General features: G+C 68.4%; 59 protein-coding genes (1 of these 59 only partly in view). 37 read left to right on the top strand and 22 right to left on the bottom strand.

Going from position 1 to position 55,106, the window contains the following annotated elements:
• From LTI14_RS03095 to LTI14_RS03085, 3 genes are all read right to left on the bottom strand, one after another.
• Positions 1 to 27: the 5' portion of a sigma-70 family RNA polymerase sigma factor gene (locus LTI14_RS03095; protein WP_241463696.1), read on the bottom strand. 531 nt of this gene lie to the left of the window's left edge; 27 of the gene's 558 nt are visible here — the first part of the coding sequence; the start codon lies at positions 25 to 27; its stop codon lies off the left edge, out of view.
• 229 nt (positions 28 to 256) lie between these two features.
• Positions 257 to 1,000, bottom strand: coding sequence for a fasciclin domain-containing protein (locus LTI14_RS03090; RefSeq protein ID WP_446740370.1), 744 nt, complete (start codon positions 998 to 1,000; stop codon positions 257 to 259).
• A 145-nt stretch (positions 1,001 to 1,145) separates the two neighbouring features.
• Positions 1,146 to 2,621, bottom strand: a complete 1,476-nt coding sequence (locus tag LTI14_RS03085) for an SDR family oxidoreductase (protein WP_241475767.1) — start codon at positions 2,619 to 2,621, stop codon at positions 1,146 to 1,148.
• Between the two features lie 207 nt (positions 2,622 to 2,828).
• Here LTI14_RS03085 and idi point away from each other — a divergent pair, with 207 nt between their 5' ends.
• The 6 genes from idi to LTI14_RS03055 are packed head-to-tail and all read left to right on the top strand — an operon-like array spanning position 2,829 to position 7,475.
• A complete protein-coding gene (idi, locus tag LTI14_RS03080) occupies positions 2,829 to 3,401 on the top strand; it encodes an isopentenyl-diphosphate Delta-isomerase (protein WP_241463699.1) in 573 nt (190 codons plus the stop codon).
• Positions 3,398 to 4,273, top strand: coding sequence for a phytoene/squalene synthase family protein (locus LTI14_RS03075; protein ID WP_241475766.1), 876 nt, complete (start codon positions 3,398 to 3,400; stop codon positions 4,271 to 4,273). Before idi ends, LTI14_RS03075 begins: the two co-directional genes overlap by 4 nt.
• Positions 4,273 to 5,898 carry a phytoene desaturase family protein gene (gene crtI / locus LTI14_RS03070; RefSeq protein ID WP_241475765.1) on the top strand — a complete coding sequence of 542 codons (1,626 nt, stop codon included), beginning with the start codon at positions 4,273 to 4,275 and terminating at the stop codon, positions 5,896 to 5,898. The genes LTI14_RS03075 and crtI overlap by 1 nt, the downstream gene beginning before the upstream one ends.
• Positions 5,899 to 5,904: 6 nt before the next feature.
• Positions 5,905 to 6,261, top strand: coding sequence for a lycopene cyclase domain-containing protein (locus LTI14_RS03065; protein ID WP_241475764.1), 357 nt, complete (start codon positions 5,905 to 5,907; stop codon positions 6,259 to 6,261).
• Positions 6,262 to 6,612 (top strand): lycopene cyclase domain-containing protein, encoded by a 351-nt coding sequence (locus tag LTI14_RS03060; RefSeq protein WP_241475763.1) that lies wholly within the window; start codon positions 6,262 to 6,264, stop codon positions 6,610 to 6,612. It abuts the gene before it with no gap.
• Complete coding sequence (locus LTI14_RS03055; RefSeq protein WP_241463704.1) at positions 6,609 to 7,475, top strand: prenyltransferase; 867 nt, start codon at positions 6,609 to 6,611, stop codon at positions 7,473 to 7,475. Before LTI14_RS03060 ends, LTI14_RS03055 begins: the two co-directional genes overlap by 4 nt.
• Positions 7,476 to 7,511: 36 nt before the next feature.
• Here the strand turns inward: LTI14_RS03055 and LTI14_RS03050 are convergent, their stop codons facing one another.
• Together LTI14_RS03050 and purB are read right to left on the bottom strand one after the other, a co-directional pair.
• Positions 7,512 to 7,922: a VOC family protein gene (locus LTI14_RS03050; protein ID WP_241470246.1), complete on the bottom strand. Its 411-nt coding sequence runs from the start codon at positions 7,920 to 7,922 to the stop codon at positions 7,512 to 7,514.
• Between the two features lie 146 nt (positions 7,923 to 8,068).
• Positions 8,069 to 9,523, bottom strand: a complete 1,455-nt coding sequence (gene purB / locus LTI14_RS03045) for an adenylosuccinate lyase (protein ID WP_241470245.1) — start codon at positions 9,521 to 9,523, stop codon at positions 8,069 to 8,071.
• A 192-nt stretch (positions 9,524 to 9,715) separates the two neighbouring features.
• Between purB and LTI14_RS03040 the strand changes: the two genes are divergently transcribed.
• Both LTI14_RS03040 and LTI14_RS03035 read left to right on the top strand, forming a co-directional pair.
• Complete coding sequence (locus tag LTI14_RS03040; protein WP_241475762.1) at positions 9,716 to 10,180, top strand: hypothetical protein; 465 nt, start codon at positions 9,716 to 9,718, stop codon at positions 10,178 to 10,180.
• A 6-nt stretch (positions 10,181 to 10,186) separates the two neighbouring features.
• Positions 10,187 to 11,686, top strand: a complete 1,500-nt coding sequence (locus LTI14_RS03035; protein WP_241475761.1) for a hypothetical protein — start codon at positions 10,187 to 10,189, stop codon at positions 11,684 to 11,686.
• On the opposite strand, the gene LTI14_RS03030 is transcribed toward LTI14_RS03035, so the two are convergent.
• Entirely contained in the window at positions 11,642 to 12,031 is a 390-nt protein-coding gene (locus tag LTI14_RS03030) for a phage holin family protein (RefSeq protein ID WP_241463709.1), read from the bottom strand. The two genes, LTI14_RS03035 and LTI14_RS03030, sit on opposite strands and share 45 nt — an antisense overlap.
• 1 nt (position 12,032) lies before the next feature.
• Here LTI14_RS03030 and hisC point away from each other — a divergent pair, with 1 nt between their 5' ends.
• From hisC to LTI14_RS03010, 4 genes are all read left to right on the top strand, one after another.
• Positions 12,033 to 13,139 (top strand): histidinol-phosphate transaminase, encoded by a 1,107-nt coding sequence (gene hisC, locus LTI14_RS03025; RefSeq protein ID WP_241463710.1) that lies wholly within the window; start codon positions 12,033 to 12,035, stop codon positions 13,137 to 13,139.
• Between the two features lie 78 nt (positions 13,140 to 13,217).
• The gene (locus LTI14_RS03020; protein WP_241470243.1) at positions 13,218 to 14,354 is read left to right on the top strand and encodes a thiamine pyrophosphate-dependent dehydrogenase E1 component subunit alpha; all 1,137 of its coding nucleotides are present in this window, start codon (positions 13,218 to 13,220) and stop codon (positions 14,352 to 14,354) included.
• Between the two features lie 5 nt (positions 14,355 to 14,359).
• Positions 14,360 to 15,346 carry an alpha-ketoacid dehydrogenase subunit beta gene (locus LTI14_RS03015; protein WP_241464418.1) on the top strand — a complete coding sequence of 329 codons (987 nt, stop codon included), beginning with the start codon at positions 14,360 to 14,362 and terminating at the stop codon, positions 15,344 to 15,346.
• Between the two features lie 2 nt (positions 15,347 to 15,348).
• On the top strand, positions 15,349 to 16,884 hold the full coding sequence (locus tag LTI14_RS03010) for a dihydrolipoamide acetyltransferase family protein (protein WP_241475760.1): 1,536 nt from the start codon (positions 15,349 to 15,351) through the stop codon (positions 16,882 to 16,884).
• Between the two features lie 56 nt (positions 16,885 to 16,940).
• On the opposite strand, the gene LTI14_RS03005 is transcribed toward LTI14_RS03010, so the two are convergent.
• Positions 16,941 to 17,651: a GerMN domain-containing protein gene (locus LTI14_RS03005; RefSeq protein ID WP_241475759.1), complete on the bottom strand. Its 711-nt coding sequence runs from the start codon at positions 17,649 to 17,651 to the stop codon at positions 16,941 to 16,943.
• 431 nt (positions 17,652 to 18,082) lie between these two features.
• Here LTI14_RS03005 and LTI14_RS03000 point away from each other — a divergent pair, with 431 nt between their 5' ends.
• Positions 18,083 to 18,928: an HpcH/HpaI aldolase/citrate lyase family protein gene (locus LTI14_RS03000; RefSeq protein WP_241463714.1), complete on the top strand. Its 846-nt coding sequence runs from the start codon at positions 18,083 to 18,085 to the stop codon at positions 18,926 to 18,928.
• An 89-nt stretch (positions 18,929 to 19,017) separates the two neighbouring features.
• A complete protein-coding gene (locus tag LTI14_RS02995; RefSeq protein WP_241463715.1) occupies positions 19,018 to 20,133 on the top strand; it encodes a 3-hydroxyisobutyryl-CoA hydrolase in 1,116 nt (371 codons plus the stop codon).
• An 82-nt stretch (positions 20,134 to 20,215) separates the two neighbouring features.
• Here LTI14_RS02995 and ald read toward each other — a convergent pair whose 3' ends face one another.
• A complete protein-coding gene (gene ald, locus LTI14_RS02990) occupies positions 20,216 to 21,328 on the bottom strand; it encodes an alanine dehydrogenase (RefSeq protein WP_241475758.1) in 1,113 nt (370 codons plus the stop codon).
• Positions 21,329 to 21,573: 245 nt separating this feature from the next.
• On the opposite strand from ald, the gene LTI14_RS02985 reads away from it, so the two are divergent.
• Together LTI14_RS02985 and LTI14_RS02980 are read left to right on the top strand one after the other, a co-directional pair.
• Complete coding sequence (locus LTI14_RS02985; RefSeq protein ID WP_241475757.1) at positions 21,574 to 22,386, top strand: winged helix-turn-helix transcriptional regulator; 813 nt, start codon at positions 21,574 to 21,576, stop codon at positions 22,384 to 22,386.
• A 56-nt stretch (positions 22,387 to 22,442) separates the two neighbouring features.
• A complete protein-coding gene (locus LTI14_RS02980; protein ID WP_241475756.1) occupies positions 22,443 to 22,997 on the top strand; it encodes an acyl-CoA thioesterase in 555 nt (184 codons plus the stop codon).
• Positions 22,998 to 23,003: 6 nt separating this feature from the next.
• On the opposite strand, the gene LTI14_RS02975 is transcribed toward LTI14_RS02980, so the two are convergent.
• The 3 genes from LTI14_RS02975 to LTI14_RS02965 form a co-directional block, all read right to left on the bottom strand.
• Entirely contained in the window at positions 23,004 to 24,251 is a 1,248-nt protein-coding gene (locus LTI14_RS02975) for a hypothetical protein (RefSeq protein WP_241475755.1), read from the bottom strand.
• A 159-nt stretch (positions 24,252 to 24,410) separates the two neighbouring features.
• On the bottom strand, positions 24,411 to 25,412 hold the full coding sequence (locus LTI14_RS02970; protein ID WP_241475754.1) for an aldo/keto reductase family protein: 1,002 nt from the start codon (positions 25,410 to 25,412) through the stop codon (positions 24,411 to 24,413).
• Between the two features lie 52 nt (positions 25,413 to 25,464).
• Complete coding sequence (locus tag LTI14_RS02965) at positions 25,465 to 26,133, bottom strand: GntR family transcriptional regulator (RefSeq protein ID WP_241470237.1); 669 nt, start codon at positions 26,131 to 26,133, stop codon at positions 25,465 to 25,467.
• A gap of 127 nt (positions 26,134 to 26,260) precedes the next feature.
• Between LTI14_RS02965 and LTI14_RS02960 the strand changes: the two genes are divergently transcribed.
• Both LTI14_RS02960 and LTI14_RS02955 read left to right on the top strand, forming a co-directional pair.
• Complete coding sequence (locus LTI14_RS02960; protein ID WP_241475753.1) at positions 26,261 to 27,301, top strand: D-2-hydroxyacid dehydrogenase; 1,041 nt, start codon at positions 26,261 to 26,263, stop codon at positions 27,299 to 27,301.
• An 85-nt stretch (positions 27,302 to 27,386) separates the two neighbouring features.
• A complete protein-coding gene (locus tag LTI14_RS02955) occupies positions 27,387 to 28,850 on the top strand; it encodes an amidase (RefSeq protein WP_241463722.1) in 1,464 nt (487 codons plus the stop codon).
• Here LTI14_RS02955 and LTI14_RS02950 read toward each other — a convergent pair.
• Positions 28,783 to 29,715, bottom strand: a complete 933-nt coding sequence (locus LTI14_RS02950; protein ID WP_241470234.1) for a DMT family transporter — start codon at positions 29,713 to 29,715, stop codon at positions 28,783 to 28,785. The two genes, LTI14_RS02955 and LTI14_RS02950, sit on opposite strands and share 68 nt — an antisense overlap.
• 363 nt (positions 29,716 to 30,078) lie before the next feature.
• Here LTI14_RS02950 and rpmB point away from each other — a divergent pair, with 363 nt between their 5' ends.
• The 12 genes from rpmB (at position 30,079) to LTI14_RS02890 (ending at position 40,141) form a co-directional block, all read left to right on the top strand.
• The gene (gene rpmB, locus LTI14_RS02945) at positions 30,079 to 30,315 is read left to right on the top strand and encodes a 50S ribosomal protein L28 (protein WP_036474464.1); all 237 of its coding nucleotides are present in this window, start codon (positions 30,079 to 30,081) and stop codon (positions 30,313 to 30,315) included.
• Positions 30,315 to 30,482 (top strand): 50S ribosomal protein L33, encoded by a 168-nt coding sequence (gene rpmG, locus LTI14_RS02940; RefSeq protein ID WP_022872124.1) that lies wholly within the window; start codon positions 30,315 to 30,317, stop codon positions 30,480 to 30,482. The genes rpmB and rpmG overlap by 1 nt, the downstream gene beginning before the upstream one ends.
• Before the next feature lie 2 nt (positions 30,483 to 30,484).
• The gene (gene rpsN / locus LTI14_RS02935; protein ID WP_036474463.1) at positions 30,485 to 30,790 is read left to right on the top strand and encodes a 30S ribosomal protein S14; all 306 of its coding nucleotides are present in this window, start codon (positions 30,485 to 30,487) and stop codon (positions 30,788 to 30,790) included.
• A 465-nt stretch (positions 30,791 to 31,255) separates the two neighbouring features.
• Positions 31,256 to 31,540, top strand: a complete 285-nt coding sequence (locus tag LTI14_RS02930) for an HU family DNA-binding protein (protein ID WP_241463724.1) — start codon at positions 31,256 to 31,258, stop codon at positions 31,538 to 31,540.
• Between the two features lie 190 nt (positions 31,541 to 31,730).
• A complete protein-coding gene (locus LTI14_RS02925; RefSeq protein ID WP_241475752.1) occupies positions 31,731 to 31,988 on the top strand; it encodes a hypothetical protein in 258 nt (85 codons plus the stop codon).
• Positions 31,985 to 34,126: a cytochrome c oxidase assembly protein gene (locus tag LTI14_RS02920; RefSeq protein WP_241475751.1), complete on the top strand. Its 2,142-nt coding sequence runs from the start codon at positions 31,985 to 31,987 to the stop codon at positions 34,124 to 34,126. Before LTI14_RS02925 ends, LTI14_RS02920 begins: the two co-directional genes overlap by 4 nt.
• Complete coding sequence (locus LTI14_RS02915) at positions 34,123 to 35,034, top strand: hypothetical protein (protein WP_241475750.1); 912 nt, start codon at positions 34,123 to 34,125, stop codon at positions 35,032 to 35,034. Before LTI14_RS02920 ends, LTI14_RS02915 begins: the two co-directional genes overlap by 4 nt.
• A gap of 27 nt (positions 35,035 to 35,061) precedes the next feature.
• Positions 35,062 to 37,077 carry an NHL domain-containing thioredoxin family protein gene (locus LTI14_RS02910; protein ID WP_241463728.1) on the top strand — a complete coding sequence of 672 codons (2,016 nt, stop codon included), beginning with the start codon at positions 35,062 to 35,064 and terminating at the stop codon, positions 37,075 to 37,077.
• Between the two features lie 94 nt (positions 37,078 to 37,171).
• The gene (locus tag LTI14_RS02905) at positions 37,172 to 37,648 is read left to right on the top strand and encodes a flavodoxin domain-containing protein (protein WP_241470231.1); all 477 of its coding nucleotides are present in this window, start codon (positions 37,172 to 37,174) and stop codon (positions 37,646 to 37,648) included.
• Between the two features lie 26 nt (positions 37,649 to 37,674).
• Positions 37,675 to 38,484, top strand: coding sequence for a methionine ABC transporter ATP-binding protein (locus LTI14_RS02900; protein WP_241475749.1), 810 nt, complete (start codon positions 37,675 to 37,677; stop codon positions 38,482 to 38,484).
• Entirely contained in the window at positions 38,481 to 39,158 is a 678-nt protein-coding gene (locus LTI14_RS02895) for a methionine ABC transporter permease (protein WP_241470229.1), read from the top strand. The genes LTI14_RS02900 and LTI14_RS02895 overlap by 4 nt, the downstream gene beginning before the upstream one ends.
• A 143-nt stretch (positions 39,159 to 39,301) precedes the next feature.
• Positions 39,302 to 40,141 (top strand): MetQ/NlpA family ABC transporter substrate-binding protein, encoded by an 840-nt coding sequence (locus LTI14_RS02890; RefSeq protein ID WP_241475748.1) that lies wholly within the window; start codon positions 39,302 to 39,304, stop codon positions 40,139 to 40,141.
• Between the two features lie 40 nt (positions 40,142 to 40,181).
• Here LTI14_RS02890 and LTI14_RS02885 read toward each other — a convergent pair whose 3' ends face one another.
• The gene (locus tag LTI14_RS02885; protein WP_241475747.1) at positions 40,182 to 40,652 is read right to left on the bottom strand and encodes a pyrimidine dimer DNA glycosylase/endonuclease V; all 471 of its coding nucleotides are present in this window, start codon (positions 40,650 to 40,652) and stop codon (positions 40,182 to 40,184) included.
• Positions 40,653 to 40,797: 145 nt separating this feature from the next.
• On the opposite strand from LTI14_RS02885, the gene LTI14_RS02880 reads away from it, so the two are divergent.
• The 4 genes from LTI14_RS02880 to LTI14_RS02865 all read left to right on the top strand — a co-directional run bounded on the left by LTI14_RS02880 (position 40,798) and on the right by LTI14_RS02865 (position 44,313).
• A complete protein-coding gene (locus LTI14_RS02880) occupies positions 40,798 to 41,625 on the top strand; it encodes an amino acid ABC transporter substrate-binding protein (protein WP_241470226.1) in 828 nt (275 codons plus the stop codon).
• A 46-nt stretch (positions 41,626 to 41,671) separates the two neighbouring features.
• Positions 41,672 to 42,337 (top strand): amino acid ABC transporter permease, encoded by a 666-nt coding sequence (locus LTI14_RS02875; RefSeq protein WP_241464419.1) that lies wholly within the window; start codon positions 41,672 to 41,674, stop codon positions 42,335 to 42,337.
• Entirely contained in the window at positions 42,324 to 43,103 is a 780-nt protein-coding gene (locus LTI14_RS02870; RefSeq protein ID WP_274615790.1) for an amino acid ABC transporter ATP-binding protein, read from the top strand. Before LTI14_RS02875 ends, LTI14_RS02870 begins: the two co-directional genes overlap by 14 nt.
• Positions 43,104 to 43,359: 256 nt before the next feature.
• The gene (locus LTI14_RS02865; RefSeq protein WP_241470225.1) at positions 43,360 to 44,313 is read left to right on the top strand and encodes an L-lactate dehydrogenase; all 954 of its coding nucleotides are present in this window, start codon (positions 43,360 to 43,362) and stop codon (positions 44,311 to 44,313) included.
• 83 nt (positions 44,314 to 44,396) lie between these two features.
• Here LTI14_RS02865 and purL read toward each other — a convergent pair whose 3' ends face one another.
• Genes purL through purS form a run of 3 tightly spaced genes read right to left on the bottom strand, consistent with a single transcriptional unit; the run spans position 44,397 to position 47,805 of the window.
• Entirely contained in the window at positions 44,397 to 46,772 is a 2,376-nt protein-coding gene (gene purL, locus LTI14_RS02860) for a phosphoribosylformylglycinamidine synthase subunit PurL (protein WP_241475746.1), read from the bottom strand.
• Entirely contained in the window at positions 46,769 to 47,548 is a 780-nt protein-coding gene (purQ, locus tag LTI14_RS02855) for a phosphoribosylformylglycinamidine synthase subunit PurQ (protein WP_241470223.1), read from the bottom strand. The genes purL and purQ overlap by 4 nt, the downstream gene beginning before the upstream one ends.
• A complete protein-coding gene (purS, locus tag LTI14_RS02850) occupies positions 47,545 to 47,805 on the bottom strand; it encodes a phosphoribosylformylglycinamidine synthase subunit PurS (RefSeq protein WP_241463739.1) in 261 nt (86 codons plus the stop codon). The genes purQ and purS overlap by 4 nt, the downstream gene beginning before the upstream one ends.
• A gap of 188 nt (positions 47,806 to 47,993) precedes the next feature.
• Between purS and LTI14_RS02845 the strand changes: the two genes are divergently transcribed.
• From LTI14_RS02845 to LTI14_RS02835, 3 genes are all read left to right on the top strand, one after another.
• Positions 47,994 to 48,491 carry a YchJ family protein gene (locus LTI14_RS02845; protein ID WP_274615786.1) on the top strand — a complete coding sequence of 166 codons (498 nt, stop codon included), beginning with the start codon at positions 47,994 to 47,996 and terminating at the stop codon, positions 48,489 to 48,491.
• Positions 48,492 to 48,565: 74 nt separating this feature from the next.
• Positions 48,566 to 49,315, top strand: coding sequence for an SDR family oxidoreductase (locus LTI14_RS02840; RefSeq protein ID WP_241475745.1), 750 nt, complete (start codon positions 48,566 to 48,568; stop codon positions 49,313 to 49,315).
• A gap of 142 nt (positions 49,316 to 49,457) precedes the next feature.
• Positions 49,458 to 50,114 (top strand): NADPH-dependent F420 reductase, encoded by a 657-nt coding sequence (locus LTI14_RS02835; RefSeq protein WP_241475744.1) that lies wholly within the window; start codon positions 49,458 to 49,460, stop codon positions 50,112 to 50,114.
• Positions 50,115 to 50,194: 80 nt separating this feature from the next.
• Here LTI14_RS02835 and LTI14_RS02830 read toward each other — a convergent pair whose 3' ends face one another.
• The 6 genes from LTI14_RS02830 to LTI14_RS02805 all read right to left on the bottom strand — a co-directional run bounded on the left by LTI14_RS02830 (position 50,195) and on the right by LTI14_RS02805 (position 54,983).
• On the bottom strand, positions 50,195 to 51,058 hold the full coding sequence (locus LTI14_RS02830) for a 3-methyladenine DNA glycosylase (RefSeq protein ID WP_241475743.1): 864 nt from the start codon (positions 51,056 to 51,058) through the stop codon (positions 50,195 to 50,197).
• A 150-nt stretch (positions 51,059 to 51,208) separates the two neighbouring features.
• Positions 51,209 to 51,388 (bottom strand): hypothetical protein, encoded by a 180-nt coding sequence (locus LTI14_RS02825; RefSeq protein WP_241475742.1) that lies wholly within the window; start codon positions 51,386 to 51,388, stop codon positions 51,209 to 51,211.
• A 17-nt stretch (positions 51,389 to 51,405) separates the two neighbouring features.
• The gene (locus LTI14_RS02820; protein WP_241475741.1) at positions 51,406 to 52,689 is read right to left on the bottom strand and encodes an aspartate kinase; all 1,284 of its coding nucleotides are present in this window, start codon (positions 52,687 to 52,689) and stop codon (positions 51,406 to 51,408) included.
• 56 nt (positions 52,690 to 52,745) lie between these two features.
• Entirely contained in the window at positions 52,746 to 53,540 is a 795-nt protein-coding gene (locus LTI14_RS02815) for an amino acid ABC transporter ATP-binding protein (protein WP_241463747.1), read from the bottom strand.
• Positions 53,524 to 54,216, bottom strand: a complete 693-nt coding sequence (ehuD, locus tag LTI14_RS02810) for an ectoine/hydroxyectoine ABC transporter permease subunit EhuD (RefSeq protein WP_241470217.1) — start codon at positions 54,214 to 54,216, stop codon at positions 53,524 to 53,526. Before ehuD ends, LTI14_RS02815 begins: the two co-directional genes overlap by 17 nt.
• Before the next feature lie 8 nt (positions 54,217 to 54,224).
• On the bottom strand, positions 54,225 to 54,983 hold the full coding sequence (locus LTI14_RS02805) for an amino acid ABC transporter permease (protein ID WP_241463749.1): 759 nt from the start codon (positions 54,981 to 54,983) through the stop codon (positions 54,225 to 54,227).
• Positions 54,984 to 55,106 lie beyond the last annotated feature (123 nt).

The following is a 55,106-nucleotide window of genomic DNA, read 5'->3' as shown; positions in this document are numbered from 1 at the left end:
GCCGCACGGGTCTGCGGGAGCACGCACGGGAAGCTGCGCGCGCCCCGCGGCTGACCCGGTACTTCCCGTCTCGTGCATTCCAACAGGATGCCACACCCCGAGGGGTGATTCCTGCACCGACCGACTCCTGCCGATATGCGACGGGAACCGACGAAGGCGGCGCCCCGCACCCCAACAGATGGGTGGGTGCCGAGCGCCGCCTTGGTCGTTCTTCAACTGCTGCGGAAGGGTCAGCGGTGACCGTTCCCGCCGAGGATCACTCCTCCTCGGCTGCTGCCGGCATCAGGACGGCGTCGACCATGTAGACGGTGGCGTTGGAGGTCATCACGCCGCCACAGACGAGGCCGGCGTCGTCGAAGGTGAGGTCGTCGCCCTCGCCCTCGATGGTCACGGTCGCGCCGTTGACGGTCTCGTGCTCACCGGCGATCTCATCGGGAGACATCTGGCCGGGGATGACGTGGTAGGTCAGCACCTCGGTCAGCATGTCAGCGTCCTCGACCACTGCGTTGAGGTCTTCCTCGGGGATCTCGCCGAAGGCGTCATCGGTGGGGGCGATCACGGTGAACTCGTCACCGTTGAGCGTGTCGACCAGGTCGACATCGGGGTTCAGCTCGCCGGAGACTGCCGCGGTCAGCGTGGTCAGCATCGGGTTGTTCGAGGCTGCGGTGGCCACTGGATCCTGTGCCATGCCGCCGACGGAGCCGTCACCCTCGGGGACTTCCTCGGCGTAGGCCTCACAGGAGGCGCCGACCAGGTTCGCCGCGGGATCTGATTCGTCCATGGACTCTTCGTCATCCATCGACTCTTCCTCGTCCATGGACTCGGTCTCTTCGTCGGTGGCCTCGGTCTCGGTGCCCTCGGTGCCCTCGGTCTCCTCGGTCATCTCCTGGTCGGTCTCTGCCGCCGGCTCCTCGGCGTTGTCGCCGCAGGCGCTGAGGCCCAGCAGGGCCACCATGCCGATTCCGAGCAGGGAAGTGGTTTTGCGCATCTCGGTCTTCATGACTGAATCTCCTGTTGGTCGCACGTTGGTCTGATTCACAGCCACTGATCGTGGTGTCGACCAGGCCATGTACGCAGAGTTCGGAACCAGAGCAGGATCGGATGGTGAAAATCTGAAAAACCTTTCCAGCCCCACCCGGACCGGGTCAGTCTTCGGCGCTCGCCTGCTCGGCATCGGCGAGGATCCGGGCCGCCATCTTCTTGAAGATGATGGCGTGGAACGGGGTGACCCCGAGCCAGTAGGCGCGTCCGGCGAGGCCGCGGGGGAAGAAGATCGCGCGCTGCCGGTAGCGGGAGCCGGTTCCCTCCGGCTCCACCGTGAATTCCAGCCACGCCTGGCCGGGCACCTTCATCTCGGCACGAAGGCGCAGCAGCCGACCGCGCTGAAGCTCCTCGACCCGCCACCAGTCCAGGGTGTCGCCCAGCGCGAGCTCGCCGCGGCTGCGCCGCCCCCGTCCCATCCCGACGCCGCCGACCAGCTTGTCGGCCAGTCCGCGCAGCGCCCAGGCGCGGGAGAGCGAGAAGTAGCCGGTCTCCCCGCCGATGCCTTCGATGACGGCGAAGACCGCTTCGGGGGAGGCGGTGGAGAGCCGCTCGCGCTCATCGACCAGCACCGAGCGTCCGGTCCATTCCGGGTCCGAGGGCAGTGACTCCGAGGGCACGTCCAGCGGATGGGCGGCGGCCCAGGTGGTCTCCACCCGGTCGGCGGAGATCTTGTCCAGGGCGAGCCGCACCGAGGTCTCGTAGTCGGTGAGTCCCCCTTCGGGAGGTTCGATGATGTCATTGATGATCTGGTCCTTGACCACGCAGTCATGCTGGAGCGATTCCACCAGCGGGATCGCCAGGGTGCGCGGAATCGGGGTGACCAGATTGACCCACTGGGCGGCGAGCCAGGGGGTGAGCACCGGCAGCGCGATCACGTGGGGCTCGTTGAGCCCGGCGGTGCGGGCGTAGATCTTCATCAGCTGCGCGTAGGTGTGCACATCGGGCCCGCCGATGTCGGCGCGGACGCTGGAGCTCAGCTCGATGTCCATGGCGCGGGTCAGGTAGTGCAGCGCATCGCGCACCGCGATGGGCTGGATCTGGTTAAGCACCCATTTCGGGGCGGGCATGACCGGCAGCACGTCGGTGAGGTGGCGGATCATCTCGAAGCTGGCGGAGCCGGAGCCGATCACCAGTCCGGCCTGCAGGGTCAGCGTGGGGACGCCGCTGGACTCCAGCACCTCGCCCACGTGGACTCGGGAGCGCAGGTGCGCGCTGAGCTCACCTGCGCTGGTGTCGGGGTGGAGGCCGGCGAGGTAGACGATATGGTCGACGCCCGCTTCCTTCGCCGCGGTCCCCAGGACCTCGGCGCACCGCTCGTCGAGCTCTTCGAAGCTGCGGTCAGAGGTCATCGAATGGACCAGGTAGTAGGCGGTGTCAGCACCCTCGCAGAGGTCTCGGGCGGCCTCGGGGTCGGTGAGGTCCCCTTCTACGACGGTGACCTCGTCACGCCAGGGGACATCGCGCAGCGCCTCTGCCCGGCGCGTGAGCACCCGCACCTTGTGTCCTGCGCGGAGCAGCTGGGGCACCAGCCGCCCTCCGATATATCCAGTCGCTCCGGTCACCGCTGCTGTTGCCATCTGGCCCACGTCCTCGCTCGAAGATCTCCGCGGCTTCAACAGCGTGCAAGGCCGTGCCGCGGCACGTTGCGGTCAATCTAACACCGTCATCTGCGCGGACTCTGAGTAAGTCATACCGAGTCAGCTTCTGGTCATGGTCACGTCTTATCCGCGCGGCGACTGTGACGTGTCCCGCACGCGGGCGGCTTCTGTAGTTATGCTCGATCCATGACTTCAGGCTCGTCCTCGACAGAGGAACACGTAGTTCTCCTTTCGGAGGCCGGAGCGCCCGTGGGCTCCGCCCCCAAGGCCACGGTGCACACCGCTGACACCCCGCTGCATCTCGGGTTCTCCTGCTATCTCTTCGACGCCGCGGGCCAGCTGCTGCTCACCCGTCGGGCGCTGTCCAAGACCACCTGGCCGGGAGTGTGGACCAACAGCTTCTGCGGACACCCCGGCCTGGAGGAGGAGCTCACCGACGCCGTGCGCCGGCGGGCCCACGAGGAGCTCGGTGCGGAGCTGACCGAGATCCGCGCCGCGCTGCCGGAGTTCAGGTATCGCGCGGTGGACGCCAGCGGCGTCGTCGAGAACGAGATCTGCCCGGTCTTCACCGCGGTGCTGACCTCGGAGCTGGCGCCGGTGGATGACGAGGTCAGTGAGTGGCAGTTCTGCGAGCTGGACGCCGTGAAGCGCGCCGTGGCCGATGCGCCCTTCGCGTTCAGCCCCTGGATGGTCGAGCAGCTCGCCGCCCTGGAACATCTTGCCTCGTTCAAGCAGCCCGGCCGAGGTGCCACCGCGTGAGCGCCCCCGCTGATCCGGCAGAACACTTCACCTCCACCGCGCGTGCCGCCGCGGACCGGGTGATCTCCTCCTACTCCACCTCATTCGGGCTGGCCACCCGGCTTCTGGGTCCGCGTCACCGCAGCCACGTGCGCAGCATCTACGCCCTGGTCCGGGTCGCCGATGAGGTGGTCGACGGTGCCGCCAGCGCGGCCGGACTGGATCCGGCGCAGAAGGCCGAGGCGTTGGAGCACTATGCCGAGGAGACCCGACGCGCTCTGGCCCGCGGGTACAGCACCGATCTGGTGGTGCACGCCTTCGCCCGCACCGCCATCGAGGCGCAGATCGGGCTGGACCTGATCGATCCCTTCTTCGACTCGATGCGCGCGGATCTGGAACCGGCCTCCTATGGCGCCGCCGAGCACGCGAGCTATGTCTACGGCTCCGCCGAGGTGATCGGGCTGATGTGTCTGCAGGTGTTCCTGCGCGAAGTCCAGCGCACGCCCGCCGAACGCGAGATCCTCATCAACGGGGCGCGTGCGCTGGGGGCGGCGTTCCAGAACATCAACTTTCTGCGCGACCTCGCCGAAGACACTGCGGAGCTCGGGCGCGACTACCTGGACGGCGGCGCGGGTCTCACCGAGGCCCAACGCCAGGCGTGGGTGGACACGATCCGAGGCCAGCTCGCCGAGGCCCGGGCCGCGATGCCGCTGCTCCCGCGCGATGCGCGCACCGCGGTGCGCAGCGCCTGTGCACTCTTCGAGGCGCTGCTCGAGAAGATCGCGGTGACACCGGTGGAGGAGCTCTACCATTCAAGGGTCCGGGTCTCGAATGCCTGCAAAGCAGGGCTGGCCGCCCGGTCCGCCCTGACCACACGACTGGAGACCCACTGATGCCTCGCACCATTGTGATCGGCGCCGGAGTCGCCGGACTCGCCAGCGCCGCGCTGCTGGCCCGTGAAGGCCATGACGTCCTGGTCCTGGAGAAGGGCACCCGCACCGGCGGTCGGGCCGGGATGCTGGCCGAGGACGGCTTCCAGTTCGACACCGGCCCCTCCTGGTACCTGATGCCCTCGGTCTTCGAGCACTTCTACAACCTGATGGGCACGACGTCGGCGGAGCAGCTCACGCTGGTGGACCTGGACCCCGCCTACCGGGTCTACTCCGAGCCCGAACCCGGCCAGCCGCCGTCGGCTCCGGTGGACCTGCCCAAGGGTGCGGAGCGGGTCCGGGCGCTCTTCGAGGAGCTCGAACCAGGCAGCGGGCCGGCGCTGGACAAGTACATCGCGTCGGCCAAGCGCACCACCGAGATCGCCGAGCGGCGCTTCCTCTACAACCCCTTCAAGCGGCTGGACAACCTGGCAGTCCCCGAGGTGCTCAAGTCCGCCCCGGAGCTCGCGCGGCTGCTGCTGACCTCGCTGGAGCGCTTCGTGCAGCGTCGGTTCAAGCATCCGGTGCTGCGCCAGATCCTCGGCTACCCGGCGGTATTCCTGGGCACCCGGCCGCAGGACGCGCCCGCCATGTACCACCTGATGAGCGCCCTGGACCTCGACGACGGCGTGCGGTACCCGCTCGGCGGATTCTGGGAGGTCATCGCGAGCTTCCGGCGCCTCGCAGAAGGAGCTGGGGCCGAGATCACCACCGGCGCAGAGGTCCTCGAGATCCTCACCGAATCCGCACCTGGTTCCAGGTTCCGGACCGGCCCGCGCCGCACCGCCACCGGCGTCCGCTGGCGCGACGAGCAGGGCACGGTGCACACCGAGCGCGCCGATCACGTGGTCTCCGCGGCGGATCTGCACCACACCGAGACCGCCCTGCTCTCTGCCCAGGACCGCAGCTACCCCGAGGGCTGGTGGGACAAGGTCACTTCCGGCCCCGGTGCGGTGCTGGTGATGCTCGGGGTGCGCGGGAAGCTCCCAGAGCTCGCCCACCATTCGCTGTTCTTCACCCGGGACTGGACCGCGAACTTCGAGTCCATCTTCGGAGCGAGCCCCTCCATCCCGACGCCAGCCTCCTCCTACGTCTGCCGGGCCAGCGCGAGCGAACCGGGACTGGCGCCGGAGGATCACGAGAACCTCTTCGTGCTGATCCCGGTCCCGGCTGACGTCTCCCTGGGCGCAGGCGGCCGCGACGGCGCCGGGGACCCAGCCGTGGAGCAGATCGCGCAGGCGGCCATCGAGCAGATCGGCGGCTGGGCCGGGATCGAGGACTTCGAGGACCGGATCGTGCTGCGTGAGACCGTCGGCCCCGCGGACTTCGCGGCGGACTACAACTCCTGGCGCGGCTCGGTGCTGGGCCAGGCGCACACGCTGCGGCAGTCCGCGATGTTCCGCCCGCAGAACGTCTCGCCCAAGGTGAGCGGGCTCTACTACGCCGGGGGCACCGTCGCGCCGGGAATCGGCGTGCCGATGTGTCTGATCAGCGCGGAGCTGGTGCTCAAGCACCTGCGCCGCGACTACAGCGCCGGACCGCTGAGTCCCGATTCGCTGCGTCCTGCGCGTGCAGGTGCGGCAGGCTGATCACGCGTGTCCTTCCTGTACCTGGCCGGGCTGCTGCTGGCCACCTTCTGCATGCTGCTCATCGATCGGCGCTTCCGGCTCTTCTTCTTCGCGGACCCGCGCGTGGCCGCGGTGGTGACCCTTCTCGGCGTCGTCTTCTTCCTGCTCTGGGACTTCGCCGGCATCGGGCTGGGGATCTTCCTGATGGGTCAGAGCCGCTATCTCACCGGGGTCGTGCTCGGGCCTGAGATGCCGCTGGAGGAGCCGGTGTTCCTGATGTTCCTGAGTCTGTGCACCATGATCATCTACACCGGTGCCGCCAGGCTCCTCGGCCACCGGGCCGAGCAGAGCCGACTCCGTGCGCGCAGCGGAGGGGGTTCCTAGATGGCGTATCTCTGGCTGAGCCTGGCCTTCATGGTCCCGGCGGTGCTCGCCGCGGTGCTGCTGCGCCGCAGCATCCATTGGGGTGCAGCGGCGCTGACCACCGCGCTGCTGCTGGGCCTGACCGCGGTCTTCGACAATGTGATCATCGGACTGGACATCGTGCGCTACGGCCACGAACATCTGATGGGCCTCTACCTGGGGCTGGCGCCGCTGGAGGACTTCAGCTATTCGCTGGCCGCGGTGCTGCTGCTCCCTGCCGCCTGGCACCTGCTGCGCCGGCGGAAGCCGACGCGCGCCGGGGGCAGCGTTGAAGCCGACCCGGGACGCGGCACGAACGAGTCGCGCGGATGAGCCTGATCCGTCAGCTGCTGCTGTCCTCGCGCCCCTTCAGCTGGATCAACACCGCGTTCCCCTTCGCCGCCGCCTATCTCTTCGCGGCGCGGGAGATCGACTGGGTGCTGGTGCTCGGCGCGCTGTTCTTCCTGATCCCCTACAACGTGGCGATGTACGGGATCAACGACGTCTTCGACTATGAATCGGATCTGCGCAATCCGCGCAAGGGCGGCATCGAGGGCGCGCTGCTGGACCCGGAGCTGCACCCGACCGTGCTGTGGATCTCTGCGTTGAGCACCGTGCCGCCGGCGCTGCTGCTGATGCTCGGCGGCGGGCCCCTGACCTGGGCGGCGATGCTGGTGAGCCTCTTCGCCGTCGCCGCCTACTCGGTCAAGGGGCTGCGGTTCAAGGAGCGGCCGTTCCTGGACTCGCTGACCTCCAGCACCCACTTCGCCAGCCCCGCCGTGGTCGGATTCGCGCTCGCCCATGACCGGGTCGGCTTCACCCCGGGGCCCACTGAGCTGATCATCCTGGGCGCGTTCTTCCTCTGGGGCATGGCAGCCCACGCGTTCGGCGCCGTCCAGGACGTGGTGCCCGACCGCGAAGCCGGCATCTCCTCGGTGGCCACCGCGATCGGCGCGCGGTCCACCGTGCGGATGGCGGTGCTGCTCTGGGCCGGCGCCGGGGTGCTGCTTCTCCTCGGGCAATGGCCCACCCCGCTGGCCGCGCTGCTCGTGATCCCCTACATGGCGATCTCGCTGCCCTGGTTCAACGTCCCCGATGAGACCTCCGCCGCGGTGAACTCCGCCTGGCGGAAGTTCATCTGGCTGAACTACGGCTGCGGATTCCTGGCGACGATGATGCTGATCTGGTTCTGGTGAGGCTGCTCGTGGTGAGGCTGCGCGTGGTGCGGCTGCTCAGCGCGACGCATTGACCATCCAGGGGACCCCGAACCTGTCGGTGAGCATCCCGAAGGTGTCGCCCCAGGGGGACTTCGCCATCGGTTCGTTGATCTCCGCGCCCTCGGAGAGCTTCTCCCACCACTTCTCGAGCGTCGTGTGCTCGGCGTCGTCAGGGGCGCTGTTGCTCAGCGACACCGTGCCCAGCACGCTGGGCATGCCCGGAGGCGCATCGGCGGCCATCAGGTGGACCCCGCGCTCGATGAACAGCGACCCGTGCATGATCAGGTCCTTGGACTCATCCTCGGCGCCCATGCCCTGGGCGTAGGTCATCATCTCCAGGTCTCCGCCGAAGACCGAGTGGTAGAACTCCAGCGCGTGGCGGGCAGTCCCGGAGAACTGCAGGTAGGGGGTCAGGCCGATGGTCATGGCGAACCTTCCGTGATCAGAGTCAGGTGAACGTCGTCATTCTCACCTGACAGCGAGCACAGGGGAAGACCTGCAGGCCCCCCGCGCCGAGACCCCGCGCCGAGACCCCGCGGGGGCTCGGCGCAGCGTGCTCAGCCGCAGCGTGTTCAGCCGCGGGGCGCGAACTCCACCGCCAGCTGGGCGGCCAGGCCGGTGTAGGCGCCGGGGGTCAGCTGGGCGAGCCGGGCTTCGGCGTCCTTGCTCAGGCCGAGTCCGGTGACGAACTCCTTGAGCTTCTCCGCGTCCACCCGACGACCGCGGGTGAGCTCCTTGAGCCGCTCGTACGGGTTCTGCATGTCGGCTACGCCGGCGATGGCCTCGGCGCGCATCACGGTCTGGATGGCCTCGCCGAGGACCTCCCAGTTCGCGTCGAGATCTGCCGCGATGACCTCCGCGGCGACGTCGAGCTGCTTGAGTCCCTTGCTCATATTGCTCAGTGCCAGCACCGAATGGCCCATCGCGGTGCCGATGTTGCGCTGGCCGGAGGAGTCGGTGAGATCGCGCTGCCAGCGGGACTCCACCAGCGTGGAGCCCAGCGCGTCGAGCAGCGCGTTGGAGATCTCCAGGTTGGCCTCGGCGTTCTCGAAGCGGATCGGGTTGACCTTGTGCGGCATGGTGGAGGAGCCGGTGGCGCCGGCGACCGGGATCTGCCGGAAGAACCCGATGGAGATGTAGCTCCACACATCCACGCAGAGCCCGTGCAGGATCCGGTTGAACCGGGCCATGTCCGCGTAGAGCTCGGCCTGATAGTCGTGGGACTCGATCTGGGTGGTCAGCGGGTTGAAGGTGAGGCCCAGCTTCTCCACGAACCGCTGCGCCAGAGCGGGCCAGTCGGCCTCGGGGGCGGCGGCGAGGTGCGCGGCGTAGGTGCCGGTGGCGCCGTTGATCTTGCCCAGGAACTCCTGGGACTCGATCCGGCGCAGCTGGCGACGCAGCCGATGGACGAAGACCGCGATCTCCTTGCCCAGCGTGGTCGGGGTGGCCGGCTGTCCGTGGGTGCGCGAGAGCATCGGCACCTCGGCGGCGTCCTGAGCCAGCTCAGCCAGCCCGTCCAGGGTCGTGCGGGCGGCAGGGAGCCAGACCTCGGCCACGGCGTCGCGGATCCCCAGAGCGTAGGAGAGGTTGTTGATGTCCTCGCTGGTGCAGGCGAAGTGCACCAGCGGGGTGAGCTCGCTGAGCCCCAGCCCCTCGAGCCGACGGGCGATGAAGTACTCCACGGCCTTCACATCGTGGTGGGTCTGCGCCTCGATGGCGCCGAGCTCGGAGAGCTGCTCAGGTCCGAACTCGGTGACGATGCTGCGCAGCCCGTTGACCTGCTCCGCCGTGAGGGTGGGGAGCCCGGAGAGCACCTGTTCGGAACAGAGGTGGATGAACCATTCGACCTCCACATGGATCCGGTGCCGGTTCAGCGCCGCCTCGGAGAGGTGATCCACCAGCGGCGCCACCGCGCTGCGATACCGGCCGTCCAGGGCGCCCAGGGCGATCTGCGGCTGCGCATCAGCGAGCCGGACGCGGGTCGGAGAGACGGTGGGCGCAGCGGTGACATCAGTGGAGTGGGCCATGGCCTGATTCTTTCATGAGTTTTCCCCAGCACCGGCGACGACGACGCCGCGCGGCAGGGTGCTCCACGGGTCCCGTGACGGAGGATCACCCGCGGGTGCGGGTGCCTAGATTGGGAAGTGTCAACAGGGTCTCAGCAGGGCCGGCGCCGGCACTCCTCTGCCAGCCCATGCAGAACAAGGATGTGAGCAAGCATGGTCTTCTCCCGGGCCGCCCAGCAGTTCGACGAGGCGGCGGAGCACTATGAGCAGGCGGCGATGCGGCTGGACGCCGTGGCCGAACGCTCCGAGGAGTGTGTGCAGGCGATCATCGCCGGGCAAGACGGGATCCACTGGCACTCTCCAGCCGGTCAGGCCTTCACCGCCGTGACCTTCCACCATGTCGGAGAATGCCGGAGACGGCAGTCCCGGCTCTTCGAGATGTCCGCGAGCGCCAGGATCATCGCAACAGATCTGCGCGAGCAGGCCCAGCGGGCGCGGCTGCTGGCCGCGGCCGTGGATGCCGCACTCGCTGCCGTCCCGGCGGCCGGCACCGAGCTCGCGACCCAGGCGCTGGTGCACGGCGCCCGGGGCGCCTCGGAGAGCGCCGAAGGTTTCCTTCGGTTCGTGGAGTCCCACGGCGGCCTTCCGCTGGCCCGCCTGGCGGCTGCGCAGGGGTGAGCTGCGGTGTTCGTCATCGCCGAGGATCACTACGGCGAACCCGCCCCGCGGAGGTATTCCGTGCAGGCCCACGGGGGGCCCACCGAGCTGAATCTGGTGCTGGAGAGTCTGCAGATGGCGGCCCAGGGGCTGACCCGCGCCGACGCCGTCGCTGAAGAGCAGCGCCGCGCACTGGGCGGCATCACGGCCGAGATCATCGGCTCGGTGGCCGGGCTCGCGCTGCATTGGCGGATCCCGATGCTGGGGGCGCAGCTGGGAATCAGCCTGGCCGAGACCTCGGTGGGGGCCTGGGCCATGGGGGAGACCGCGCGCGCCGTGCGCAGCGCGCACGATCGCTATCGGGACACCGAGGCGCTGCTGGCGCGCTCGATGGGCACCGCGAGGCATCTTGCACAGTATCCGCAGATCCACCCACACCTGATGGACCCACAGGGGGACAAGGCGCTCGCCGACGCCTGGGGTCGCACCGCCGTGGTGAGCCTTGGCCAGGGGTCCCAGCTGGTGCTGAACCTGCTGGCCAGGAAGCACCCGGTGCTGCGGTCTTCCAAGGAGGCGTCCGGACTGGTGGCCCAGTCGCTGCTGGAGAAGGCCCGTCGGATCTCCCGCGAGAGCACCCAGACGCTGAAGCGGAAGACCCGTCCGCTCGCCGCGACCGAGGTGGACCTGCTCAGCGATCACCTCCAGGGCCAGTCCGAGGTCGCGACGCTCGGAGACTTCAGCATCTCCTCACGGCCCCAGCCGGGTGCGAGCACCCGGCATGTCATCCATATCCCAGGGCTGGAACTCCCCGCGGGGCTGGAAGACATGGACCTGGACGGTCTGGCGCAGGGCCAGCTGGATCTGAGTGCGGGGCGCGGGCTCAACAGTCTCCTGGACGCGGGGACCAACGAGTCGGCGCACCTGCAGGGGGTCATCGATCAGGCGCTGCAGGACTCCGGGGCCCGGCCCGGGGACGAGCTGATCATCACCGGGTACTCCCTGGGTGGGCTGCATGCACTGAACATCGCTGCCGGCGGCACGCTGGGACGCAAGTACCGGATCTCCCAGGTCGCCACCGTGGCCGCTCCCGGCCGTGAGGGTCCGGCGCTCCCAGGAGTCAGGACCACCAGTTTCCAGGACGCCAATGACCCGGTCCCGCGGCTGCTCGGCGGGCCGAGCGAGCTCTCGGCGGATCGGGTGGAGATCACCTACGAGCATCAGGCTCCGAAGGCCGAGCCCGGGGGAGTCTTCGGCGCCAGCCACGGCTACGCGCACAACATCGACGCCATCCGGATCCTCGAGGGTCAGGCGACGGATCATCTGGATGAGGGGCAGCGTGCCCAGCTCGCGGAGCTCGACGAATCGCTGCGCGGAGCCCACGAGGCCACGGTCTATTCCACCGAATGGGACTCTGAGGGAGTGGAGAAGCTCGAGGAGGCCATCGCGGAGCTGGCGGGACGCATGGAGGAGCTTCCCTCCGGCTCAGGCCTCGAGCGGGCGCAGGATGAAGCGGTTGAGCAGCGCTGAGACCAGGGCCACCACGATGGAGCCGAACACCGCGCTCCAGAAGAAGTCCTCCACCACGAAGTGCACCGGGGTCCAGGAGGTCAGCCAGGCGGTGAGCACCAGCATTCCCGCATTGATGACCACGGCGAAGAGCCCCAGCGTCAGGCAGGTGATCGGCAGCGACAGCAGCGAGATGATCGGCTTGATGACCACGTTGACCAGACCGAAGACGGCTCCCACGAAGAGGAACGCGAGGATGGTCGCCCCGGTGCCCTGTTCGGCGCCGTCCACGTAGATTCCGGGAATGAGGAAGGCCGCCGCGGCGAGGGCCAGGGCATTCAAAATAATTGCCAGTAGGATTCTCACGATGACTATGTTCTCACGCGCCGGGTCGATCACCCCAAGGGAAAGCGTCAGCCTTCTGCCCGCCTATGCCGCAGGCAAGCCGCCACGGGCGGCCGAAGGCCTCACGCCGTACAAGCTCTCCTCCAACGAGAACCCGCTGGGGCCGGTCCCCGCGGTGGCTCACGCGATGGCCGCAGTGGACACGCTGCACCGCTACCCGCACCCCAATGCCGAGAGCCTGCGCGCCGGGCTCGCGAAGCTCCTGGACGTCCCGGTGGAAGACATCGTCGCCGGCACCGGCAGCCTGGGTGCGCTGACCCAGATCATCAACGCCTTCGCCGGCTCCAACAGCGACGGCAGCCAGGATGAGGTCATCTACGCGTGGCGCTCCTTCGAGGCCTACCCGATCGTGGTGCGCACCGCCGGCGCCAAGGACGTCACCGTTCCAGTGGCAGCAGACGGTCGCCACGACCTCGAGGCGATGCTCGCCGCGATCACCGAGCAGACCAAGGTGCTCCTGCTGTGCACCCCGAACAATCCCACCGGCCCCGCCCTGCGGCACAGCGAGGTCGAAGCCTTCCTGGCCAAGGTGCCCAGCGACGTCGTCGTCGTGATCGACGAGGCCTACCAGGAGTTCGTCCGCACCGAGGACCCGGTGGACGCGCTCGCCCTGTACCGCAGCCACCCCAATGTGGTGGTGCTGCGGACCTTCTCCAAGGCACACGGTCTGGCCGCGCTGCGCGTGGGCTACTCCATCGCCGGCCAGGAGATCACCCGCCACCTGCGCGTCGTCGCGGCGCCCTTCAGCGTCTCCACTCTGGCCGAGGTCGCGGCACTGGCCTCGCTGGAACACCTGGAGCAGGTCCACGAGCGGGTGGACTCCCTCGTCGCCGAGCGGGACCGGGTCACCTCGGCCCTGGCCGAGGCCGGCTGGAAGATCCCCGAGGCCCAGGGCAACTTCGTCTGGCTCCCGCTGGGTGAGAAGACCGCCGCCTTCGCCGAGGCGGCCGGACTCCAGGCGCTGGCCGTCCGCGGATTCCCCGGCGAGGGCGTACGGGTCACCATCGGTGAGGTCGAAGCCAATGATCGATTCATCGAGTTGTGCCGGACCTACAGATTCGAAGCCTGAGTCGAGCTGACACAATGAACGGTGGCCGTCCTCACCTGCAGGGCGGCCATCAGCGGTGCCACCGGAGAGGATCACACTGTGCAGCCACAAGAGGTGCAGCCCGTACAGCTGCTCACCCCGGATGGGAAGCTCGCTGAGAACGAGGTCTACAGCCCGTTCATCGCCGAGCTGAGCGCGGAGAAGCTGCGCGAGCTCTACCGCTACATGGCCATGGAGCGCCGGCTCGACGCCGAGGCCACCTCGCTGCAGCGCCAGGGCCAGCTCGCGCTCTGGGCGCCGGCGCTGGGCCAGGAGGCCGCCCAGGTGGGCACCATCGCGGCGATCAAGTCCTCCGACATGGTGTTTCCCACCTACCGCGAACATGCCATGGCGCTCTACCGAGGCATCTCCCCAGAGGAGCTGCTGACCATGTTCCGGGCCACCCGGCACACCGGATGGGACCCGCGCGACCACAACTTCCACGTCTACACCCTGGTGCTCGCCGCGCAGACCCTGCACGCCGCCGGCTGGGCCATGGGGATCAACCAGGATCTGCGGATGGGCAGCGTGCCCCGTGACCGCGCCGAGGACGAGATCGTCGTGGCCTGCATCGGCGACGGCGCCACCAGCCAGGGCGATGTCCACGAGTCCATGGTCTTCGCCTCCTCCTACGAGCTGCCGCTGCTCTACTTCATCCAGAACAACCACTGGGCGATCTCGGTGCCCACCCGCACCCAGTCCCGCGGCCCCCTGGTCAACCGGGCGCAGGGCTACGGGTTCGAAGGCGTGCGGGTGGACGGCAACGACGTGCTCGCCAGCTACGCGGTGGCCACCAAGCTCTCCGACGAGATCCGTGCCGGCAAGGGGCCCAAGCTGATCGAATCGGTCACCTACCGGATGGGCGCCCACACCACCGCAGATGATCCCACCAAGTACCGCAGCTCCGAAGAGGTGGAGCTCTGGGAGGGCCGCGACCCGATCCGGCGCTACCGCTCCTGGCTGAGCTCCGCGGACCACGCCGATGAGAGCTTCTTCGCCGAGGTGGACGCCGAATACAAGGACCTCGCCGCCGATATGCGCAGGTCCGTGCTGGCCATGGAGCCCATCGACCTCGAACGGGTCTTCGACACCGTGTATTCGGAGCCGCACCGCCAGGTGGAGACCGAGAAGGCCTGGCTGAAGGACTACGAAGCAGGATTCGCGGAAGATCAGACGGAGGCGGGCACCGCACGATGAGCGCGATCAAAGAGATGGTCATGGCGAAGGCGATCACCGCGGCGCTGCGCGACGAACTCGCGGCAGACCAGAAGACGCTGCTGATCGGTGAGGACATCGGGGCGCTCGGCGGAGTCTTCCGCGTCACCGAGGGGCTGCAGGCCGAGTTCGGCACCCACCGCGTGATCGACTCTCCGCTGGCCGAGTCCGGCATCGTCGGAACCTGCATCGGCATGGCCATGCGCGGCTACCGTCCGGTGGCCGAGATCCAGTTCGACGGATTCGTCTTCCCCGCGTTCAACCAGATCACCACCCAGCTGGCCAAGATGCACAACCGCACCGACGGGAACATCAAGGTGCCGGTGACGATCCGACTGCCCTATGGCGGGCACATCGGGTCGATCGAGCACCACTCCGAATCTCCCGAGGCGCTCTTCGCGCACACCGCGGGGCTGCGTATCCTCGCGCCGTCGAACCCGCAGGACGCCTACTGGATGACGCGCCAGGCCATCGTCAGCGATGATCCGGTCATCATCCTCGAGCCGAAGCGCCGGTACTGGCTCAAAGGGAAGGTCGACCTCGAGAACCCGGCGCCGGACGCATTCCGGGCCCAGGTGCTCCGTGCGGGCACCGACGCCACCATCGCCACCTACGGTCCGCTGGTGCCGGTGGCGCTGGCCGCGGCTGAGGCCGCCCGGGCGGAGAACCGCAGCATCGAAGTGGTGGACATCCGCTCGATCAGCCCGCTCGACGACGAGACCATCGCCCGCTCCGCCGCCAAGACCCAGCGGCTGATCGTTGCGCACGAGGCGCCGACCTTCGGCGGCATCGGCGGAGAGATCGCCGCACGCGTGGCCGAACGGGCCCACCATCGGCTGCTCTCCCCGGTGCTGCGTGTGGGTGGGTTCCACATGCCGTATCCACCGTCGGCCCAGGAGCATCGGTACCTTCCGGACATCGATCGGATGCTGGAAGCCGTGGACCGCAGCTTCAGCTACCAGAGGAGTGCCTGAGCATGGCTGAGACCTTCAACCTTCCCGACGTCGGCGAAGGACTGACCGAGGCCGAGATCGTCACCTGGCGGACCACCGTGGGGGCGACGGTCGAGGTCAACGACATCGTGGTCGAGATCGAGACCGCCAAGTCACTGGTCGAGCTGCCGGTGCCCTACGCCGGCATCGTCACCGAGCTCCTCGCCGCCGAGGGCGAGACCCTCGAGGTCGGGGCTCCGCTGATCCGGATCGCCGCCGAGGGGGAGGAGGCGCCCGATCCAGGTTCGGCGCCGGAGGCCGCCTCTGAGCCCGCTGAGCAGGAGAGTCCCGAGCAGCCCGCCGCCGAGGAGAAGCCAGGCCGCTCACGCTCGGCGCGCGCGAAGAAGGCCGCAGCCCAGAAGCGTGAAGGCTCCGAACGGGGTGATCTCGAACGTGGGAACTCCCAGCGGGTCGGCTCTGCGCGAGACGAGCAGAAGACCCCCACGCAGAATGAGGCCCTGGTCGGCTCAGGTCCCAAGGCGGACTCCGCCTCGAGGCGCGTCCGGACCCGTTCCACGGCACCGGACCTGGTCGACCTGGAGGGCCTTGAGATCGCCGCCCCCGCCTCGGCGTCCGGCACCTACACCGACATCGCCGACATCGTCGCGCGGGCCAGCCCTCCGGTGCGGGCCCTGGCCAAGCGCCTCGGTGTGGCCGTCTGGGAGCTCGTAGGCTCTGGCCGCAACGGGCAGATCACGCGCGATGATGTGGAGCGACAGGCTCAGCAGAAGCGCGAACAGCGCGCCTCCGGCCAGATGCCGGCACCCGGGGCTCCGGCTCCGGGGCGCCGCAAGACCACTCCGGCCGAGGAGGGCCTGCTCTTCGAGGGGCCGCGCGAGGAGAACATCCAGGTCCGTGGAGTGCGCAAGGCGACTGCGCGCAACGTGACTGCCTCGGCGACCACCGTGCCGCATGTCTCGGTGTTCAAGGAGGTCGACGTCACGCGCACCATGGAGCTGCGTCAGGCGTTGAAGAAGGACCCCTCCTATGCGGGGCTGAGCGTCTCACCGATGCTCTTCGCCGCCAAGGCCATCATCTGGGCGGTGCGGCGCAATCCGCAGGTCAACGCCACGTGGCATGACACGCACTACACCTTGAAGAACTACCTGAACCTCGGGGTCGCGGCCGCGACCCCGCGCGGACTGGTGGTTCCGGTCATCCATGAGGCCCATGCCTTCAACACCCGTGGTCTGGCCGCCGCGCTGACCCAGCTGGCCATCGACGCGCGCGAGGGCAGGACCACGCCGGGGGAGATGCAGGGCGGCACCGTCTCGATCACCAACATCGGCACCCTGGGACTCGACAGCGGAACTCCGATCCTGCCTCCGGGGCAGGCCTCGATCGTGGCGCTGGGCGCAGTGCGGAAGAAGCCCTGGGTCGTGGAGGGACAGATCGTGCCGCGCGATGTCATGGTGATCGGCGGGTCCTTCGATCATCGGCTGATCGACGGGGATCTCGCCGGGCGGTTCATCTCCGACGTCGCGGCGGTCATGGAGCAGCCGGGCCTGCTGATCGACTAGCGGCGCAGTCGGGCGGGGCCCGCAGGACGGGTCGGCCCTGCAGATCGGTCGGGCGCTCAGCGCTCGATCTCGTTGATCTGCAGCGGATCCCGGTCCGCCGGGAGCCCGAGCAGCTCGGCCAGCGGCTGGCCGTCCACGGTGACCTCGCTGTCGGTGGCCCCGGTCGCGACACGGGCGGTGGTCTCGATCTGGGTCAGGATCTGCCAGGACTCGCATTCCCCCGTGGTGACCGGTTCGCCGCTCAGGGCGACGCGCACCATGTCCTGTTCAACCTCCACCGAGTCGACGCTGAGCTCTTCGGAGGCGGCGAGCGGGTTGGAGAATGCCGGCGAGCCATGGGAGAAGAGCTCGTCGTCGATCAGAAACTCCAGGGCGGCCACAGCTGGGTCCTCGGTCACCGTCGGCACGGACCGGATCACCGAGACGGTGTCGTCACAGCCGAAGGCGGCAGTCCGGGCGATCTCGATCTCCTGGGCCTGCTCGCCGTCGGGAGTCTCCTCCACCGGGCTGCCGGGCGCCTGCTCGTCCTCCAGGGTTCCCTCCCCGCTCAGCGGAGCCGCCTGGGCCTGCCCGTCAGGGCTCACCATGGCCAGCGGAAGCCGCACCGTGTCGTCGGCTTCGACCTCGGGCTGCGGGATCGTGTTGCTCGGCACCTCCTGCTCCTCCGGCTCCGGATCCGAGGAGCCGCAGCCGGCGAGCAGCACTGCGAGCCCGATGGAGCCCGCACTGACGAGCACGCGAGCGCGGGGCTGGTGGGTCGGAGTCATGGCACCAGGATAGGAGCTGCTCCCGCGCAGACCGAATCCGCGGCCGTCTGAGGAGCGCCGGGAATGCTCGGCGGTGACCGCAGAGTCGGGGGACGAGGGCGCCGGGGGCCCTCGCGGGCAGAAGGCGCTGTGCCGGGGGGCGGCCTTCTGCCCGCGGAATGGGATGAGGAAACCGGGTGCAGACGGGGGCGCTTGTCATGCACCCAGCCAGCAGTTCCTCCCCACAGGGCGACGACGGCCAGGAGAAACGGGGGCATCCTGAGACCGCGTCCGGAATTGACGTCCAAGCAAGGTATTTCAAACTTGAAGTTCAATCGAACTTTAGTCTGAAGCCCAGGCGGTTCGATGTCAACACCTCTGGTTCAATCGTTCGCCGGTGACCCAGAGCACCTGCCGCCTGCCGGACCGGGCTTCTCCGGTAGGCTGGAGGCATGCCCATCCGGAACCGTCGCGCGGCCGCGCTTCCCGCCAAACTCTCCCGCTCGTGGCTGCTGATCAACGCCGCCAAGGAGCAGGACTTCGCTCCCGGACTGGCCAGCGAGGCCGATTCTGTGATCTTCGACCTGGAGGCGTCGGTCCCCGATGACGGAAAGGTCGCCGCCCGAGAGGCGGTGCTGCGCGCGCTCAACGGCGGGATGACCGCCTGGGTCCGGGTCAGCCCCACCACCTCCGAGCACTGGGAAGATGACCTGGCGGCGCTCTCGCGGGCAGACGGGCTGCGCGGAGTGATGCTGGCTGAGACCGAGCATCCCGAGCAGGTCACCTACACCGCGATGCGCCTGCGCGCCGGAACCCCGGTCATCGCACTTGTGGAGTCCGCGCTCGGCGTGGAGAACGCCACCCAGATCGCGTCGGCCCCGGGCACCTTCCGGCTGGCCTTCGGCACCAATGACTTCCGCAAGGATGTTGGCGTCTCCGCCGATCCGATGGCGCTGGCCTATGCAAGGGCACGCCTGGTCATCGCCTCTCGCGTGGGTGGTCTCCCCGGGGCCATCGACGGCCCGACGGCGCCGGATGCGGACCCGCAGCAGACGGCCGAAGCCTGCCAGGTCACTGCCAGCATGGGCATGACCGGCAAGCTCTCGCTGAACCGCGCCCAGGTCGAGCACATCAACACCGGCCTGGCGCCGTCGGAGGATGAGCTGAACTGGGCCCGCGAGCTGATCGAGGCGCACGAGGCCGGCGGCTCCATCGGCGATGGCTCCTACCTTCCGCGCCTGGCGCGGGCGCAGAAGATCGCCTCCCTGGCGGACTCCTACGGTCTCTGGAACGCCTGACCTGCCTCTCCAGCGCCTGATCCGGCGCCGGAGGGCTTCCCCGGCGCCGCTGTTGGGTCAGCCGCAGGGCCCCGTGTAACCTCTGTCACATGGGCAGGGAGACATATACCGGCGATGTGGCCTTTGAGCTGCGCGGACACCTCGGCATCATCACGCTGAATCGACCCCATGCGGTCAATGCGCTGACCCAGCTGATGTGTGAGTGCATCCTGGTGCAGCTGCAGGACTGGGCCGTCGATGATCGGGTGAGCCAGGTGCTCATCCGCGGCGCCGGAGACCGCGGGCTCTGTGCCGGCGGCGACGTCTCCAGCCTGTACCAGGAGATGGTCCAGCTTCAGGGGCTCGACGGCGGCGCCGTCCTCCCCGCCGGCGCCCCAGGCTACGAGGCCGAATTCACCAGCGAGACGTTCCTGGCGAATGAATATGCGCTCAACCGCACGATCGCCGAGTATCCCAAGCCCTATGTCGCACTGATGGACGGTCTGGTCCTCGGCGGCGGCATCGGGGTCTCCGCCCACGGATCCCACCGGATCGTCACCGAGCGCACCCGAGCCGGCATGCCCGAGACCACCATCGGATTCGCTCCTGATGTCGGAGGCACCTGGCTGCTGGGGCAGGCCCCGGGTCGGCTGGGGCTGCACGCAGGCCTCACCGGCGCTCACCTCGACGCCGCCGATGCGATCACCCTGGGCCTGGCCGACGTCGAGGTCCCGAGTGACGTCCTCGCTGAACTGACCCAGGCACTGAGCACCGAACTCGTGGCGGATGCGCTCCCGCGCTTCACGCGCACCCCGGAAGCCTCGACGTTGGCGCGTTCGCGCAGCTGGATCGACCAGGCCTACGCCGCGCCGAATGTGGAGGCGGCGCTTCAGCGACTGGACGAGCTGGCGCTCACCGAGGAGGCCGCCGCGGCGGCCGCCGAGTCCCTCCGGAAGAAGTCTCCGGTCTCGCTGAAGGTCGCGCACCGGGCCATCCTGGCCGCCCAGGAGCTCACGCTGCCCCAGGCGCTGGAGGCGGAGTTCACCGTTGCGGTGCACATGCTTCGCTCAGCAGACTTCAGAGAAGGCATCCGCGCGCAGATCATCGACAAGGACCGGGCCCCGCAGTGGAGCCCCGGCACGCTCGAAGCCGTTGACCTCGAGCTGGTGCAGACCTACTTCACCCCTGTCCCGGGGCACCGGCTCGCCGACCGCCAGAGCCTGTGAGCTGAGGCAGGCCGGCGACCCGGACCGTCGAAGGGGTGGGACCGTCGAAGGGGTGGGACCGTCGAAGGGACCAGGCTGCCGATCAGGCCAGCACGTCGGCCGTGGCGCGATACTGCGCCCCCAGGGCCTCGGCCACCGGAGCGTTGGTGACGGCACCGGCGTGCACGTTCAGCCCGTTGGCCAGATGCGGGTCCTCACGCAGCGCCTGCTTCCAGCCCTTGTCCGCCAGGGCGAAGATGTAGCGCAGCGTGGAGTTCGTCAACGCTGCGGTGGAGGTGTGCGGCACCGCGCCGGGCATGTTCGCCACGCAGTAGTAGATCTGCTCCCCGATGGTGAAGGTGGGATCGGCATGGGTGGTGGGACGGGAGCCCTCGAAGCAGCCTCCCTGGTCGATGGCGATGTCCACCAGCACCGACCCTGGGCGCATCGCCGCGGCCATCTCGCGGGTCACCAGCTTCGGCGCGGTCGCTCCGGGGACCAGCACCGACCCGATCACCAGATCCGCGGCGGCCACCTCTTCGGTGAGGGTCAGCGTGTTCGAGGCGAGCGTGGTCAGACCGCGACCGGAGAGCGCGGAGAGCTCCCGGAGCCGTTCGATGTTCAGGTCCAGCACGGTGACATCGGCGCCCATGCCCTGCGCGGTCAGGGCCGCCTGCTCGCCGGCCTTGCCGCCGCCGATGACCACGACCTTTGCGGGCCGCGCCCCTGGAACGCCGCCGATGAGGATGCCGGGACCGCCCTGGGAGTGCATCAGGTGATAGGCGCCGACCTGGGGAGCCAGCCGTCCGGCGACCTCGCTCATCGGGGCCAGCAGCGGCAGCCCATGGGTGCCGGTGACCGTCTCGTAGGCGATCGCGGTGACGCCGCGCTCCTGCAGCGCGCGGGCGCAGTCGGGCTCCGCCGCGAGATGGAGATAGGTGAAGAGCACCTGACCTGCGCGCATCCGCGGGAACTCCTCGGCCTGGGGCTCCTTGACCTTCAGGATCATCTCGGCGTGCTCCCAGACCTCATCGGCGCCGCCGAGGATCTCAGCCCCTGCCGCACGATAGTCCTGATCGGCGAAGCCGGATCCGGTGCCGGCGCCGTTCTCGATCAGCACCCGGTGTCCGCGGGCGGTGAGGTCCACCGTTCCGGCCGGTGTCAGGGCCACGCGGTACTCGTTGTTCTTCACTTCGGCGGGGACTCCGATGATCATGTGTTCTCCTCGGTAAATGCCAGGTGCGGCGGGTCGGCAGGGGTGAACCGGTGACGGACAAGGGGTGATGTCAGTCACCGCGGCCAGTCTTTCATGAAACCTCAGCTCGTTCTGAAGGACTGAGGGGCCGATCTGTTGTTGACTCTGGGGCTTCGCCCTAGGATCAGAGCTTGACAGTCTGTAGAGTTCCGGGATATCTGCCACGTCCTGATCAGGCAGTTCAGCAGACGGACCGGGGAGGTGCGATGGCGGGAGAGAACAGTGCCGGGCCACTGCATGAGTTCCCGATGGCCTCCGTGCACCCGGTGCTCGGGCCCGCGCTGATGATCTCCTCGCCGGTGCTCATCCTCGGCGGACCCTCCCCGGCGGCCTCGGAGCTGAGTCAGCGGCTGCGTGGGATCGATGTGAAGGTGCTGCTGGCCTCCAGCGCGGAGACCGCCCGGCAGGCGCTGCAGGTGGACGCCCCGGAGCTCTTCGTGGTGGACGCGCGCTCCAGCCGGCGAGTGGGTGACCTGGAGCGGGTCATGGAGGGTCTGCGCGCGAGCACCGAGCCGTCTGCGGTGCTGCACTGGTTCGACGCGGACGTCGAGCTGGAACGGCTGCTCGAGACCGTGCACCCGCAGGATGACCACATGGCGGGTTCGATCTCCGTTCAGGAGGCGCTGCGCCGGCTCCACCTCATCACGGCGCGGCTCCCGGAGCGGACCGAGGGTGAACGTCTGCTGGTCGGTGATCTCGAGCTGGACACCGCGGCACGCACGGTGCGCCGAGGCGGCCGAGACATAGACCTCTCCGACACGGAGTTTCGTCTGCTGCGCCTGCTGATGCGCCATGCCAGGACGGTCCTGCCCAAGGCCGAGATCCTGCAGCAGGTATGGGAGTACGAGTTCGCCGGACAGGCCAACATCGTGGAGCTCTACATCTCTTATGTGCGCAAGAAGATCGAGGTCGACATGCCCCGGATGATCCACACCGTCAGAGGGGCCGGATACGTGCTTCGCCCGGCGGATCATGGACCATCCAGCCCATCGTCGGCATCCTCGGCGGGCTCGCCCTGAGGGTCGAGCCCCAGGTCAACTTATTACTGACTGGTAGCTTGTGGCACACTGTGCCCATGCATGTGATATTCCGCACCCTGCTGGTGCTGCTCCAGGCCCGCCGTCGACCCACCATGACTCCCTGGGAATCCTCGGTGGTCACGATGCGCGCGCTGCCCACCGACGTCGACATCGCCCGCCACATCAACAACGGCCAGTACTTCTCACTCTTCGATCTCGGTCGGTTCGACCTCATGGCACGCTCCGGACTCTGGGCACAGATGCGTAAGCGCGGATGGTCACCGGTGGTCCAGTCCGAGCAGATCACCTTCCGACGCTCGGTGACGTTCATGACTCGGTTCGAGATTCACACCCGCATGATCGGCTTCGATGAGAAGTGCTTCTACTTCGAGCAGCGAGCCGTGGTCGACGGTGAGATCTACGTTCGGGCCCACGTCGCCGGCCGGCTGCTCTCCAGCGCGGGCCCCGTGCCCAACGTCGAGATCCTCGGCGCGATCCGCGACCTCGGCCACGAGGCGCCGGAGGACCTCTCTGTCAGTGAGGAGCTCCAGACCTGGCGGCGCGATTCGGCGCTGCCGGCCGCCCGGAAGACGGCTCCCAACACCTGGTGAGGCGGCTCAGCCGGGGGAGTCGGACCGGCGAGCGGCCACGACCATCGCGGCGGCGCCAGCGAGGATCGCCACCAGCGCCAAGACGACCGCGTTGAAGGCCTGGAGGGTGTTCAGTCCGGTCGCCGCCAGCTCCGAGTCCTCGGCCAGCTCTGAAGGCGCGGCCTGCTCCGAGGCTTCGGTCGGCTGTGCGGCCGACTCGGAGGGGCTGGTGCCGGAGGCATCCCGCCCGGGCAGCGAATAGCCGGGCATTCCAGGAATCGGTGGGCCGCTGAAGGTCTCGGAGGCTTCTGCGGGGGTGCTCGCGGCGCTCGGGGTCTCGGCCGCCTCGGGAGTCTCCGGTGTGACAGGCGCCGGGATGTCCTCGCCTGCGTCGGACTCCTGGGGTGGGGTCGGCTGCACCGCGTCGTCGGCACCCTCCGATGTGGACTGCAGACCGATGTTGCATCGGTCTGCGACCCGCTCCCCGCTCGGGGAGATCCCACGAACCGCGAAATCATCCTGTGCAGAACCAGGCGGCAGCGGTGAGGGGGCCTGATAGTAGACGACCCCGCCGTCGATCCAGATGGTGGCGCCGGTCAGGCTCGAGCCGACGGTGAGGTCGGTCAGTCCGCTGCTCATCTGCAGGCGCAGGGTCTCGGTCTGCCCCGGGGAGGCGAAGGCGGAGCCGCAGCGAAGGTAGTGCTCGCCCTCCGCAGGCGCCGAGATCTCCTCCTCCGGATCGGTCGGGAAGACCGGTGGGGACTCCTCGTCGGTGGGCTCGGGCTGGGGGAGCTCGGGGTCTGTGGACTCGGGCTCGGTGGGTCCAGGATCGGTGGGCTCAGGATCGGTGGGCGCGGGGTCAGTCGGTCCAGGATCGACCGGCTCTGGCTCCGGCGTGTCCATGGGATCTGCCGGCAGGGTGGGGTCCGCCGGGGACTCGAGGGGATCCTCGCCGGGATCCTCGCTGGGATCGAGCGGCTCCGGGGCGGGCTCCGGCGAAGGTGCAGGACCCGGGTCCGCGACGTCATCGTTCGACTCCGAAGCGTCTCCATCGACCTGCTGGTCAACCGTGTCACCGGTGCCCGTGGTGGGAGCGGCGGAAGTCGACGGGGCATCGGGGGACGCGACGGCTGCGGTGGGGGCTGCGCCCACGAGCAGGGCGATGCTCACCAGGGCTGCGCCGCTGAGCGGGACCGCCCGCCGTGCTCCTCGCTTCATCCAGTCCTGCTCCCCGCGCCGGTGGTCAGCTGCGCCCATGTTCAGGCGGCTGTCCATGTCTTCAGTCCAGCGGCCAGTGTACGTTCCGGGCCACCATTTTCATAACGAAACGGTAAAGGTGACCGGATTCCGAGACGACTGCGGAGCGCGCCCGATGCGCTGTATCACCGGGCGCGCTCCGCATCCAGCCGGGGGGGAGACGAGGGGTCTCTGGGGTCAGCTGATGCGCGTCTCCGGGGACTTCGTCAGGCTGGGATCCTGCTCGGCCAGATCCCCGAGCACCGCGTCGATGGCGTGCATCGCGGCGTCGTCAAGGGTGACTCCGGCGGCGGCGACGTTCCCGGAGATCTGCTCCGGACGGGACGCGCCGACCAGCGCGGAGGCGACGTTCGGGTTCTGCAGCACCCACGCCACGGCGAGCTGCGCGAGATCCAGGCCGTGGTCCGCGGCGATCGGCTTCAGGTTCTGCACCGCGGTGAGGATCTCCTGGTCCATGTACCGCTCGATGAACTTTCCTGCCTCCTTGTCCGAGGCGCGGGAACCCTCCGGAGCGGCCCGGCCCGGCAGATACTTTCCGGTCAGCACGCCCTGGGCGATGGGTGACCAGACGATCTGGGAGATGCCGAGATCCTCCGACGCCGGCACCACCTCGGGCTCGATGACCCGCCAGAGCATGTTGTACTGCGGCTGGTTGCTGATCAGCTGCACGCCGAGGTCCTTGGCCAGCGTGTGTCCCGCACGCAGCTGATCCGCGGTCCACTCGGAGACCCCGATGTAGAGCGCCTTGCCGGAGCGGACCACGTCGGCGAAGGCCTGCATGGTCTCCTCGAGCGGAGTCTCGTAGTCATAGCGGTGCGCCTGGTAGAGGTCGACGTATTCGGTGCCGAGTCGGGTCAGCGAACCGTTGATCGACTCCATGATGTGTTTGCGGGAGAGTCCGGTGTCATTGTGCCCCTTGGGGCCGGTCGGGAAATAGACCTTGGTGAAGATCTCCAGGGACTCACGGCGCTGCCCGGCCAGTGCGTCGCCGAGGACCTGTTCGGCCACGGTGTTGGCATAGACGTCCGCGGTGTCGAAGGTCGTGATCCCGGCGTCGAGCGCTGCGTGGACGCACTCGGTCGCGACATCGTTCTCGACCTGTGAGCCGTGGGTCAACCAGTTGCCGTAGGTGATCTCTGAGATTTTCAGGCCTGAATGTCCGAGATATCTGAATTCCATTCTTCGACCTTATCCCCGTCGGCCGCGCAGGACCATGGGGTGCGTGAGGAGTTCACCGAGAGGCTCTGACCAGGCGGTCCAGGGCTTCCTGCATGTGTTCCTCGATCTCCCGCACCAGCGCGGCATCGTCGCCGGAGGCGATGGCCTCGACGATGCGTGAATGCTCCGCGACCTGGTCCTCGGGATCGAAGTAGGTCCCCTGCAGCGCCGTCATGCACATCCTGGTCTCCACCATCAGGGTCTCGTGGACCCGGTGCAGCCGGGGGCTTCCGGCCAGACTCACCAGCTCCTCGTGAAAGGCGAAGTCTGCGTCCGCGAGCGCCTCAAGGTCCCCGGCTGCTGCGGCGGCGGCCATCGCGGCAGCTCGGGCGCGCAGGCGCTCGGTGCCCGGTATCACCGCCTCGCTGTGGGCCACCGCGCGGGCCGCGGCGGTCTCGATCGCGGTGCGGGTCAGGTAGAGATCACGGATCTCGGCCTCGTCCAGCTCCTTGACGAAGAGTCCGCGATTGAGCTCGCTGCGGACCAGGCCTTCCTGGACCAGGCGCTGCATGGCCTCGCGCAGCGGGCCCCGACTGACGCCGAACTCGGCCGCCAGGGCCACCTCGGAGAGCTGGGTGCCTGCGGGCAGGGCGCCTCTCATGATTCCCTCGCGCAGCTGGCGGGTGATCAGCGAGGAGGTGGACTCACGGGGGACGGGCTGAAAGCCTGACGCGGAACTCATGATATCTCCGGATTGTTGACAATCTTCACAGGTATTCATAGCATAGCCGCACTGAAGATGAAAGGTCGGCAGACCAGACATGGGCCGGGCAGGGCCGATACGACGGGCCAGAAATGAGCAGGTGAACATGACCCCAGCGAGACCGATCATCACGGTGCTGTGTCCCACTGCAGAGGCGGCACCGGAGGACGAATCACAGGACGCATCACAAGATTCAGCTCAGCATTCAGCCGAGCTCCAGCGACCCGCAGGGCTGGAGCCGATCGAGCGCCTGGCCGAGGTCAGGTACACCGACGCCGCCGGGCTCGGCGCCGCACTCGAGGGCGCGCAGGCGCTCTTCCTCTGGGACTTCTTCTCCCCGGCGGTGCGACAGGCCTGGCCGCAGGCGGACGCGCTGAGATGGATCCATGTCGCCGCGGCCGGAGTGGACGCGCTGATGTTCGAGGAGCTGCGCAGCTCCGAGGTCACGGTGACCAACGCGCAGGGAATCTTCGACCGGCCGATCGCGGAATACGTGCTGGCAGCCATCTTCGCCCATGCCAAGGACTTCGCGGCAAGCCTGCGCCACCAGCAGCAGCGCCAGTGGGTGCACCGCGAGACGCTGCAGGTGCAGGGAACCTCCGCGCTGGTCATCGGCACCGGGGCGATCGGCCGGGAGACGGCGCGGCTGCTGCGCGCGGTCGGGATCACGGTCACCGGAGCCGGACGCACCGCCCGCGAGCAGGACCCAGACTTCGGCACGGTGGTGGACAGCGCGCAGCTGCCCCAGCACATCGGCGGCTTCGATCACATCATCAACGCCGCCCCGCTCACCGCGCAGACCACCGGGCTGATCGGCGCCCAGTCCCTGGCGGCCATGCGCAGCGGTGCGCACCTGATCAACATCGGTCGCGGAGAATCCGTGGACGAGCCCGCGCTGGTCGAGGCGCTGGAAGCGGGCCGCCTCGCCCACGCCACCCTCGACGTCTTCGCTCAGGAGCCGCTGCCGGTGGACTCGCCGCTCTGGACGATGGAGTCGGTGACGATCTCCGCCCACATGTCCGGAGACGTGATCGGCTGGCGCAAGGCGCTCGCGGAGCAGTTCGTGGACAACGCGCAGCGCTGGCTCGACGGGGCGGAGCTGAAGAACATCGTGGACACCGCCAAGGGATACGTCCCGCGACATTGAACTGAATCTGACCCAGCCGACGCTTCACCCACCCGACCTGCTGCACCAGACGAGTCCTCGGACTCCAGAGCTTGAGGAGGGGCGCATGACGCACCTTGCTGACCTGACCGCCGTCGAACTTCTCGCGGGCTACCGCACCGGCGACTTCACCCCGGTGGACGCCACAGAGGCCGCCCTGGAGCGGATCGAGGCGCACAACGGGGCGCTGAACGCCTTCGTGCTGGTGGACCGGGAGTCCGCCCTCGAGTCCGCCCGGGGCTCGGCACGGCGCTGGAGCTCCGGTGAGACGCTGGGCCCCGGAGACGGGGTGCCCACCTCGATCAAGGACATCTTCCCGACCGTGGGCTGGCCGACCCTGCGCGGCAGCAGGCTGATCGATGAGGCCGGCCCCTGGGATTTCGACGCACCCTGCGTGGCACGGCTGCGCGAGACCGGGGCGGTGCTGCTGGGCAAGACCGCGACGCCGGAGTTCGCCTGGAAGGGCACCACCGACTCGCTGCGGTTCGGCGCCACCACCAACCCCTGGAACCCCGCGCTGACCGCGGGCGGATCCTCCGGCGGCGCGGCCGCGGCGGTCGGGGCCGGGATGGGCCCCTGGGCGGTGGGCACCGACGGTGGCGGCTCGGTCAGGATCCCGGCGGCCTTCACCGGCACCGTGGCGATCAAGGCCACCTACGGCACCGTGCCGATGTACCCCGCAAGCCCCTTCGGGACCCTCGCCCATGCCGGGCCGATGGCGCGCACCGTCACCGACACCGCGCTGCTGCTCGATGTGATCGCCGGCTTCGACGCCCGCGACTGGTCCGCGCTGCCCTCACAGACGCGCCCCTTCTCGGCAGAGCTCGCCGAGCTCGAGGTCGACGGGGGCTCGCTCGCCGGAGTGCGGATCGGCTACTCGCCCACCCTTGGCCTCGGGAGCAATGATCCCGAGGTCGAGGCGCGGGTCGATGAGGCGGTCCAGGTGCTGGTCTCGCTGGGCGCCCAGGTGGAGCAGGTGGACCCCGATCTGGAGGATCTGATGGAGGCGTTCCACGTGCTCTGGTTCACCGGTGCGGCGAAGGTGCTCGAGGCCTATGGCCCCGGCGCGCTGGAGCATGTGGATCCAGGCCTGCGCGCGGGCATCGAGAAGTACGCCGATGCCTCGGCGCTGGACTATCTCAGCGCCACCGGGGTGCGCATGAACCTGGGGGTGCGCATGGGGGCGTTCCACCAGAAATACGATCTGCTGGTCACTCCCACCATGCCGATCCCTGCCTTCGACGCGAACCGGCAGGCTCCCGTCGGTTGGCCCTCGGACCTGTGGACCAGCTGGACCCCGTACACCATCCCGTTCAACATGACCCAGCAGCCCGCCATCTCGGTGCCCTGCGGGCTGACCAGCGCCGGGCTGCCGGTGGGGCTGCAGATCGTCGCCGCCAGGACGCGGGACCGCTCGGTGCTGCGCGCGGCCCGGGCCTATGAGCTGGCCAGCGGTGAGAAGTTCAGTGCGACGGTGGCGCCGGCCCGACAGGCCGCGCCGGTCGCCCGGGTCGACGGAGCTGTGCGATAGCCACACCGGTCAGCGTCACCGCGCCGCCGATGATCCCCAGCAGCGGCGGGATCTCTCCGAGAGTGAGCCAGGACATCACCACGACGACGGCGGGCACCGCCAGCGTGCTGGCGGCGACCTTGCCGGTGGGGAAGTGGTTCATCGCGTAGCCCCAGAACCAGAAGCCCAGCGCGGTGGGTCCGATGCCCATGTAGATGGCGCCGATGATCACCGGTGTCGAGGTGGTCTGCAGCTCTTCCCAGGTCGCGCCGAGGAAGGGCAGCAACGCGATGGTGCCCGCGGCGCAGGCCAACCAGGTGGCGGTCAACGGGTCGGTGTGGCGCAGTGCCAGCTTCTGGATCAGCATGCCGGCGGCGTAGAGGAACGCCGCGATCAGCGCGATGCCCAGCCCGATCAGGGCCAGCTGGCCGGTGGATCCGGCCACGGTGATCAGTCCGATGCCGCAGAGCGAGACCACCATCCCCATGAAGAGCCGGGTGGAGAAGGACTCCTTGAAGAACAGCACCGCGCCGACCCCGACCATCAGCGGGGCGAGATTGACCACCATCGCGATGGTCCCGGCGTCGAGGTAGTGCCCGGCGAGGTTGAACACCACGGTGTAGAGCGCGAACCAGATGACCCCGAAGAGCGCGGTGAGTCCGAGCGCAGCTCGGGTGGGCCGGTGCAGCCTCCCACGGCGGACCCAGAGCAGCAGCGCGCTCAGCGTCACCGCTCCGGCGAGCAGCCGCAGCAGCGCGAGCGGCCCGGGGGAGAGCTCCCCGGCCGACCATCGGATGAGGACGAAGGATGAGGCCCACATGAGCACCGTGGCGATGATGGCCGCCACCGGCAGTGCTGTGCGGGTGCGGGTGGCGTTCTGAGTCACGCCATGACTGTACCGCCGCCGCTCGAGCCCGATTCTCACCCGCTTTGCCGAATGGCCGAGCCCGGGCTAACATAGACAGTCGCAAGCCGTGCTGCGCTGTGCACATGCGTGTCCTCTTGGAGCGGGGGCTGTCATGGGTACCAGCGCCGGAAAGCAGCATGGCAGTTGTGAAGCCTGGATTCCAGAGCACCACATCAAGCACCACCGTCCGTTCAGCGTCTCGCTGGACGAATGAGAAGACACTTCGGTTGGATCTCACCCAGCCTGGTCCGTCCTCGCAAGTAACGGTGTCATAGCTGGTGGCGGGACCCAGAATCGGGGACCGCCCGTATACATTCACGTACTTACGCAAGAGGAGTGATCATGGCAGCACGTTGCCAGGTGACCGGAGTGGGGCCGCAGTTCGGCAACTCGATCTCCCACTCGCATCGGCGCACCAAGCGCCGGTTCGACCCGAACATCCAGAAGAAGCGCTACTGGGTTCCTTCATTGGGACGCAATGTGACGCTGACCTTGTCCGTCAAGGGCATCAAGACCATCGACGTCCGCGGCATCGACGTTGTCGTCGCCGAGCTGATCGAGAAGGGTGAGAAGCTCTAATGGCCAAGGACAAGGACGTACGTCCCATCATCAAGCTGAAGTCGACGGCAGGCACCGGGTTCACCTATGTGACCCGTAAGAACCGCCGCAACAACCCCGACCGCATCGTGCTCAAGAAGTACGATCCGGTCGTTCGCAAGCATGTCGACTTCCGAGAGGAGCGCTGATCATGGCTAAGAAATCCAAGATCGCAAAGAACGAACAGCGCAAGGTCATCGTTGAGCGCTACGCCGAGAAGCGTCTGCAGCTGAAGAAGACCCTCGTTGATCCCAACGCGTCGGACGAGGACCGCGAAGCAGCTCGCGTGGGTCTGCAGAAGCTTCCCCGCGATGCTTCCCCGATCCGCGTGCGCAACCGCGACTCCATCGATGGTCGCCCCCGCGGCACCTTCCAGAAGTTCGGCATCTCGCGCATCCGCTTCCGCGATATGGCTCACAAGGGTGAGCTGCCCGGTATCACCAAGTCTTCCTGGTGATCAGCCGCGGCTGAAGCAGAACCATCTCTGAAGGGGTGGGTCGCCTTCGGGCGGCCCGCCCCTTCGGTGGTTGTCCAATACACATTCTGCTGTAGATTGGACCCAGAGCCCGCTCGCCTCGGCGAACGAGCTCCACAAAGACCGCCACCCGTGCGGAGGCTCCTGTTCCTCACCCCCTGGAGGAACAGCATCAGTCCTCCCACGGGTGGCTTTTTGTTCGTGAGCTTTTTGTTCATATCACCCTCCCCGGCCGCCGTGCGGTGTGTTCGCGGAGCGGGAAATGCGTCGTTCTGGCCCAGGATCACGCGGTTCCATGCTGGTTCGGCCGGGCCTGCGTGGTAAGTTGCCGTTCTGAAAGCCCCACGCGGCATGACCGGTCCGGCGACGCAGAAGAGCGCGTCAGTCGCACGCATTGCGCAGGTCATGCCGGGGACTGCCACCGAATACGTCCAGGAGGACAAACACATGGCACTGAACCGCAGCGAGCTCGTCGCAGCAGTCGCAGAGAAGTCCGGAAACTCCCAGGCCGCCGTCAACGGCGTTCTGGATTCGGTCTTCGAGGTCTTCACCGAGCAGGTTTCCAAGGGCGAGAAGGTCAGCATTCCCGGTTGGCTGGCAGTGGAGCGCACCAAGCGCGCCGCCCGCACCGGACGCAACCCGCAGACCGGTGAGACCATCCAGATCCCGGAGGGCTACTCCGTGAAGCTCTCCGCAGGTTCCAAGCTGAAGGCTGCTGCCACCGGCAAATGAGCCCGATGAGCCGCGGCACTCTGTGAAGCAGAGTCGCCCCGGCCCAGCAGACGACGTCGGCCCCTCGCCCCGAGAAACGGGCGAGGGGCCGACGTCGTCTGCGCAGGCTCTTCCACACCGACTCTTCTACACGGCGTAGAATCGTTGGACGCCGAAGTCCCCGAAGACCCAAGGAAGGTGCAGCCCCGCCATGACAGCCTCACTCGCATTCACCGCGGCAGCACCTGCCGCCCCCGACCTGCCCGACTGGGCTCCGCTGGTCTTCGGCATCGGCAGCCTGCTCGTGCTGGTCCTGGTCATCGTGCTGGCCCGACGCAAGATGCAGGAGTCCGCGCGCTGGCGGCAGCGGTCCCAGGAGGACGTCGACGGCGATGACCCCCGGAAGAACCCCCGGCAGGACCCGCAGCGGGATCCCCGGCAGGACCCGCCCAGGAACGACGACGCGTGAGCAGCTCTGTGACCTTGCCTGCCCGGCAGGCGCCGGCCCGGCTCTGGACCGCACCGCTGCCGCTGACCGCCGCCGCGCTCTGCACCGGGCTGCTGGCGCTGATCATCACCGGCGTGCTCACCGGCACCAACGACCCCAGCGAGCTCTCGGACCCCGGTGCGCTGACCCGATGGGGACTGCCGGTCGCCCGGTTCGTCCACCACCTCGCCATGGCCACCGCGATCGCCGCGGTGATCCTTGCCGCCGTGGCGGTGCCGCCGCAGGCCGGTCCGCGGCGACGCAGGAAGCTGCCGACCGACGACCCAGCCGCCGAGCATCCGCTGTTCGCCCGGACCCTGCAGATCGCCAGCCTGGCCGGGGTGGTCTGGACCGTGGCAGCGGTGGCCGTGCTGGTGCTGACCTTCTCCTCGCTCTCCGGGCTCGAGCTCTCCGCCTCGGACTCCTTCGCCGCCGGATTCTTCGGCTACGTGCAGTCCATCGCCACCGGCCAGGCCTGGGCCGCAGTGGTGCTGATCGCCGCGGTATTCGCCACCCTGGTCACCGCCGTGCGCGCCCCGGCAGGACTGTTCTTCATCGCGGTGCTCGGACTCACCGCGATCCTCCCGATGGCGCTGGTCGGGCACTCCGCCTCCGGTGATGACCACTACGCGGCGGTCAACTCGCTGGGACTGCATCTGCTCGGCGTCGTCATCTGGGTCGGCGGGCTGGTGGTCCTGGCACTGCTGGGCCCCGCCCTGAGCCGGGAGGCCGCGGAGACGCGCGAGCGCTCGGCCGCGACGTCGACCAGCGCCGCGCCAGCCAGCGCGAAACCGGCACCTGGGATGACCGAGACGCTGCTGCGGCGCTACTCGACCCTGGCCGGGCTGGCGCTGCTCACGGTGGCGGCCTCCGGGATCATCAACGCGAGCCTGCGCATCGAGTCGCTGGGGCAGCTCACCTCCACCAGCTATGGGCTGATGCTCTCCGCCAAGCTGCTGGCCACCCTGGCCCTGGCGGTCATCGGGTGGATGCACCGGTCCTGGATCATCCCGCGGCTGGGCAGCGGTGCGCGTCCCGCGGGGCTGCTCTTCCAGCTGATCCTCGTGGAGGTCGCAATCATGGCCGCGGTGATCGGGGTCAGCACGATCCTGGGACGCACCGCCCCTCCGGTGCCCGAGGAGCTTCCCCCCGACGCCACCCCGGCCCGGCTGCTCACCGGCTACGACCTGCCCCCCGAGCCCACCGGCAGCCTCTGGCTGACCCTCTGGCGCCCGGACTGGCTGTGGGTCGCCATCGTCGTCTTCCTCGCCGCCTGGTACGTGCTGGCGATGGTGCGGATGCGCCGGCGCGGGGACTCCTGGTCGGTGCTGCGCACGGCCAGCTGGCTCTTCGGGCTGCTGGTGCTGCTCTGGGTCACCTCCGGCGGGCCGGCGGTCTACGGGATGGTGCTGTTCTCCGGACACATGATCCAGCACATGACGCTGACCATGGTCGCCCCGATCTTCCTGGTGATGGGCTCTCCGGTGACCCTGGCGCTGCGCGCGCTGCCGGTGCGCACCGACGGGACCCGCGGCCCGCGGGAGTGGATCCTCTGGATCGTGCACTCGCGCTTCTCGCGGATCATCACCAACCCGATCGTCGCGGCGGTGAACTTCGCCGGCTCGCTGCTGATCTTCTACTACACCCCGATCTTCGGACTGGTGCTGGAATACCATGTGGGCCACGAGCTGATGATCTTCCACTTCCTGGCCACCGGGTACATCTTCGCGCTGGTGCTGATCGGTCAGGACCCGCTGCCCGCCCGGCCGGCGCACCCGATGCGGCTGATCATCCTGCTGGCCACCATGGTCTTCCACGCCTTTCTGGCGGTGGCGATGACCAGCTCGGACCAGCTGATCCAGGCTTCCTGGTTCGGCAACATGGGTTACGACTGGGGGTTCACCGCACTGGAGGATCAGCGCAGCGGCGGTGAACTGATGTGGGCGCTGGGCGAGATCCCGGCGATCCTGATGTCCTTCGTGGCCGGGGTCATCTGGTCCCGGGAGGACAAGCGCGAGACCAGGCGACTGGACCGCGAGGCCGACCGCACCCAGAACGCGGAGCTCAACGACTACAACGACATGTTCGCCGAGATGGCCGAACGGGACGGACCACGATGAAGCCAGCGCCCCTTCCGGTGTTCGGAGCCGCCCTCGCCGCGGCGCTGCTGCTCAGCGCCTGCGGGTCAGCTCCCGACGAAGCCCCCGATGATGCCGATCACTCCGGGGTCGCCGGGGATGAGCCTGCCGCCGACGGTGAGGCCGACGGTGACGGCGACGGCGAGGCGCAGGGCGACGGCGAGGCGCAGGGTGACGGCGAGGCGCAGGGCGACGACGAGGCGCAGGGCGACGGCGCGAGTGCCGCAGGCCTGAGCGCCCCCGACCGGCTGATCACCGCCGCCCAGGAGGGCGCCGGACGCGCGGCGAGCTTCGGCTTCACCGAGATGGGGTTCGTCTCCGACGAGGTGGCCGGCTCCTACCGCGAGCTGCTCGAGGAGAACTCCCTGGCCGGGGAGGACCCCGAGGCGCAGGTGAGCCCCGAGGCCTGCGCGCAGCCGCTGGCCGCCGTCGACTTCTCACCGCTGCTGCTCGGCGAGGAGACCGTGCGCGCCGACTACTTCGCAGACAGCTTCTCCGGGGCCGGCTCCATCGAGCTGGCCACCTTGGACGGCGAGGCCGACCAGGAGCGTGTTGCCGAGCACCTGGAGAATGTCGCGGCGCTGCTGGACTCCTGCCGGGACACCGAGTTCACCCTGGACGGGATCGACTACGAGCTGCGCATCGAGGAGCCGACGCTGCAGGACCAGGACGGGGTCTCCTCCGAGCAGGCGGAGAACACCGCGGCCTATTCCTGGGAGCGCAGCGGCGGTGAAGGAACAACTTTCGCGCAGATCCTGTTCACGCAGGTGGACGATGACATCATCATGGTCTCCTTCACCGGCGGTGAGGCGGCAGGCTCGGCGGAGTTCACCTCCATCGCCGAGGCCATCGCCGCCGAAGCATCCGCCGCGCTGGAGACCGCAGAATAGCCAGGCACGACTCAAGGGAGACCCCGCATGACTGAGACTGAGACGATTCGCCGCACCGAGCGGGTGCGCGCATCCGAGCTTCTCGGACGAGGCTGGCTGAACACCGGGGGCAAGGACGTCTCACTGGAGGACCTGCGCGGGAAGATCGTCATCCTGGACTTCTGGACCTTCTGCTGCATCAACTGCCTGCATGTGCTCGACGAGCTGCGCCCGCTGGAGCAGCGCTTCAGCGACGTCCTGGTCACCGTCGGCGTGCACTCCCCGAAGTTCGAGCACGAGGCTGACCCCGACGCGCTCGCCGCCGCCGTCGAGCGCTACGAGATCGCCCACCCGGTCCTGGACGACCCGAACCTGGTGACCTGGCAGGCCTACTCGGCCCGCGCCTGGCCGACCCTGGTGGTCATCGACCCGCAGGGCTACATCGCCGCGAACCTCGCCGGCGAGGGCCACGTGGCCGGACTGACCTCGCTGGTCGAGGAGCTCGTCACCGAGCATGAGGCCAAGGGCACGCTGCACCGCGGCGACGGCCCCTATGTCCCACCCGAGCCGGTCTCGCGCACGCTGCGCTTCCCCGGCAAAGCCGTCCCGGTCGGCCGCGAGCTCGGCGGATCCGACGCCGCACAGGGTCACTTCCTGGTCTCTGACACCGGCCACCACCGGATCGTGGAGCTCGACGCGGACCTGGCTACCGTGGTCCGTTCCTGGGGCGGGGGAGAGGACCTTCAGAAGGGCCACCACGACGGCGACCCCGCCGCCGCCCGGTTCAACGAGCCCCAGGGCCTGACCGTGCTCCCGGCCGAGCTGGCGCAGCAGGTCGGCTACGACATCGTGGTCGCCGACACGGTCAACCACCGGCTCCGCGGCATCAACGCCGAGACCGGAGAGGTCACCACCGTGGCCGGCAACGGCGTACAGCGCCTCCTCGACGCCGAGCGCGCCCGGGCCGGCGCGGTGGAGTCCGGCAGCCTGGGCACCGATCCGCTGAACGTCTCGCTGTCCTCCCCCTGGGACGTGCTCTGGTCCAACACCCTGGACCTGGTGGTCATCGCCATGGCCGGCACCCACCAGATCTTCACCTTCGACCCCGCCACCGGGGAGCTGTCGATCTTCGCCGGCACCGGCCTCGAAGGTCTCCTCGACGGCTCCGCCGAGACCGCCTGGTTCGCGCAGACCTCGGGACTCACCGAGGACGCCGCAGGCGACATCTGGATCGCTGACTCCGAGACCTCCGCGCTGCGCGTGATCCGCACCGGTGCCGCCAGCGCCGAGGACGCCACGGCGGCCGGAGCAGGCGGCACGGAAGCGCCGTCCCCGGTGGTGGAGACGCTCATCGGCGAGGGCCTCTTCGACTTCGGGTTCCGCGACGGAGCACCCGGGCAGGCCAGGCTGCAGCACCCGCTGGGGGTGACCGCGCTTCCGGACGGCTCGGTGCTGATGGCTGACACCTATAACGGTGCGATCCGCCGCTACCGCGGTGAGCACCTCGCCGCCGACGGCACCACCGTGGCGGCCAGCGTCTCGACCGTGGCGCGCGGGCTGAAGGAACCCTCCGACGTGCTGCTCGACGCCGACGGCACGAGTCTGCTCGTGGTGGAGACCAACGCGCACGAGCTGGTCCGCATCGCGGTGCCCAAGGAATACCTCACCGTGGACGAGGGCGCCACACAGAGCCAGCGCCCGTCCACCGCGGTGGCACCGGGAGAGTTCTCCCTCGCCATCGGCTTCACGGCCCCCACGGGTCAGAAGCTCGATGACCGCTGGGGCGATCCGACCCAGCTGAAGGTCTCTTCATCCCCGGAGAACCTGCTGCTCACCGGCGCCGGGAACTCCGAGGGGCTGCGCCGGACGCTGCAGCTGAACCCAGAGGTCAGCGAGGGAGTCCTGCACATCACCGCCCGGGCCGCCGCCTGCGACGGCGCACCCGGAGAAGAGATCCCGATGCACGCCGCCTGCCACCTCTACCAGCAGGACTGGGGCATCCCGGTCACGCTTGAAGTCGGCGCGCAGAGCGAGCTGACCCTGGACCTGCGCGGAGTCCGGTGATCGCGCATCTCGGTGATCCCGGCGCTCCCGCAGCGCGACCTGCGTTGATAGGCTCAGCCAAGAACATAAGTTTCTGCGAGAGGGCGGATGAACTATGACCACGATGGTCGTTGTCGCGAGCAAGCACGGGTCCACCGCGGAGATCGGCGAGCACATCGCCTCCACGCTGAAGAACCGGGGCGTCTCTGCCCACGTCAAGGACGTCTCCGAGGCTGGCCGGTGGCTCTTCGAGACCGACAACGTGGTCCTGGGCATCCCCGTCTACCGGGAGAAGCTGTGGGGCCCGGCGATGATGTTCCTCGACGCTCACCGGACCGAGCTCGGCGGCAAGCCGCTGTTCCTCTTCGCCTCCGGCGGCGGACCCAGCCTCAAGCCCGAGCTGGCCGAGACGCTGCGCAGCTACCCGCACCGCGAGGCCACCTACTTCCGCGGCGCCATCGACGCCGAGAAGCTCAGCTTCTTCGAGAAGCTTCAGCTCAAGGTGGTCAAGGCACCCGAGAACGCGGACTTCCGCGACTGGCCCGGGATCGAGGACTGGGCCGGCTCACTCATCGCCTACGGTCTGAGCTGATCCAAGCCCTTGATCCTGCTTCACCGATGATCGAATTCGATCGGGTCACCAAGAGCTACACCCGACCCGTTCGCCGAGGCGAGACGATCCACGCGCTGCACGAGGTCAGCCTCAGCGTCGGAGAGTCCGAGATCTTCGGCGTGGTGGGCGAGTCAGGCTCGGGCAAGTCCACCCTGCTACGGATGGTCAACGCGCTGGAGATGCCCAGCTCGGGAGACGTCACCGTCAACGGGGTCAACCTCGCCGCGCTGCGCCCACGCGAGCGACGCGCCCAGCGCCGCCGGATCGGCATGGTCTTCCAGCAGTTCAACCTGCTCGCGAACAAGACCGTCGTGGCCAATGTGGCGCTGCCGCTGAACCTGCACCGGCGCCGCGGCGGCCTCGGAAGGCGCGGACCAGGATCAGCGAGATCCGGCTCCGAAGTCTCCCGATCCGAGGACCGGGCCCGCGAGATGCTCGACTTCGTGAACATGGGAGCCCACTCCCTGAAACATCCCGCCCAGCTCAGCGGCGGAGAGAAGCAGCGGGTGGCGATCGCGCGCGCGCTGGTCAACGAGCCCGACATCCTGCTCTGCGACGAGCCCACCTCCTCGCTGGACAGCCAGCACACCGACGAGGTCATGTCCACCCTGCTGCGCGTGCGCGCCGAGATGGGGACCTCCATCCTGCTGGTCAGCCATGAGCTCGAAGTCATCCGCGGCGCCTGCGACCGCGCCGCGATCCTGGAGTCCGGCCGGCTGACCGGCATCGCCGAGATCGCCCACCTGCAGGCACGCGAGAAGTTCGACAGCTATTCGGAGCGCGCCCGCCGATACCTCCAGGGGGAGCAGGAGTGAACGAGCTGGCGCGACGCCTGAGCGAATACCGGGGCGAGATCATCACCTCGATCGTGGAGACCGGCGCGATGCTGGGCTGGTCGCTGCTCGCCGCGGTGCTGGTCGGGCTGCCCATGGGCACCGGGATGTATCTGGCCCGCCGTGGCGGGCCCAAGGAGCGGGGCTGGGTCTACACCGGGCTCAACGGCTTCGTCAACGTGGTCCGCTCGGTGCCGTTCCTGCTCTTCGTGGTCGCGCTGATCCCGTTCACCCGCTGGGCGGTGGGCACCTCCTTCGGGACCACCGCCGCGGCGGTCCCGCTCTCCTTCGTCGCCGTCGCGCTCTACGCCCGCTGGGTGGAGCAGACCCTGGTGGACATCCCCCGCGACACCGTGGAGCTCGCCGACTCCCTCGGCGCCGACACGCTTCAGCTGGTCACCCGGTTCCTCTACCCGGAGGCACGCTCCGGGCTCGTGCTCTCGATGACCACGGTCACCATCTCGATGATCTCCTACTCCACGATCATGGGCGTCGTGGGCGGCGGCGGCGTCGGTGACTTCGCCATCCGCTACGGCTACCAGCGGTATGAGTACGACATCATGTACGTGACCATCGCGGTGATCGTGGTGCTGGTGATGCTGATCCAGACCTTCGGCACCAGACTCTCCATGGCGCTGGACCACCGGTCACGCTGACGCCGCACGCTTGATTCCGCCGCACCATTGATTCCGCCGCACCACTGACTCCGCCGCACCGGCGTGCCTGGCATAACCGGCGCGCCGACGTCGTTGAAACCATCGGGCCCGGCACGGGTCCGCCCACCCGAACGAGGAGCATCTTGACTGCCCAACTGCAGAACCGTCCCGTCCGCGCACTCAGCGGGGCCGCCGTCGTCCTTGCACTCTTCGCCACCGCGGCCTGCTCCTCGGAGCCGGGCGACGCGGAAGGTGATGACCTGCTGATCCAGGTCGCCTCGCACACCACGCCGATGACCGACGTGGTCGAAGCCGCCGCCGAGGTCGCCGAGGAGGATGGCTACACCATCGAGCTCGTCGAGGTCAGCGACAACGTCCAGTACAACCGGCTGCTCGCCGACGGCGAGGTCGACGCGAACTTCGCGCAGCACCAGCCGTATATGGAGGCCTACAACGCTGAGCACGACGCCGAGCTCGCCGTCGTCCAGCCGATCTACAACGCCCGCGTGGGCTTCTACTCCCGGGACTACGACTCCATGGAGGAGATCCCCGACGGCGCCCAGGTCGCGCTGCCCAACGATGAGTCCAACGAGGGCCGCGCGCTGGCGATCCTCGCCGACCAGGGGCTGATCACCCTGGCCGAGGGTGTCGGCTTCGAAGGCACGCTCGAGGACATCGAGGAGAACCCGAAGGACCTCGAGTGGGTCCAGGTGGACCTGTTGAACCTGACCTCGGCCTATGAGGAGGACGGCATCGCCGCGGTCTTCAACTACCCGACCTACATCGCCAGCCTCGGGCTGACCCCTCAGGACGCCATCGCGGTGGAGGAGAACATCGACGAGCGCTTCGCGATCTCGCTGGTGGCCCGCGAGGGCGACCTCGACTCCGAGAAGATCGAGGCCCTCGAGCGCGCCATGACCAGCGACGAGGTCCGCGAGTTCCTCATCGAGGAGCACGACGAGACGCTGATGCCGGCCTTCTGAGGCTGGTCCGCCGGGCGGGCCCCGGGCTCAGGCTCGGGGCTCAGCCCGGCTTCGCGCGCTCCCAGGGCTCGATCCCGCCCGGGACGACCCGCATCATCGGGTGCGCGGCGGGGACGGCCGTCTCCCCGGTCGAGGCACGCAGGGCACGCAGCGCCTGCAGGTTCTGCTGCGCCTTCAGCGGGGAACGGGTTCGCAGCTTCGCGCCCAGGTGATCCCATTCCAGCAGCAGCTGGCCCGTCGTCACCGGCATCAGCTCCTGCTCACCGGTGCTGCTGATCTTGGTCGCGTCGAAGCGGTAGCCGCGCGCGCTCGCCTCGCTCAGCACGCCCTGCAGATACGCGCCGATCGCGATCACCGGGTCAGCCTGCGCGCGAAAGCGCACCAGCTGCGGGTGACTCATGTACCCCTTCGTCCGGCCCTGCAGCACCGCCTGGGCGAGCAGCGTCTCCCGCCAGCAGGCGACGAGCCCCTGCCGGTCCAGATAGCCGGGGTCCAGGCTCCAGATACGCATCCCTCCAGGCTAATCGGGTTGCGCGACGTCTGGCGTAACAGAGCACGCTGACCCGGGCATCGCGGATGCTACCGTTCTGTGCCTGTCCATGACCGGACCATTGCGCGCCGGCACTCTCCGACGCTTCACCCTAGGGGCACCACCTATGACCACACGCCTGCTCTCCACCCTCGCCATCTCTGCCGCCGCGGCCCTGACGCTGGCCTCCTGCGGCGGAGGCGACGAGGCGCAGGAGGACGGTGCACCGGCCGAGGAGTCGGCCGCGGGACTCACCCTCGAAGAGGTGCAGGAGACCGGGGTGCTCACCGTGGGCACCGAGGGGACCTACCGTCCGTTCAGCTTCCATGAGGGCGGCGCCGGAGAGCTGACCGGCTACGACGTCGAGATCGTCACCGCCGTCGCCGAGGAGCTCGGCGTGGAGGCGGACTTCGAGGAGACCCAGTGGGACGCGATGTTCGCCGGCCTGGAGTCCGAGCGCTTCGACGTGATCGCCAACCAGGTCTCGATCACCGAGGAGCGTGAGGAGAGCTACCTGTTCTCCGCGCCCTACACCGTGTCCAACGGCGTGATCGTCACCCTGGCGGAGAACGAGGAGATCTCCAGCTTCGAGGATCTCGACGGCGCCACGACTGCGCAGTCGCTGACCTCCAACTGGAACGACCTGGCCACCGAATCCGGCGCGAACGTCGAGGCCGTGGAGGGCTGGGCACAGTCGGTGACCCTGCTCGAGCAGGGACGCGTCGACGCGACCATCAACGACAAGCTCACCTACCTGGACTACCAGGAGACCGAGGGCAACGAGAACATCAAGATCGCCGCCGAGACCGAGGATCAGTCGCAGGCGGCACTGACCTTCCGGCAGGGCAGCGAATCCCTGGTCGAGGCAGTGGACGAGGCGCTGGCAGCCTTGGCCGAGGACGGCACGCTCACCGAGATCTCCGAGAAGTACTTCGGCGCCGACGTCACCGAATGATCGGTGACGCGCTGCGCCCGTGGGCGGCTCGGAACTGATGGAACCGATGGACATCAACTGGGAACTGGCGATCGACTCGTTCTGGCCGCTGCTGCGCGGGGGCCTGACCGGGACCATCCCGCTGACCCTTGCCAGCTTCACCGTCGGGCTCGCGCTCGCCCTGGTGCTCGCACTGATGCGGATCAGTGGGAATCGGCTGCTGTCGGGGATCGCGAGGGCCTACATCTCGGTGATCCGCGGCACCCCGCTGCTGGTGCAGCTGTTCGTTATCTTCTTCGGCCTGCCCTCGATCGGGGTCACCATCGACCCCTGGCCCAGCGCGGTGATCGCGTTCTCGATGAACGTCGGCGGATACGCCGCCGAGGTCATCCGCGCGGCGATCCTCTCCGTGCCCAAGGGTCAGTGGGAGGCCGGGTACACGATCGGGATGTCCCGCAACCAGGCGCTGCGCCGGCTGATCCTGCCGCAGGCGGCCCGGGTCTCGGTGCCGCCGCTCTCGAACACCTTCATCTCCCTGGTCAAGGACACCTCACTGGCCTCGCTGATCCTGGTCACCGAGATGTTCCGGCAGGCCCAGCAGGTGGCCGCCTTCAGCCAGGAGTTCATGCTGCTCTACGTGGAGGCCGCAATGATCTACTGGGTCTTCTGCCTCGTGCTCTCCACCGTGCAGGACCGCCTGGAGCGCAGATTGGATCGCTATGTCGCCCACTGACCCCGCACAGAGGGACCCGCTGCTCCGCGTCTCCGGACTGAACAAGTCCTTCGGTGAGAATGAGGTGCTGCGCTCCATCGACCTGCAGGTGCAGCCCGGTCAGGTGCTCGCCCTCGTCGGGCCCTCCGGCTCCGGCAAGACCACCGTGCTGCGCTGCCTCAACGGCCTGGAACAGCCCGACGCCGGCACCGTGGAATTCTCCGGCGGCCCGGCGGTGACCTTCACCGCGAAGACCACCCGCCGAGAGAAGGAGTCGCTGCGGACCCGCTCGGCGATGGTCTTCCAGGGCTACAACCTCTTCCCGCACAGGACCGTGCTGCAGAACGTCACCGAGGGCCCGATCCAGGTCCAGAAGCGCCCCAAGGCCGAGGCCATCGCGGAGGCCGAGCGGCTGCTGGCCCGGGTCGGTCTCGCCGAGAAGCGCGATGACTATCCGCACCAGCTCTCCGGTGGACAGCAGCAGCGGGTGGGCATCGTCCGGGCACTGGCCCAGCAGCCCGCGCTGCTGCTCTTCGACGAGCCCACCTCTGCGCTGGATCCCGAACTTGTGGGCGACGTGCTCACCGTGATCAAGGAGCTCGCCGAGGAGGGCTGGACCATGGTCCTGGTGACCCACGAGCTCGCCTTCGCCCGCGAGGTGGCCGACACGGTCGTCTTCATGGACGGCGGAGTCGTCGTCGAGCAGGGCCCCGCCGAGGACGTGCTGCGCGCGCCGACGCAGGAGCGCACCCGGCAGTTCGTGCACCGGCTGCTCAACCCGTTCTGAGCCCCGCGGGAACGGAGCTGGGCCGCCCTGGCCTGCCCCGAGCCGCCCCTGACCGGTCATCAGGCCCGGGCGCTGACCGAGGTCGTCGCGCTGTGGGCCGAGGTGCTGCGGATGGCCAACGGCGCGCAGCGCTTCAACGTCTACGCCGACCCCGCAGGACACCCGTCCTGTCTCTGCCGGCACTGACGCTCAGCTGAATCCGCGGTCCCGGGAACAGCCTCTGTTCGAGCGTCCGCTGCTGTGACAGGCTGAGCCCATGAGCGTCATCGAGAACTCCACCCTGGCCATCGTCGGAGCGGGAAGCGTCGGCACATCCACCGCCTATGCGGCCATGATCCGCGGCTCCGCACGGCATGTGCGCCTCTATGACATCGACGCCGCCCGGGTCGAAGCAGAGGTCCTCGACCTTGCCCACGGCAGCCAGTTCACCGGCGCCACGGACATCGACGGCGGCGCGGACCTCAGGCACGTGGAGGGCGCCGACGTCGTCGTCATCACGGCCGGGGCCAAACAGCACCCCGGACAGACCCGACTCGACCTGGCCGGCACCAATGTGGACATCCTGCGCAGCATGCTCCCGAAGCTGCTTGAGCGCGCTCCGGATGCGGTGTATCTGCTGGTCACCAATCCCTGCGACGTGCTGACCGTGGCCGCCCAGCAGATCACCGGGCTGCCCAGCAGTCGGGTGTTCTCCTCCGGGACCGTGCTGGACACCGCGCGACTGCGCTGGAAGCTGGCCCAGCGCGCCGGTGTCGCGCAGTCCAGCGTGCACGCCCACATCGTGGGGGAGCACGGCGACACCGAGTTCCCGCTCTGGTCCGCGGCCAGCATCGGGGTGACCCCGCTGCTGGACTGGGAGCGTGACGGGCTGCGGGTCTTCGACACCGAGGAGCTCGAGACCCTCTCCGATGAGGTGCGCAACGCCGCCTACAAGGTGATCGCCGGCAAGGGCGCCACGAACTACGCGATCGGGCTCTCCGCGGCACGGATCGTGGAGGCGGTGCTCAACGATGAGAACGCGATCCTTCCGGTCAGCAGCGTCCTCGACGGATTCCTCGACATCAGCGGGGTGGCGCTGTCCATCCCGACCGTGGTCTCCGCCAGCGGTGTGCAGCCGGTGACGACCACCCCCTTCGCGGCGAACGAGGCCCAGGCGCTGCGTGACTCCGCGCAGGCGCTGGCCCAGGTGCAGGCCTCGCTGGGGATCTGACCCGAGACGAAGAGACCACCCTGGCATCCGCCAGGGTGGTCTCTTCGTCTCGGCCGGCGCTGGTCTGCTCCAGCGGCCGTGCTCTACTTCTCCTGGCGGACCGCTTCGGTGGCCTCGCCCAGGGTGGCGAAGCGCGAGGGGATGACCGCGCTCCATGCCTCGCGCAGCTCCTCCAGGCCCAGCGTGAAGCTGTCGCCCGCATAGGGTCCGGCGACCTCGAGGTCCCCGGAGCTCGCATCCACCACGCCGATGCGCAGCGCCGCGAAGCCCCGCGCCGTGGTCATATCGGTGAAGCGCAGCTCCTCCGACCGGGGCAGCGCGACCAGGGCGCGGGCCTGGGACTCGCTGAAGAGCGCGGTGAACGGGTCCACGCCGTCGCGCTCGCAGATCCCGTCCACGGCCACCCGGGCGCCCACGCCGAAGCGCAGGCCCATCTCGGCCAGTCCGGCGGCGAGCCCGCCCTCGGAGAGGTCGTGGGCGGCGTCGATCATGCCGTCGCGGGAAGCGTTGATCAGGATCTCGCCGAGCATCTTCTCCGCGCCAAGGTCCACCTTCGGCGGCAGCCCGCCCAGGTGGTCGCGTCCGCGGGCGAACTCGGAGCCGTCGAGCTCATCGTGGGTGGTCCCGAGCAGGTAGATCGCCTGGCCGTCGGCCCAGCGCTCGAAGCCCGAGGGGGTGCGCCGGCTGACGTCGTCGAACTTGCCCAGCACGCCCACCACCGGGGTGGGGTGGATGGCCCGGCCGGCGGTCTGGTTATACAGCGAGACGTTTCCCCCGGTGACCGGCACGCCGAGCTCCTGGCAGCCGTCGGCGAGGCCGCGCACGGCCTCGGCGAACTGCCACATGACCTCCGGGTCCTCCGGGGAGCCGAAGTTCAGGCAGTCCGAGACCGCCATCGGGATGGCCCCGGTGGTGGCCACGTTGCGGTAGGACTCGGCCAGCGCCAGCTGTGCCCCGGTGTAGGGGTCCAGATAGGTGTAGCGCGCGTTGGCGTCGGTGGAGAGGGCGACGCCGAGCCCGGTCTCCTCGTCCACCCGGATCACACCGGAGTCATCGGGCTGGGAGAGCGCGGTGTTGCCGCCGACGAAGCGGTCGTACTGATCGGTGATCCAGGAGACGTCCGCCATGTTCGGGCTGGTCATCAGGTCCACGACGGCGCCGCCGAGCTCCTGCGCGGTCTGCGGCAGGTTCTCGCCTGCGGCTGATGAGCGGAAGGTGTCGGCCTGCAGGGCGTCCTGCCAGTCCGGTCGGTGGTAGGGCCGCTCGTAGACCGGGCCGTCATGGGCGACGGTGCGCGGGTCGACGTCGACGATGGTCTCGCCGTCCCATTCGATGATCAGCCGGCCGGTGTCGGTGACCTCGCCCAGCCAGGAGTATTCGACCTCCCACTTGGCCATGACGCGCTCGAACTCGGCTGCGTTGGCCGGGGTGACCACTGCCATCATGCGTTCCTGGGACTCTGACATCAGGATCTCTCCCGGGGTCAGCGAGGGATCGCGCAGCAGCACGTCGGTGAGCTCCACGTGCATGCCGCCCTCGCCGTTGGAGGCGAGCTCGGAGGTGGCGCAGGAGATGCCGGCGGCACCGAGGTCCTGGATGCCCTCGACCAGTTCGGCGTGGAAGAGCTCGAGGCAGCACTCGATGAGCACCTTCTCGGCGAAGGGGTCACCGACCTGCACCGCGGGACGCTTGGAGGGCTTGGAGTCGTCGAAGGACTCCGAGGCCAGCACCGAGGCTCCGCCGATCCCGTCGCCGCCGGTGCGGGCACCGAAGAGGACCACCTTGTTGCCCACGCCCGAGGCGTTGGCCAGGCGGAGGTCCTCATGGCGCATCACGCCCACGGCCAGCGCGTTGACCAGCGGGTTGTCCTGGTAGACGGAGTCGAAGACGACTTCGCCGCCGATGTTGGGCAGGCCCAGGGAGTTGCCGTAGCCGCCGATGCCGGAGACCACGCCGGGCAGCACCCGCAAGGTGTCAGGGTGATCGATGTCGCCGAAGCGCAGCGGATCCATCACCGCCACCGGGCGGGCGCCCATGGAGATGATGTCGCGCACGATTCCGCCCACACCGGTGGCAGCGCCCTGGTAGGGCTCCACGAAGCTGGGGTGGTTGTGCGACTCGATCTTGAAGGTGACGGCCCAGCCGTCGCCGAGGTCGGTGACGCCGGCGTTCTCGCCGATGCCGACCATCAGGTCCTTCTTCATCTCCTCGGTGACCTTTTCGCCGAACTGGCGCAGGTGGACCTTGGAGGACTTGTACGAGCAGTGCTCGGACCACATCACCGAGTACATGGCCAGCTCGGCCGCCGTCGGCCGCCGCCCCAGGATCGAGACGATCCGGTCATACTCGTCGGACTTCAGGCCGAGCTCGGCCCAGGGCAGGTCGGTGTCGGGGGTGGTGGAGGCGTGCTCCACGGTGTCGATGTTGAACTCTTTGTCTGTCACAGTCGGCTCGCTCACTGGGCACCTCCGGCAAGAGATGCGATCACGGAGGTGAAGATGGTCAGTCCGTCGGTGCCGCTGCGCATCCCGGTGGCGTCATCGGGACCGTAGCCGGCTTCCACGGCGTGCTCGGGGTGCGGCATCAGGCCCACCACGTTGTGAGTCTCGTTGGTCACGCCGGCGATGCGGTTGCGTGAACCGTTGGGGTTCTCGCCCACGTAGCGGAAGACCACGCGGCCCTCGGCCTCGAGCGCCTCCAGGGTGGCCGGGTCGGCGAGGTACTGGCCGTCCTGGTTCTTCAGCGGGATCGCGATGAGCTCCTCGGGGGTGAACTGTGAGGTCCACGGGGTGGAGGTGTTCTCCACACGCAGCACCTGGTCACGGCAGAGGAACTTCAGGTGATCGTTCTTCACCATCGAACCCGGCAGCAGGTGGGATTCGGTGAGCATCTGGAATCCGTTGCAGATGCCCAGCACCGGGAGTCGGGAACCTGAGCTGGCGGTGGCTGCCTCGATGATCTTGTTCATCATCGGGGCGAAGCGGGCGATGGCGCCGGCGCGCAGGTAGTCCCCGTAGGAGAAGCCGCCGGGGAGCACGATGGCGTCCACATTCTGCAGCGACTCATCGGCGTGCCAGAGCGGGACGGCGGTGCCGCCGCCGAGGCGGACGGCGCGCGCGGCGTCGCGGTCATCGAGGGTGCCGGGGAAGGTGACGACGCCGATGCGCGCCCCGCTCAGCGGGTTCGCGGCGGGGGCCGCATGGAAGTCCCCGATCAGAGGAGTCTCCGTGCTCATGCAGCGCCCTCATCATCGACGCGCACGCTGATGACGTCTTCGATCACGGGGTTCGAGAGCATCTCTGCCGCGGCGGTTCGGGCGCTCTCCAAGACCTGCTCGGTGACAACACCCTCGAAGGTGAGCTCGAAGCGCTTGCCCTGGCGTACGCCGGAGAAGTCGGTGAATCCCAGGTGCGGCAGCGCGGAGGCGATGGCCTTGCCCTGGGGATCGAGAATCTCTGGCTTGGGCATGACCTCGACGATGATGCGCGGCATAGGGTCTCCTGTGCGATGGTGCGAGTGGATGAGCCCGCGGGACCGCTACGAGGTGCCGTCTCACGCACCGCGCGGGTCCAGATCAGCACGGCTGGGGACGACGGCGGCACGCTCCGCGAGCTTGCCGGATCAGTCTACCGGGTGCCCGCGCCAGGGATGACGGGTGAGCCTGATGAGATGCTGGAGCGATGACCGAGAACGCATCCGCCCAGCCCGGCGCCGAGCAGCCGGACACCGACCAGCCCGGCGCCGGCCCGTCGGACACCGAGCAGCGGCATGGCGACCCGCGCTGTCCCTGCGGATCCGGCGACGCCTACACCGCCTGCTGCGAGCGCTTCCACCTGGGCGCACCGGCTCCGACGGCGGAAGCATTGATGCGGTCCCGCTTCAGCGCGAACGCGCTGCTTCACCGCGATCCAGGACGCTTCGGCGGCTATCTGCACCGCACCTGGGCCGCCGAGACCCGGCCCGCGCTGAGCGACCTCACCGCGCCAGGCCCGGACTGGACCCGGTTGAGCATCCTGGGCACGACGGCGGGCGGCCCGTTCCACGACACCGGGACGGTGGAGTTCGTGGCCACCTACCTGGACCACGATCATCAGGGCGCCGGGGGGAGGCTGCACGAGCTGAGCCGGTTCCGCCGCGAGTCCGGCCAGTGGCTCTACGTCGACGGTGACGTGAGCTGAACCCCTGACGTGCATCCGCGGGAGCGTCTACAGTGGGCGAACGTCAAGAGATCCAGCGGGCAGAGGACCGTGGCATGGCAGGGACACGAGTGGCAGTGCTGGGAGCCTCAGGGCTGGCCGGATCGCTGGTGATGCGGCGTCTGCCGAGCCGTGGGGTGGAGACCGTGGGCGTCAGCCGGCATCTCGGTGTAGACATCGGCGATCTTGCAGCGCTGCGGCGCGCGCTGGTGGGGGCTGAGGTCGTCGTGGACTGTCTGAATCATCAGAGCTTCACGGCGCGGGCCGCGGCAGGGTTCTTCGAGCCCGCCGCGCGGAACGTGGTGGCCGCCCTGGAAGGGACGCGGGCCCGCGTCGTCTGCCTCTCGATCGTCAATGCGGGCGACCCTCGCGTCAACCGCTGGCTCGGGCACTACCGCGGCAAGGCAGCCCAGGAGAGGGTCTACCGCGGAAGCGGGCTTCCGCTGAGCATCGTGGGCACGACCCAGTGGTTCGAACTGGCCGAACAGCTCCTGAGACAGACGCGGCTGGCGGGCACGGCGTTCGTCCCCGGCCTGCTCTCGCGTCCGATCGCGGTCGCAGAGGCCGCGGAACAGCTGGTGGAGCAGGCCCTGACCCAGCAGCCTGCCGAGGTCACCGAGGTCTGCGGTCCAGAGCAGGTCGACATGGCGGAGCTGGCCAGGGCGATCAACGAGCAGGATCATGTGGCCCGCCGGGTGGTGCGGATCCCGCTGGGAGGGACCGCGCTGGGCAGCGGGGCGCTGATCCCGCCCTCACCCACGGTCATCACCACCACGACGGCCGAGCAGTGGCTCTCGCAGAGGTGAGCCGTCCTGCCGCCGGGGGCTCAGCGGTGGGGAGCCAGTCACCCGGCGGGTGGAACAAAACCGCAGCCGCTCACGTTATGCCAGGCGAAATCTTACAGTTTTTGAAGAATCGGTCCACCGCTGGCCGAGGGACGGGATCACCATGACGCAGACGCCACTGACCATCGGAGTGCTCGGTGCTGGCCGGGTCGGCACCGCCGTCGCCCGTCAGGCCGTGCGGGCCGGTCATGCCGTGAAGATCGCGACCGCCAAGCCCGCTGCAGACATCGCGCTGCTCACCGAGGTGATCGTCCCCGGCGCCGCCGCCGTGGACCGCGAGCAGCTGAGCGGCGCCGACATCATCGTGCTGGCCGTGCCGCTGCACAAGTACCGCAGCATCGACACCTCGGTGCTGCGAGACCAGGTGGTGATCGACACCATGAACTACTGGGCGCCGGTGGACGGCTTCATGGACGAGTTCGAGAACGGCACCAGCACCAGCGAGGTCGTCGCGGAGTTCCTCGGCGGTGCGCGGGTCGTCAAGACGCTGAACCACATCGGCTACGGCGATCTGGAGATCGATTCCTACCCGGCCGGGGACCCGCAGCGCCGGGCGCTCGCCGTCGCCGCCGATGACACCGCAGCCAAGGCCCTGGTCCAGGACTTCGTGGACTCCCTCGGCTACGACGCCGTGGACGCGGGACCGCTCGCGGCCGGCAGGGCCTTCGAGAACGGCACCGAGATCTTCAACGGCCGCCACGACGCCGCGCGGATGCAGGAGCTGCTCAGCGAATGCAGCCGGGTGCTCGCCAGCGCCTGAGGCAGGCTGCTCGGCGGTCTGATCAGTCGTTATTGCATCCGCCTGATCAGACCGGAACAGGTCAGACCGGAACCACAGGGTCAGCCAGGCGGCTCAATCTCCTCCAGCACCGCGAGCAGCTTCCCACGCAGCACCTGGGACTCCTCCGCGAAGCCCTTCTGCGCCCGGGCGTAGGCCGATCGCCCCGCGGGAGTCTCGATCGGCACCGGCTCGTAGCCCCAGTCGCTCAAGTCGTAGGGGGAGGCGCGCATATCCAGCCGGCGGATCCGTGAGGCCAGATCGAAGCACTCGAGGAGCAGGTCGCTGCTGACCGCGGGAATGAGCTTATAGGCCCATTTATAGAGGTCCATATTGGCGTGCAGGCAGCCCGGCTGCTCCATCCGGGTCTGCGATTCCCGGGTCGGCTCGAGCGCGTTGAGCGGCCGCGCCGAGGGCGTGTAGAAGCGGTAGGCGTCGAAATGGGTGCACCGGATGTTCGCGGCCTCCACCACCTCGTCGGTGCCGGCGGCGCCGAGCCGCAGCGGGACCTGGTCGTGGCGCTGGCCATGTTCCACCGACCTATACACCATGGCCCACTCGTGCAGCCCGAAGCATCCCAGCTGGGCCGGCGCGGCCGCCGTCGTGCTCAACAGGCGCCGCGCGAAACCGATCATGGAGGCCCGATCTGTGCGGAAGCCCTCGACGTCGAGGGTCACCCCGGCGGGAGTGCTGCGGTAGTGCTTCCATTCGGTCCGCTCAGTCTCCGGCGAGTCCTCGAGCGCGAATCCCGCACCCGGGTGCCAGCGGGAGAGCTTGCCGGGGGAGTGGGAGTAGTAGGTGAAGAGGAAGTCCTCCACCGGGTGCTTGGTGCCGGCATGACGGCGTGCCAGGAAGTCCTCGGTGAGGCGGTTGACCACGGCCTGGTGGGCGGCAGCTCGCTGGCGGTGCTCCTGTTCAGGAATCACGGTCAGACCGTGTGTTGCCCCGAGCGGAGCTGGTGTTTCGGTTACCATCGGGTATATCACTCGTACCAAGTGCGCAGGCGGCAGGGAACCCGTAAAGGGTACACCTGCCGCCTGTGTGCTGGTGGCGCCGATATCGGGGGCAGACGCCGCTCAGCCCAGCTCTCGGCGCATGATCCAGCGCGGCCGGTGTCCGCTGTGTGCGGTGGTGGGCCCGGCGACCTCGAACCCGTGGGCCTCGAAGAGCTCCGTGGTGCACCCCAGACCGCCGGGCTTCCTCACCCCGACGACCTCACCGAAGTCATCGAAGCGCCCGACGGCGGGGCGCACCACGGTGCCCATGGTCGGGTTCAGCGGCCGGTGCCGGCGTAGACCGTCGCCTCTTCGTCGGAGTCCAGGCCGAAGGCGGTGTGGATCGCCGCCACCGCACGGTCCAGCAGCTCGACGTCGGTGATCACCGAGACGCGGATCTCGGAGGTGGAGATCAGGCCGATGTTGATCCCGGCGTCGCGTAGGGCGGTGAAGAACCGGGCCGAGACGCCGGGGTGGTTGCGCATCCCGCCGCCGATCAGCGAGACCTTGCCGACCTGGGGCACGAAGTCCAGGGACTCGAAGCCGATGATGGCCTTGTGCGCGTTGAGCATCTCCTGGGCGCGCTCGCCGTCCTCACCGGGGAGGGTGAAGGAGATGTTGGTGGTCTTGGTCGCCAAGGAGACGTCCTGGACGATCATGTCGATGTTGATCGCACCCTCGGCGATGAGGTTGAAGATCTCCGCCGCCTTGCCCGGGACGTCCGGGACGCCGGTGATGGTGAGTTTTCCTTCGGATGCGTCGTGAGAGACGCCGGAGATGATCGGCTGTTCCAAGGGTTCGCCTTCCTGAATCTTGACGGTGTCTTTGGGGTCGGGGATGACCCAGGTGCCTTCGAGCTGGCTGAACGAGGACCGGACGTGGAGCTTCACGCCGAACCGGCGGGCGTACTCCACCGAGCGCAGATGCAGCACCTTGGTGCCGGCGGCCGCCATCTCCAGCATCTCGTCGCTGGAGATCTCATCGATCTTCCGGGCGGTCTTGACCACGCGCGGATCTGCGGTGAAGACCCCGTCGACGTCGGTGTAGATCTCGCAGGCGTCGGCCTTCAGCGCGGCCGCCAGGGCGACGGCGGTGGTGTCGGAGCCGCCGCGTCCCATCGTGGTGATGTCTCGGGACTCCCGGCTCATGCCCTGGAACCCTGCGACGATGCCGACGTGGCCGGCGTCGAGGGATTCCTGCACGCGCAGCGGGGAGACCTCGATGATGCGGGCCTTGCCGTGGATGGCGTCGGTGATCATGCCGGCCTGGGAGCCGGTGAAGGACTGGGCGGACTCGCCCAGCTCGTGGATCGCCATCGCCAGCAGCGCCATGGACATGCGCTCACCGGAGGAGAGCAGGATGTCCATCTCGCGGGACGGCGGTGACGAGGTGAGCTGGCCTGCGAGGTCGAGCAGGTCATCGGTGGTGTCACCCATCGCGGACACGACCACCACGACCTGGTGCCCGGCGCGCTTGGTCTCGACGATCCGCTTCGCCACTCGTTTGATGCTTTCGGCGTCTGCAACGGATGATCCGCCGTACTTCTGAACGATCAGGCTCATGACAGGTTGTCTCACTCCTGGGGATGTTTGGGAAGGTAGGTCAATTCTAAATCTGATCAGGCGTCGCCGAGCACAGCGCTGAGGAACTGCTGGGTGCGCTGGTGGCTGGGGTCCGAGAAGATCTTCTCCGGCGCCCCCTCTTCGATGACGCGGCCGCCGTCGAACATCATCACCTTATGGGAGACGTCGCGGGCGAAGCTCATCTCATGCGTCACGATCAGCATGGTCACATTGGTGGTGTCCGCGACGTTGCGCAGGATGTTGAGCACGTCCCCGACGACCTCGGGGTCCAGTGCGGAGGTGACCTCGTCGAGCAGCAGGATCTCCGGGTCCATGGCCAGCGCCCGGGCGATGGCGACGCGCTGCTGCTGTCCACCCGAGAGGCTCAGCGGGTGCTGATCGGCCTTGTCGGGCAGGCCGACCTGTTCCAGCAGCGAATGTGCCTTCGCGGTGGCCTCGGCCTTGGACTGGCCCAGCACGTAGATGGGCGCCTCGATGATGTTCTCCAGCACGGTCATGTTGGGGAACAGGTTGAACTGCTGGAACACCATCCCGATCCGGGTGCGCAGCTTCTTCTGCTCCTTGGAGGAGACGGCGACGCGCTTGCCGTCCTTCTCCCGGTGGGTCAGCGGCTCGCCGTCGACGAAGATGTACCCGCCGGTGAGCTCCTCGAGTGTCATCACCAGGCGCAGGATGGTGGTCTTTCCCGAACCGGAGGGACCGATCAGGGTCACCCGTTCTCCGCGCCGGACCGAGAAGTTCAGGTCTTTGAGCACGATGTTGTCCCCGAAGCTCTTCTGAACATCGACGAACTCGATGACCGGGACCTCGGGGTCAGTTGGCGTAGGCAAGTCGCTTCTCCAGACGGTTGATCAGCAGTGCAGTGGGGTAGCTGGCGGCGAGGAAGATCAGGCCGGCGATGGTGATCGCCTCGGTGTAGCGGAAGGTCTGGGCGCCGATGGTCTGCGCGACCCGGACCATCTCGGCCACCGAGATCACGAAGAGGAACGGAGTGTCCTTGAACATCGAGATCGCGTAGTTGCCCAGCGAGGGGATGGTGGAGCGCAGCGCCTGCGGGATGACCACGCGGCGCCATGTCCGCCCGGCGCTCATCGAGAGCGCCTTGGTGGCCTCCCACTGACCCTTCGGCACCGAATCGATGCCGGCCCGGTAGACCTCCGACATGTAGGTCGCGTAGTGGATGCCGAACACGATGAAGCCTATGGTCAGCGGATCCATCCAGGTGAAGCCGTAGTAGAGGACCAGCAGCTGGACCACCAGCGGGGTCATCCGGATGAAGTTGGCCGCCCAGCGCAGGACGAAGGCGAGCGGGCGGGGGAGCACGCGCAGCAGGATGGCGATGACCAGGCCCAGAAGCGCCGCGATCACCGTGCCCACCACGGTCACCAGGAGGGTGACCTCGATGAATGCGCGCAGGATCGCCGGAAAGATCTCGATGGCGAAGTCCCAGTTCCAGACGTTGCCGGTGGCCCCTGTGGCGGGGGCCGGGTCTGCGGTGAATGGCATGACGGGGATCATGAGGCACCTCCCGGCTGGATGCCGGAGGTGGGCACCTTGGGTGCGGGGGAGAGGATCTCCCGCATGCTGAGCCCCTGGCCGAGTCGATGCTTGGCGCGAATCTCAAGCAGCCGCATCCCCTGGGTGAGCGCCAGTGCGAAGGCGAAGTATCCGATGAGACCGACGAAGGCGTAGGAGAACCAGGCGCTGGTCACGCGGCGCAGCTGATCCAGCTCGAAGTTGAAGTCATTGAGGCCGACGATGTAGACGATGGCCGAACCTTTCAGCAGGTGCACCAGCAGGTTGGCCAGTGAAGGGATCATCAGCGCCCAGGCCTGCGGGAAGATGACCCGGCGGATCTTATGGGTCCAGGACATGGAGAGCGCCACGGTGGCCTCCCACTGCCCGCTCGCCACGGAGGTCATCGAGGCGCGGACCGCTTCGGCGCCGTAGGCGCCGTAGTTCACGCCGAGCGCGATCACACCGACGGTGAAGGGGCTCTCCAGGGTCAGCCCGAAGAGGGGCAGCACGTAGTACACCCAGAACAGCTGCACCAGCAGCGAGGTGCCGCGGAAGAACTCGATGATGATGCGGGCGGGGGTGCGCAGCCACCATTTGGGGCTGCCGCCCATCAGGCCGAGGATCACGGCGATGACGAAGGCAAGGGCTGCACCGAGAAGGGTGAGCTGCACGGTGAGCAGGAATCCATCCCAGAGTCGGGGCCCGAAGTTCTGCAGCGACTCGAAGTTCTGCTGCTGTTGTTCTAACCAGTCCACGGTAGGAGGTGGTTCCTCTCTGCTGGAGGTCGTGTCACCGAAATGGTGTCACCGAAGCGGTGGTGGGGCCCGGTGGGAGGGCGCACCCCCGGGGGGGTATGTTAAGATAAGAAAAGTATTAGA

The sequence above is a fragment of the Nesterenkonia sp. YGD6 genome, assembly GCF_022565895.1.
Taxonomy (GTDB): domain Bacteria; phylum Actinomycetota; class Actinomycetes; order Actinomycetales; family Micrococcaceae; genus Nesterenkonia.
Note: the sequence above shows the minus strand (reverse complement) of the source record. Positions and strands in the feature narration are given on the sequence as shown.

Bases quoted from the DNA above. Each gene is read 5' to 3' on its own strand.
- LTI14_RS02995 (WP_241463715.1), top strand. From the start codon at position 19,018: ATGGGCAGGGAGACATATACCGGCGATGTGGCCTTTGAGCTGCGCGGA.
- rpmB (WP_036474464.1), top strand. From the start codon at position 30,079: ATGGCAGCACGTTGCCAGGTGACCGGAGTGGGGCCGCAGTTCGGCAAC.
- LTI14_RS02980 (WP_241475756.1), top strand. From the start codon at position 22,443: ATGCATGTGATATTCCGCACCCTGCTGGTGCTGCTCCAGGCCCGCCGT.
- purQ (WP_241470223.1), bottom strand. From the start codon at position 47,548: ATGAGCACGGAGACTCCTCTGATCGGGGACTTCCATGCGGCCCCCGCC.
- LTI14_RS02845 (WP_274615786.1), top strand. From the start codon at position 47,994: ATGACCGAGAACGCATCCGCCCAGCCCGGCGCCGAGCAGCCGGACACC.
- LTI14_RS03010 (WP_241475760.1), top strand. From the start codon at position 15,349: ATGGCTGAGACCTTCAACCTTCCCGACGTCGGCGAAGGACTGACCGAG.
- LTI14_RS02985 (WP_241475757.1), top strand. From the start codon at position 21,574: ATGGCGGGAGAGAACAGTGCCGGGCCACTGCATGAGTTCCCGATGGCC.
- rpsN (WP_036474463.1), top strand. From the start codon at position 30,485: ATGGCTAAGAAATCCAAGATCGCAAAGAACGAACAGCGCAAGGTCATC.
- LTI14_RS02835 (WP_241475744.1), top strand. From the start codon at position 49,458: ATGACGCAGACGCCACTGACCATCGGAGTGCTCGGTGCTGGCCGGGTC.
- purB (WP_241470245.1), bottom strand. From the start codon at position 9,523: ATGGCCCACTCCACTGATGTCACCGCTGCGCCCACCGTCTCTCCGACC.
- LTI14_RS02930 (WP_241463724.1), top strand. From the start codon at position 31,256: ATGGCACTGAACCGCAGCGAGCTCGTCGCAGCAGTCGCAGAGAAGTCC.
- purS (WP_241463739.1), bottom strand. From the start codon at position 47,805: ATGCCGCGCATCATCGTCGAGGTCATGCCCAAGCCAGAGATTCTCGAT.
- LTI14_RS02875 (WP_241464419.1), top strand. From the start codon at position 41,672: ATGGACATCAACTGGGAACTGGCGATCGACTCGTTCTGGCCGCTGCTG.
- LTI14_RS02925 (WP_241475752.1), top strand. From the start codon at position 31,731: ATGACAGCCTCACTCGCATTCACCGCGGCAGCACCTGCCGCCCCCGAC.
- LTI14_RS02965 (WP_241470237.1), bottom strand. From the start codon at position 26,133: ATGAGTTCCGCGTCAGGCTTTCAGCCCGTCCCCCGTGAGTCCACCTCC.
- LTI14_RS02900 (WP_241475749.1), top strand. From the start codon at position 37,675: ATGATCGAATTCGATCGGGTCACCAAGAGCTACACCCGACCCGTTCGC.
- LTI14_RS02820 (WP_241475741.1), bottom strand. From the start codon at position 52,689: ATGAGCCTGATCGTTCAGAAGTACGGCGGATCATCCGTTGCAGACGCC.
- LTI14_RS02880 (WP_241470226.1), top strand. From the start codon at position 40,798: ATGACCACACGCCTGCTCTCCACCCTCGCCATCTCTGCCGCCGCGGCC.
- LTI14_RS02865 (WP_241470225.1), top strand. From the start codon at position 43,360: ATGAGCGTCATCGAGAACTCCACCCTGGCCATCGTCGGAGCGGGAAGC.
- LTI14_RS03060 (WP_241475763.1), top strand. From the start codon at position 6,262: ATGGCGTATCTCTGGCTGAGCCTGGCCTTCATGGTCCCGGCGGTGCTC.
- LTI14_RS02975 (WP_241475755.1), bottom strand. From the start codon at position 24,251: ATGGACAGCCGCCTGAACATGGGCGCAGCTGACCACCGGCGCGGGGAG.
- LTI14_RS03040 (WP_241475762.1), top strand. From the start codon at position 9,716: ATGGTCTTCTCCCGGGCCGCCCAGCAGTTCGACGAGGCGGCGGAGCAC.
- LTI14_RS02885 (WP_241475747.1), bottom strand. From the start codon at position 40,652: ATGCGTATCTGGAGCCTGGACCCCGGCTATCTGGACCGGCAGGGGCTC.
- crtI (WP_241475765.1), top strand. From the start codon at position 4,273: ATGCCTCGCACCATTGTGATCGGCGCCGGAGTCGCCGGACTCGCCAGC.
- LTI14_RS03005 (WP_241475759.1), bottom strand. From the start codon at position 17,651: ATGACTCCGACCCACCAGCCCCGCGCTCGCGTGCTCGTCAGTGCGGGC.
- ald (WP_241475758.1), bottom strand. From the start codon at position 21,328: ATGATCATCGGAGTCCCCGCCGAAGTGAAGAACAACGAGTACCGCGTG.
- LTI14_RS02840 (WP_241475745.1), top strand. From the start codon at position 48,566: ATGGCAGGGACACGAGTGGCAGTGCTGGGAGCCTCAGGGCTGGCCGGA.
- LTI14_RS02915 (WP_241475750.1), top strand. From the start codon at position 34,123: ATGAAGCCAGCGCCCCTTCCGGTGTTCGGAGCCGCCCTCGCCGCGGCG.
- LTI14_RS02960 (WP_241475753.1), top strand. From the start codon at position 26,261: ATGACCCCAGCGAGACCGATCATCACGGTGCTGTGTCCCACTGCAGAG.
- LTI14_RS03050 (WP_241470246.1), bottom strand. From the start codon at position 7,922: ATGACCATCGGCCTGACCCCCTACCTGCAGTTCTCCGGGACTGCCCGC.
- LTI14_RS02905 (WP_241470231.1), top strand. From the start codon at position 37,172: ATGACCACGATGGTCGTTGTCGCGAGCAAGCACGGGTCCACCGCGGAG.
- idi (WP_241463699.1), top strand. From the start codon at position 2,829: ATGACTTCAGGCTCGTCCTCGACAGAGGAACACGTAGTTCTCCTTTCG.
- LTI14_RS03055 (WP_241463704.1), top strand. From the start codon at position 6,609: ATGAGCCTGATCCGTCAGCTGCTGCTGTCCTCGCGCCCCTTCAGCTGG.
- LTI14_RS02870 (WP_274615790.1), top strand. From the start codon at position 42,324: ATGTCGCCCACTGACCCCGCACAGAGGGACCCGCTGCTCCGCGTCTCC.
- LTI14_RS02970 (WP_241475754.1), bottom strand. From the start codon at position 25,412: ATGGAATTCAGATATCTCGGACATTCAGGCCTGAAAATCTCAGAGATC.
- LTI14_RS03000 (WP_241463714.1), top strand. From the start codon at position 18,083: ATGCCCATCCGGAACCGTCGCGCGGCCGCGCTTCCCGCCAAACTCTCC.
- LTI14_RS03085 (WP_241475767.1), bottom strand. From the start codon at position 2,621: ATGGCAACAGCAGCGGTGACCGGAGCGACTGGATATATCGGAGGGCGG.
- LTI14_RS02955 (WP_241463722.1), top strand. From the start codon at position 27,387: ATGACGCACCTTGCTGACCTGACCGCCGTCGAACTTCTCGCGGGCTAC.
- LTI14_RS02910 (WP_241463728.1), top strand. From the start codon at position 35,062: ATGACTGAGACTGAGACGATTCGCCGCACCGAGCGGGTGCGCGCATCC.
- ehuD (WP_241470217.1), bottom strand. From the start codon at position 54,216: ATGCCATTCACCGCAGACCCGGCCCCCGCCACAGGGGCCACCGGCAAC.
- LTI14_RS03090 (WP_446740370.1), bottom strand. From the start codon at position 1,000: ATGAAGACCGAGATGCGCAAAACCACTTCCCTGCTCGGAATCGGCATG.
- hisC (WP_241463710.1), top strand. From the start codon at position 12,033: ATGACTATGTTCTCACGCGCCGGGTCGATCACCCCAAGGGAAAGCGTC.
- rpmG (WP_022872124.1), top strand. From the start codon at position 30,315: ATGGCCAAGGACAAGGACGTACGTCCCATCATCAAGCTGAAGTCGACG.